The 55,343-nt window shown below is 36.1% G+C and carries 54 protein-coding genes (1 of these 54 only partly in view); 30 read left to right on the top strand and 24 right to left on the bottom strand.

The features are described 5' to 3' along the window. Positions 1-489: 489 nt before the first annotated feature. On the bottom strand, positions 490-2,103 hold the full coding sequence (locus tag B5E75_RS01310; RefSeq protein WP_087356997.1) for an AAA family ATPase: 1,614 nt from the start codon (positions 2,101-2,103) through the stop codon (positions 490-492). Positions 2,104-2,853: 750 nt separating this feature from the next. On the opposite strand from B5E75_RS01310, the gene B5E75_RS01305 reads away from it, so the two are divergent. The 21 genes from B5E75_RS01305 to B5E75_RS01205 all read left to right on the top strand — a co-directional run bounded on the left by B5E75_RS01305 (position 2,854) and on the right by B5E75_RS01205 (position 22,809). Then, positions 2,854-5,907: an SrtB-anchored collagen-binding adhesin gene (locus tag B5E75_RS01305; RefSeq protein WP_087356996.1), complete on the top strand. Its 3,054-nt coding sequence runs from the start codon at positions 2,854-2,856 to the stop codon at positions 5,905-5,907. A gap of 194 nt (positions 5,908-6,101) precedes the next feature. Beyond that, a complete protein-coding gene (locus B5E75_RS01300; protein ID WP_003066614.1) occupies positions 6,102-6,428 on the top strand; it encodes a YdcP family protein in 327 nt (108 codons plus the stop codon). 15 nt (positions 6,429-6,443) lie between these two features. Then, entirely contained in the window at positions 6,444-6,836 is a 393-nt protein-coding gene (locus B5E75_RS01295; protein ID WP_087356995.1) for a YdcP family protein, read from the top strand. Positions 6,837-7,257: 421 nt separating this feature from the next. Beyond that, on the top strand, positions 7,258-7,632 hold the full coding sequence (locus B5E75_RS01290; protein ID WP_087356994.1) for a hypothetical protein: 375 nt from the start codon (positions 7,258-7,260) through the stop codon (positions 7,630-7,632). 107 nt (positions 7,633-7,739) lie between these two features. Then, complete coding sequence (locus B5E75_RS01285) at positions 7,740-9,137, top strand: FtsK/SpoIIIE domain-containing protein (RefSeq protein WP_087356993.1); 1,398 nt, start codon at positions 7,740-7,742, stop codon at positions 9,135-9,137. Between the two features lie 181 nt (positions 9,138-9,318). After that, positions 9,319-10,515, top strand: coding sequence for a MobT family relaxase (gene mobT, locus B5E75_RS01280; protein WP_164483529.1), 1,197 nt, complete (start codon positions 9,319-9,321; stop codon positions 10,513-10,515). A gap of 14 nt (positions 10,516-10,529) precedes the next feature. Further along, a complete protein-coding gene (locus B5E75_RS01275) occupies positions 10,530-10,664 on the top strand; it encodes a DUF3789 domain-containing protein (protein ID WP_087356992.1) in 135 nt (44 codons plus the stop codon). Further along, on the top strand, positions 10,665-10,886 hold the full coding sequence (locus B5E75_RS01270; RefSeq protein ID WP_022619642.1) for a hypothetical protein: 222 nt from the start codon (positions 10,665-10,667) through the stop codon (positions 10,884-10,886). A gap of 200 nt (positions 10,887-11,086) precedes the next feature. Then, the gene (locus B5E75_RS01265; RefSeq protein ID WP_087356991.1) at positions 11,087-11,620 is read left to right on the top strand and encodes a GNAT family N-acetyltransferase; all 534 of its coding nucleotides are present in this window, start codon (positions 11,087-11,089) and stop codon (positions 11,618-11,620) included. A gap of 105 nt (positions 11,621-11,725) precedes the next feature. After that, positions 11,726-12,103, top strand: a complete 378-nt coding sequence (locus tag B5E75_RS01260; RefSeq protein WP_241146595.1) for a regulatory YrvL family protein — start codon at positions 11,726-11,728, stop codon at positions 12,101-12,103. Between the two features lie 96 nt (positions 12,104-12,199). Continuing rightward, on the top strand, positions 12,200-12,418 hold the full coding sequence (locus B5E75_RS01255) for a hypothetical protein (protein ID WP_087356990.1): 219 nt from the start codon (positions 12,200-12,202) through the stop codon (positions 12,416-12,418). Between the two features lies 1 nt (position 12,419). Next, a complete protein-coding gene (locus tag B5E75_RS01250) occupies positions 12,420-12,905 on the top strand; it encodes an antirestriction protein ArdA (RefSeq protein ID WP_241146596.1) in 486 nt (161 codons plus the stop codon). A gap of 17 nt (positions 12,906-12,922) precedes the next feature. Then, on the top strand, positions 12,923-13,423 hold the full coding sequence (locus tag B5E75_RS01245; protein ID WP_087356988.1) for an antirestriction protein ArdA: 501 nt from the start codon (positions 12,923-12,925) through the stop codon (positions 13,421-13,423). Between the two features lie 117 nt (positions 13,424-13,540). Then, a complete protein-coding gene (locus B5E75_RS01240) occupies positions 13,541-13,930 on the top strand; it encodes a conjugal transfer protein (RefSeq protein ID WP_087356987.1) in 390 nt (129 codons plus the stop codon). Next, positions 13,917-16,364: a conjugal transfer ATPase TcpF gene (gene tcpF, locus B5E75_RS01235; RefSeq protein WP_087356986.1), complete on the top strand. Its 2,448-nt coding sequence runs from the start codon at positions 13,917-13,919 to the stop codon at positions 16,362-16,364. Before B5E75_RS01240 ends, tcpF begins: the two co-directional genes overlap by 14 nt. Next, complete coding sequence (locus B5E75_RS01230; protein ID WP_087356985.1) at positions 16,364-18,466, top strand: CD3337/EF1877 family mobilome membrane protein; 2,103 nt, start codon at positions 16,364-16,366, stop codon at positions 18,464-18,466. The genes tcpF and B5E75_RS01230 overlap by 1 nt, the downstream gene beginning before the upstream one ends. After that, positions 18,463-19,470 (top strand): bifunctional lytic transglycosylase/C40 family peptidase, encoded by a 1,008-nt coding sequence (locus B5E75_RS01225; protein ID WP_087356984.1) that lies wholly within the window; start codon positions 18,463-18,465, stop codon positions 19,468-19,470. The genes B5E75_RS01230 and B5E75_RS01225 overlap by 4 nt, the downstream gene beginning before the upstream one ends. Before the next feature lie 18 nt (positions 19,471-19,488). Then, positions 19,489-20,382, top strand: coding sequence for a conjugal transfer protein (locus tag B5E75_RS01220; RefSeq protein WP_087356983.1), 894 nt, complete (start codon positions 19,489-19,491; stop codon positions 20,380-20,382). 150 nt (positions 20,383-20,532) lie between these two features. Next, positions 20,533-21,273 carry a MerR family transcriptional regulator gene (locus B5E75_RS01215; RefSeq protein ID WP_087356982.1) on the top strand — a complete coding sequence of 247 codons (741 nt, stop codon included), beginning with the start codon at positions 20,533-20,535 and terminating at the stop codon, positions 21,271-21,273. A gap of 74 nt (positions 21,274-21,347) precedes the next feature. Next, on the top strand, positions 21,348-22,079 hold the full coding sequence (locus B5E75_RS01210) for an ABC transporter ATP-binding protein (protein ID WP_087356981.1): 732 nt from the start codon (positions 21,348-21,350) through the stop codon (positions 22,077-22,079). Continuing rightward, positions 22,066-22,809 carry an ABC transporter permease gene (locus B5E75_RS01205; protein WP_087356980.1) on the top strand — a complete coding sequence of 248 codons (744 nt, stop codon included), beginning with the start codon at positions 22,066-22,068 and terminating at the stop codon, positions 22,807-22,809. The genes B5E75_RS01210 and B5E75_RS01205 overlap by 14 nt, the downstream gene beginning before the upstream one ends. A gap of 297 nt (positions 22,810-23,106) precedes the next feature. Here the strand turns inward: B5E75_RS01205 and B5E75_RS01195 are convergent, their stop codons facing one another. Then, on the bottom strand, positions 23,107-23,469 hold the full coding sequence (locus B5E75_RS01195) for a helix-turn-helix transcriptional regulator (protein ID WP_087356979.1): 363 nt from the start codon (positions 23,467-23,469) through the stop codon (positions 23,107-23,109). A 515-nt stretch (positions 23,470-23,984) separates the two neighbouring features. On the opposite strand from B5E75_RS01195, the gene B5E75_RS01190 reads away from it, so the two are divergent. The 4 genes from B5E75_RS01190 to B5E75_RS01165 all read left to right on the top strand — a co-directional run bounded on the left by B5E75_RS01190 (position 23,985) and on the right by B5E75_RS01165 (position 26,504). Next, entirely contained in the window at positions 23,985-24,413 is a 429-nt protein-coding gene (locus B5E75_RS01190; RefSeq protein ID WP_087356978.1) for an RNA polymerase sigma factor, read from the top strand. Beyond that, a complete protein-coding gene (locus B5E75_RS01185) occupies positions 24,410-24,658 on the top strand; it encodes a helix-turn-helix domain-containing protein (RefSeq protein WP_087356977.1) in 249 nt (82 codons plus the stop codon). The genes B5E75_RS01190 and B5E75_RS01185 overlap by 4 nt, the downstream gene beginning before the upstream one ends. A 373-nt stretch (positions 24,659-25,031) precedes the next feature. Beyond that, positions 25,032-25,238, top strand: coding sequence for an excisionase (locus B5E75_RS01170; protein WP_087356976.1), 207 nt, complete (start codon positions 25,032-25,034; stop codon positions 25,236-25,238). Positions 25,239-25,316: 78 nt separating this feature from the next. Next, complete coding sequence (locus B5E75_RS01165) at positions 25,317-26,504, top strand: tyrosine-type recombinase/integrase (protein ID WP_087356975.1); 1,188 nt, start codon at positions 25,317-25,319, stop codon at positions 26,502-26,504. 193 nt (positions 26,505-26,697) lie between these two features. Here B5E75_RS01165 and B5E75_RS01160 read toward each other — a convergent pair whose 3' ends face one another. The 14 genes from B5E75_RS01160 to B5E75_RS01095 form a co-directional block, all read right to left on the bottom strand. Then, positions 26,698-28,782 (bottom strand): ATP-binding protein, encoded by a 2,085-nt coding sequence (locus B5E75_RS01160; protein WP_087356974.1) that lies wholly within the window; start codon positions 28,780-28,782, stop codon positions 26,698-26,700. Between the two features lie 764 nt (positions 28,783-29,546). Further along, positions 29,547-29,867: a hypothetical protein gene (locus tag B5E75_RS01155; RefSeq protein WP_087302769.1), complete on the bottom strand. Its 321-nt coding sequence runs from the start codon at positions 29,865-29,867 to the stop codon at positions 29,547-29,549. After that, positions 29,839-32,214 carry a hypothetical protein gene (locus B5E75_RS01150; protein ID WP_087302767.1) on the bottom strand — a complete coding sequence of 792 codons (2,376 nt, stop codon included), beginning with the start codon at positions 32,212-32,214 and terminating at the stop codon, positions 29,839-29,841. The genes B5E75_RS01155 and B5E75_RS01150 overlap by 29 nt, the downstream gene beginning before the upstream one ends. Positions 32,215-32,342: 128 nt before the next feature. Further along, entirely contained in the window at positions 32,343-32,732 is a 390-nt protein-coding gene (locus B5E75_RS01145; RefSeq protein ID WP_087302765.1) for a hypothetical protein, read from the bottom strand. A 13-nt stretch (positions 32,733-32,745) separates the two neighbouring features. Then, positions 32,746-36,807 carry an Eco57I restriction-modification methylase domain-containing protein gene (locus tag B5E75_RS01140; RefSeq protein WP_087302763.1) on the bottom strand — a complete coding sequence of 1,354 codons (4,062 nt, stop codon included), beginning with the start codon at positions 36,805-36,807 and terminating at the stop codon, positions 32,746-32,748. Continuing rightward, on the bottom strand, positions 36,807-37,745 hold the full coding sequence (locus B5E75_RS01135) for a restriction endonuclease subunit M (protein WP_239406469.1): 939 nt from the start codon (positions 37,743-37,745) through the stop codon (positions 36,807-36,809). Before B5E75_RS01135 ends, B5E75_RS01140 begins: the two co-directional genes overlap by 1 nt. Continuing rightward, entirely contained in the window at positions 37,738-37,977 is a 240-nt protein-coding gene (locus tag B5E75_RS01130; protein ID WP_087302761.1) for a helix-turn-helix domain-containing protein, read from the bottom strand. The genes B5E75_RS01135 and B5E75_RS01130 overlap by 8 nt, the downstream gene beginning before the upstream one ends. A gap of 101 nt (positions 37,978-38,078) precedes the next feature. Then, positions 38,079-38,432, bottom strand: coding sequence for a TnpV protein (locus B5E75_RS01125; RefSeq protein WP_087302759.1), 354 nt, complete (start codon positions 38,430-38,432; stop codon positions 38,079-38,081). A 12-nt stretch (positions 38,433-38,444) separates the two neighbouring features. Further along, positions 38,445-39,719 (bottom strand): relaxase/mobilization nuclease domain-containing protein, encoded by a 1,275-nt coding sequence (locus B5E75_RS01120; protein ID WP_241146594.1) that lies wholly within the window; start codon positions 39,717-39,719, stop codon positions 38,445-38,447. Beyond that, positions 39,712-40,026: a plasmid mobilization protein gene (locus B5E75_RS01115; protein WP_087300257.1), complete on the bottom strand. Its 315-nt coding sequence runs from the start codon at positions 40,024-40,026 to the stop codon at positions 39,712-39,714. The genes B5E75_RS01120 and B5E75_RS01115 overlap by 8 nt, the downstream gene beginning before the upstream one ends. A gap of 163 nt (positions 40,027-40,189) precedes the next feature. Next, the gene (locus B5E75_RS01110; protein WP_087356973.1) at positions 40,190-41,893 is read right to left on the bottom strand and encodes a bifunctional DNA primase/polymerase; all 1,704 of its coding nucleotides are present in this window, start codon (positions 41,891-41,893) and stop codon (positions 40,190-40,192) included. Next, positions 41,890-42,252 (bottom strand): plasmid mobilization protein, encoded by a 363-nt coding sequence (locus B5E75_RS01105; protein ID WP_087257623.1) that lies wholly within the window; start codon positions 42,250-42,252, stop codon positions 41,890-41,892. The genes B5E75_RS01110 and B5E75_RS01105 overlap by 4 nt, the downstream gene beginning before the upstream one ends. Next, positions 42,236-43,333 (bottom strand): site-specific integrase, encoded by a 1,098-nt coding sequence (locus tag B5E75_RS01100; protein ID WP_087257620.1) that lies wholly within the window; start codon positions 43,331-43,333, stop codon positions 42,236-42,238. Before B5E75_RS01100 ends, B5E75_RS01105 begins: the two co-directional genes overlap by 17 nt. Beyond that, positions 43,314-43,532, bottom strand: a complete 219-nt coding sequence (locus B5E75_RS01095) for a MarR family transcriptional regulator (RefSeq protein WP_087257617.1) — start codon at positions 43,530-43,532, stop codon at positions 43,314-43,316. The genes B5E75_RS01100 and B5E75_RS01095 overlap by 20 nt, the downstream gene beginning before the upstream one ends. Positions 43,533-43,708: 176 nt before the next feature. On the opposite strand from B5E75_RS01095, the gene B5E75_RS01090 reads away from it, so the two are divergent. Together B5E75_RS01090 and B5E75_RS01085 are read left to right on the top strand one after the other, a co-directional pair. Beyond that, complete coding sequence (locus B5E75_RS01090) at positions 43,709-44,197, top strand: helix-turn-helix domain-containing protein (protein WP_087257663.1); 489 nt, start codon at positions 43,709-43,711, stop codon at positions 44,195-44,197. Positions 44,198-44,216: 19 nt separating this feature from the next. After that, entirely contained in the window at positions 44,217-45,014 is a 798-nt protein-coding gene (locus tag B5E75_RS01085) for a S1 family peptidase (RefSeq protein ID WP_158094014.1), read from the top strand. Between the two features lie 240 nt (positions 45,015-45,254). Here the strand turns inward: B5E75_RS01085 and guaA are convergent, their stop codons facing one another. Both guaA and B5E75_RS01075 read right to left on the bottom strand, forming a co-directional pair. Continuing rightward, a complete protein-coding gene (gene guaA / locus B5E75_RS01080) occupies positions 45,255-46,802 on the bottom strand; it encodes a glutamine-hydrolyzing GMP synthase (protein ID WP_087356972.1) in 1,548 nt (515 codons plus the stop codon). 12 nt (positions 46,803-46,814) lie between these two features. After that, positions 46,815-48,092, bottom strand: a complete 1,278-nt coding sequence (locus B5E75_RS01075) for an adenylosuccinate synthase (RefSeq protein ID WP_087356971.1) — start codon at positions 48,090-48,092, stop codon at positions 46,815-46,817. 160 nt (positions 48,093-48,252) lie between these two features. Here B5E75_RS01075 and B5E75_RS01070 point away from each other — a divergent pair, with 160 nt between their 5' ends. Then, the gene (locus tag B5E75_RS01070) at positions 48,253-49,119 is read left to right on the top strand and encodes a LysR family transcriptional regulator (protein ID WP_087356970.1); all 867 of its coding nucleotides are present in this window, start codon (positions 48,253-48,255) and stop codon (positions 49,117-49,119) included. A 329-nt stretch (positions 49,120-49,448) separates the two neighbouring features. Here B5E75_RS01070 and B5E75_RS01065 read toward each other — a convergent pair whose 3' ends face one another. The 6 genes from B5E75_RS01065 to B5E75_RS01040 form a co-directional block, all read right to left on the bottom strand. After that, positions 49,449-50,501: a molybdopterin-binding protein gene (locus B5E75_RS01065; RefSeq protein WP_087356969.1), complete on the bottom strand. Its 1,053-nt coding sequence runs from the start codon at positions 50,499-50,501 to the stop codon at positions 49,449-49,451. Between the two features lie 12 nt (positions 50,502-50,513). Continuing rightward, positions 50,514-51,338, bottom strand: a complete 825-nt coding sequence (locus tag B5E75_RS01060) for a DUF7973 family transport facilitator (protein ID WP_087356968.1) — start codon at positions 51,336-51,338, stop codon at positions 50,514-50,516. Positions 51,339-51,401: 63 nt separating this feature from the next. After that, positions 51,402-51,833 carry an MG284/MPN403 family protein gene (locus tag B5E75_RS01055; protein WP_087356967.1) on the bottom strand — a complete coding sequence of 144 codons (432 nt, stop codon included), beginning with the start codon at positions 51,831-51,833 and terminating at the stop codon, positions 51,402-51,404. A 52-nt stretch (positions 51,834-51,885) separates the two neighbouring features. Continuing rightward, on the bottom strand, positions 51,886-52,623 hold the full coding sequence (locus B5E75_RS01050; protein WP_087356966.1) for a tyrosine-protein phosphatase: 738 nt from the start codon (positions 52,621-52,623) through the stop codon (positions 51,886-51,888). Between the two features lie 12 nt (positions 52,624-52,635). Then, entirely contained in the window at positions 52,636-53,277 is a 642-nt protein-coding gene (locus tag B5E75_RS01045) for a TIGR04100 family radical SAM protein (RefSeq protein WP_087356965.1), read from the bottom strand. Then, positions 53,274-54,104 carry a pyridoxamine kinase gene (locus B5E75_RS01040; RefSeq protein WP_087356964.1) on the bottom strand — a complete coding sequence of 277 codons (831 nt, stop codon included), beginning with the start codon at positions 54,102-54,104 and terminating at the stop codon, positions 53,274-53,276. Before B5E75_RS01040 ends, B5E75_RS01045 begins: the two co-directional genes overlap by 4 nt. Before the next feature lie 113 nt (positions 54,105-54,217). Here B5E75_RS01040 and B5E75_RS01035 point away from each other — a divergent pair, with 113 nt between their 5' ends. Together B5E75_RS01035 and B5E75_RS01030 are read left to right on the top strand one after the other, a co-directional pair. Then, positions 54,218-54,808, top strand: coding sequence for a pentapeptide repeat-containing protein (locus B5E75_RS01035; protein WP_087356963.1), 591 nt, complete (start codon positions 54,218-54,220; stop codon positions 54,806-54,808). A 74-nt stretch (positions 54,809-54,882) separates the two neighbouring features. Further along, positions 54,883-55,343 carry the 5' portion of a helix-turn-helix domain-containing protein gene (locus B5E75_RS01030; protein ID WP_087356962.1) on the top strand. The gene runs 259 nt beyond the window's last position, so the window shows 461 of its 720 coding nt (coding positions 1-461); its start codon is at positions 54,883-54,885; its stop codon lies beyond the right edge, outside the window.

Below are 55,343 nucleotides of genomic sequence, written 5' to 3'. Positions count from 1 at the left end.
TGATGACATTTGATCTAACGATAACCAAACTGTTTCATCATTAAAAGTTGTTTCTATTTTCACCAAACCATCTTCTGTTGTATAAATAATCATTTTTGAATTATTATCCATTCAGTAAGCCTCCTCCTTTTCTTTTATACTATTATATATTTTTTTATAATCATTTGTATCATTTTTCTTAACATTATTAAATTTACTTATTTTAGCTATGTAAGACTTTCCCTATAATAATAAAAAATCCCTTTACCTTTATTCTTAGTAAAGAGATTTTATTTACATTTATATGTTACCTGTTATCCATCAGATACTATTCTATCTATTAGTATTCACCGTGTTCTTCGGTATTATTAACTATATTTATTTAAGTTTAGTGTGGTTTCACACTTATGTTTACTTCAATTACATCATTTATTTTTATTTACTGATTTTCTGTTGCCAAAATATTGCTACAGTCTTATTATAAATTCTTGGCCTCAATCAAACATTATATTATTTTCTTTTAAAAATTACTTCTTCTAATTCTTTATAAACACCCATTGTCTGGTTAATACATGCTGCCAAATTTCTTTTAAACCTCTCAGGATTAATACTTATTCCTATCCCGCAACAACTTTTTATCTCCCCCGTCTTATCTTTTAAATTATCATTAGTAATATCATGTACTATTCTATTATATTTTGACTCATTAAATTGTAGTCTATTCCATCTACAATACTCACTTAAAACTTCTTTATCATACAAATAATTTTCTAGTTCAAATCTCTTTAATACTCTGTGATTTTCTGAATTATTTTCTAAGTAAATTCTTCTTGTATGTTCATCAGTTGCCTTTCCAGAGGCCATATCACGATCTTTTAATACCCATATTTTCAATTCTGGAAATACTTTAGAAAAAATTGCAATAGCAATATCACTGCGTTGATCTAGTTCAGTATTTCCTCCGCTGGATATGAATAAGACATCTGGATACTCCTTTGCAAAAATGGTATTAAATACATCAGCATCTAATCCTCTCTCACTACCATCCTTTTTAGGCTCTGCTCTCCCTTCACAATAAATGATAATTTTAGGACAGATTAATTTAGCTAAATCATCAAGAGCCGTTGAAAAAAGATTCTGCCATTCTGAACGACTTATCTGCACTGGTTGCAATATAAATGCTTCAGCCGCCCATTTATTATCACTTTTAAATTCAATAATCTGTGACTCATTTTTTAATTCATCTTGTATTGCTCTCAAAAAACCAATACTATGTGTTGCAATCCATATTTGACAATTTTCTGGAACCATTTTGTTAATTTCAATTAATAATGCTCTCTGAATCGATGTATTTAAATGCAGTTCTGGTTCATCTATAATGTATACTGAATCTGTATATGTATCTTTCCTTAAATATAAGTCAAGTAGTATATCAATTACTTCCTTTTCTCCAGCTGATAAAACATTGTAGTCAAATACTATATCTGCATCACTCTTTTTAAAATACAATGTCCCTTTATTCTCATCAATATTACCTAAACTTGTAATTTTTAAATCTAAACAAGCACTTAATGCTGCATTTAATTTTCCTATAATATGCTCTCTCGCTTCACTCGGCCTCAAATCATTATCGTCCCGATACTTATTATATTTTGCCAATAATCGACGATAATCTTCTTCAATTCGCTGATCTATATCAGATGCAGAAGAAGCACCATAATCATTCTGAATAATATCTTTAACTGCTTTGGTTTGCATTATCTTTAAATTACCATTATATCGAAAGGAACTTCGAAAACTAAAAATGCTATTTCCTCTTCCTTCTTTCTGCATTTTATTATAAACTTGACTAAATGTCCCCTGTTCAAATTCTATTTGTACATTTTCATAATTATACCCTGGAACTTGTTTAAGAGAATGATAATGATAGTCCCTAGTTATACCATTTTGTCCAATTCTTCCCATATACGCTTTAGCTAAAAATAACATTGCATCAAAGACACTGCTTTTTCCACAACCGTTGGGTCCTACCAGAGCAACTATCCTTTTCGGATCATCCCCTAAATCTATGGTTAAATCATAAAATCTTTTATACTCTTTCATTCGTATTTTTCTTATTTTCATAAATTATTTTACTCCCCTTCTTATAAATATTATGTTGGCAACATTTTTTAATTAAGAGTATTTAAAAAGTTATATTTAATATATGACAGGCAATTCCATAAATTGCCTGTCATATAAAATAAATAATGCATCTTTTACTATTCGAACTCGCCCGAAAATATATTTTTATTAACTTATTTAGGTTAATAATTTTTTAAAAATCAACTATTTTCTATATGCTTTTTGCTTTGTTCTATTCTTTTGATAAATCAATAGTATCAAATTAGAATCGTTCTTTCAGGTTGCTTAGTATCAAATGATGTTCTATATCATAAAATTATAATCAGCTATACTAATCAAACTTTTGACATTCATATATAGTTCTAACTTATTGAATAAATATAACTTTTTTACTATGTATTAATATTGGTCATTCTTTTCATTTCTATTATTTGAATAATTTTAATGTATTATAATATTAAATCAAAATCTTTCCTAAAAACCGAATTATCCCCTAAAACACTGTATTTATCGCATTTTCAGAGGACTTAAAACTAGCAATTTACTACGAATTTACTACAATCGAGCAAGCTCTGACGCACTGAAAAGTCCTGATATGAGAAGATACAGTTTTGTACATCAGTATTGAAAACATAAAAATTGAATATCGCAAGTAGATTATGGAACGCCTGTACTGACGTTCCTTTTCTATTTCCAGCCGTTCAGAAATGGACGGCTTTTTCTATATCCAACGAAAGGAGAATTTAAGCTATGAAAAAGATATTAAAGCGATTAGCTACGGGCTTCCTTGCCCTTGCGACTATCGTTACTGCTATGCCGACTACCGCCGTCCATGCTTCTGAAAAGCAATACTGGACAGAAAGTGCGGAACGTGTCGGTATCGTGGAAAAGGTAATGAATGACGGCTCTATCGGTTCGACATTCAATGAGGGACACATGACCGTTGAGGGAGAGGACGCTTTCTGCGTGGACATTAACACGAACTTCCGAAACGGCTATAAGACCAGAGTGGACGCAAGCACCCGCATGAGTGCCGACCAGATTTCAGATGTTGCCCTCTCCATTGAGTACGTCAGCCAGTACGCAAAGAACCACAGCGGATTAAGCAGTCAGCACGTCTATCTCTTGAAGCAGTGTGTTGTCTGGCAGAGATTGAGCGTTCATCTTGGCTGGCAGTGCGACAACGTGCGAGCTTCTTATGATGAAATTCCAAAAGCTGTACAGGACGAAGTGTATTCTGGGGCAAAAGCCTTTGTCAAAGAGAACAAGGGACGCTATGAGTGTGGCGGTTACATCTACTCTGGCGAGGGACAGGACATAGGACAGTTCTGGGCGAAACTTGCCGTAGGAAATGCCACTTTGAAAAAGACTTCCAGTAATGCCAGCATTACAGACGGGAACGGGCTTTACTCAATCGCCGGCGCAACGTATGGTGTCTATTCTGATAAAGGCTGTACGAAACAGCTTGCCACCCTTACGACAGATAACAGCGGGAATACTGACACTGTGGAAGTAAAGGCTGGCACAGTGTATATCAGGGAATTATCCGCACCCGCAGGATATAAGGTGGATAAGACCGTGTATTCCTTAAAGGTGGAAGCTGGCAAGACAACGACCTTAAAAGTATCGGACACACCAAAAGTTACCGATACGCTTATTGAGCTTTTAAAGATTGACATGGAAACCCAGAAAGACGCTCCGCAGGGAAATGCTTCCTTAGAGGGCGCAGAGTTCACATGGAAATTCTATGCGGGACACTATACCGCAGACAATCTCCCTGCTGAACCCACAAAGACATGGGTAACAAAGACAATCGCTGAAAAAGACAGTGACGGCACTATCCATTACGTTTCCCGCCTTGCTGATGAATACAAGGTATCAGGGGACAGCTTCTATACACAGGACGGAAAGAACGTGCTTCCGCTTGGGACATTGACCGTTGAGGAAACAAAAGCTCCTAGTGGCTATCTTCTTGACGGTGCGTATATGCAGGCGAATGGCAGTGAAGAACAGATGAAAGGTATCTATGTAACACAGATTACCGAGGACGGCGACCTTGCCGTACTTTCTGGAAGCAACCAGTACCATGTATCTGACATGGTTATCCGTGGCGGTGTGAAAATCCAGAAAAGGGACTTGGAAACGAGCGACACGAAAGCACAGGGAAGCGCAACCTTGAAAGACGCTGAATTTGCAATCATTTCCCTAAATGACAGTGCGGTGCTTGTTGAGGGGAAACTCTACCAGAAAAATGAAGTGGTAAAGACAATCCAGACAGGCATTGACGGTATCGCTTCTACTTCTGCTGACCTCTTGCCTTACGGGAAATACCGTATCGAGGAAAGCAAAGCTCCGAACGGCTATCTCACAGACGGCGCAAAGGCAGTTGAATTTGAAATCACAGAGAATGGGAAAATCATTGACCTTACAGACGAAAGCCACTCTGTCTATAACCAGATTAAGCGTGGCGACTTAGAGGGTGTCAAGATTGGGGCTGGCACACATAAGCGTCTTGCTGATGTTCCGTTCAGGATCACAAGCAAGACGACAGGAGAAAGCCATGTAATCGTAACAGACGACAACGGGCAGTTCTCCACTTCTTCTGACTGGGCTTCCCACAAGTACAACACCAACGAGGGCAAGACCAGCGAGGACGGTATCTGGTTTGGGGCTTCCGAGCCAGACGACACCAAAGGCGCATTACTCTATGACACCTATATCATTGAAGAATTGCGCTGTGAAAGCAACAAAGGCTTTGAACTTATCCCTGCCTTTGAAATCGTGGTATCACGAAACAACGTAACCGTTGATTTAGGGACGCTCACAGATGAATATGAGAAAGAAATCTCTATCCATACCACTGCCACAGGCACAGACGGGGAAAAAGTAATCGTGGCAGGAAAAGAAGTTACGGTCATTGATACTGTTACCCTTGACGGATTGGAGAAAGGCACAAAGTACCAGCTTACAGGCTGGCAGATGTTGAAAGAAGAAAATGCAGAGCTTCTTATCAATGGGGAACGTGTAGAAAACAGCTACACCTTTACCGCTGATGATGAAGAAATGAAGATTGAAATGGAATATACATTCAATGCTTCTGCCCTTGGCGGACAGAACCTTGTAACCTTTGAGGAATTATATGACCTCTCTAATGAGGACGAACCTGTAAAGGTGGCGGAACACAAGGACATTGAGGACGAGGGACAGACCGTACTCATCACAGAGCGCATTATCTCTATCCATACCACAGCGACCAGCGAGGACGGAGAAAAAGAGATTGAAGCAGGAAAAGACGTAACTATCATTGACACGGTTACTCTTGAGGGCTTGGAAATCGGTACAAAATATCAGTTAAAAGGCTGGCAGATGTTAAAAGAAGAAAATGCAGAGCTTCTTATCAATGGGGAACGTGTAGAGAATGACTACACCTTTACCGCCGACAGCGAAAGCATGAAAGTAGAGATTACCTTTACCTTTGACGCTTCCTCACTTAGCGGAAAATCCCTTGTAACCTTTGAGGAATTGTACGATTTAAGCAATCCAGACGAGCCAGTAAAGGTTACGGAGCATAAGGACATTGAGGACGAGGGGCAGACGGTAACGGTCAAAGAAGTGCCAGACACACCAGAAGAACCGACACCAGAACAGCCGACTACACCTGATACACCAGATACACCGAGCAGAACGGGCAACTCTCCAAAGACAGGCGATAACACAAATATCGCTTTCTTCTTGGGACTATTCGCCCTTTCTGGTGCTGGCGTAGCAGGGACATATTTCATCAGACGCCGTAAACGCTCTTAACAGGACGGTACAGCCATGATGTTGAAGAAATCCCGTTCCCCGCCGTCTATTCTGACGTGCCAGAAAATGATAATTTAAACTGTTCCTTTTCTGTTAATCTGCTTGCGGATTGACGGAAAAGAACAGTACACAAGGGGCGTGGGGAGTGTAGCTCCCCGCATATCAAAATCAAAAAAGAAATGAGGTAAGAACACATGAAATTAAAATATATCGTGCCGAACATGGCGCAGACCTTTGGAAACTTGGAGTTTGCAGGAGAAAATGAAGTGGAGCAACAGCGTGTCAATGGTCGCTATGTTCCCGTAACCAGAAGCTACAACCTTTATTCCGACATTCAGCGAGCAGATGATATTGTCGTCATTCTTCCCGCAAAGGCTGGGGAGAAGCGTTTCAAGTACGAGCAGAAAGTGAAGCTCGTCAACCCGAAGATTACCGCAGAGGGAAAGAACGTGCGAGGTCGTGGCTACACAAACTATATCTTAACGGCTGATGATATGCTTCCAGCCGAGGAAAGCAAGTAAAGGGGGTATCTGATTATGAGATTAGCGAATGGAATTGTATTAGATAAGGAAAAGACCTTTGGGGTATTGAAGTTCTCTGCCCTTAGACATGAGGTGCGTGTGGAGAATGAGGACGGGACGACTACCGAGGAAATCAAGCGCAGAACCTACGACTTGAAGTGCAGTCAGCAGGAACGCACGATACAGGTATCTATCCCAGCGGAAATCCCCGTCAAGGACTATCTCTACAATGCCGAGGTAGAGCTTGTCAATCCTGTTGCCGATACGGTGGCGAACGCCAACTACCGAGGGGCTGATGTGGAGTGGTACATTAAGGCAGACGACATTGTTTTGAAGAACAAAGGAAATCAGCCAGCAGGCAATCCGCAGAGCCACGCTCCGCAGGGACAGCAGAAAAACCAGAAGTAGCTTATGGGAGAGATTGTAGGCTATGTGGAATACGAAAGGGAGTTTCGAGAAACCGCACTTCCAGAGTACCGCTGGCTGGCTTACTCTATGCTGACACAGGCAATACAGGACTGTGGCTGTCAAATGGACGGTATGGTAAATGTGTCCATGCCAGACTACATCAGCGTGGATAAATGCTGGTACACGTTTCAGTTTTCCGTCCATGCTTTAGACTGGCAAAACCCAGCCAGTAGGACATTTACCTATATCGGCTGTTACTGATGAAAGGGAATGATTGGCTTATAAAGAAACCGAACACAGGAAGTCCAAAGAACAACGCTCCGTAGGAACAACTTAAAAAAATTAGTGAAGCACATTTTCATTGTAAGAAATACTGAATAGAAGTATAATATCCTTGTAGATTGGAATTTGAGGTGAAACAATGAAAAAAATTATAACTATTTTTAGTGCTATATTTCTTATTACATCACTAACAGCTTGTTCACCAGACTTCAATGGAAGCAGAACAGGAAATGACAAGCAACTAATTATGGAATATACAGCGTTTAATACTACTGATTCTCAAGATTTAGTTGTTGAAGCTGGGGATACCATTCATACGGAAATTGTAATTGAGGACGGTCAGTTATCATATAAAATTCAGAAAAATGATGATGAACCTATCGCTGAAAGTGAAGGCATTTTCTTTTCAGTAGACTATGATGTTGAGGTAGAAGAAAGCGGAACATATACAGTAACAGTAACTGGCGAAAAAACAAAGGGAAGCGTAAAATTCGTAGTAGAAAGTGCGGAGTGATTTACTGGAACAAATCAGCAAATCTCAGTTTAACAACTTCATATTCAGTATTATAAGCGGTTAGTCTATACGATTGACCGCTTTTCCATATCCAGAAAGGGGTGTTTATGAGCTTTTACAAATACAAGGGAAAGCGTATCAGAGCCAGCGACAAGAACCTTGTGTACCGCTTCTGCGCTGGTACGCTCCTGTTCCTGTTTATAGCTGTTCTACTGCTACTGAACATGGGACAGCTCATGCGTACTGACTGGGAGCATTTCAGCCTGCTTAATAACGGCTTGACGCTTTCCCCTTACAACTTCATAACAATTTTGATAGCGACTGGTGTCTGTGCATTGGTCGCTTTTCTTTATTACCGCTTCCGCTATGACAGCTTCAAGAAGCTGTTGCACCGCCAGAAGCTGGCGAGAATGATACTGCAAAACAAGTGGTATGAAGCCGATACGGTGCAGGACAGCGGTTTTTTCACTGACCTGTCTTCTGGCAGATCAAGGGAAAAAATCGTCTGGTTTCCGAAAGTCTATTATCAAATGGATACGGGCTTGCTCCATATCAGTTGTGAAATCACGCTTGGCAAGTATCAAGACCAGCTACTAAGGCTGGAAGATAAGCTGGAAAGCGGGCTTTACTGTGAGCTGACCGACAAGACCTTGCATGACGGCTACATCGAGTACACGCTTCTCTATGACATGATAGCAAACCGTATCAGGATTGACGAAGTGCGAGCTGAAAACGGGGGCTTGCGACTGATGAAGAACCTTGTCTGGGAATATGACGCTCTCCCCCACGCTCTTATCTGTGGCGGGACTGGCGGGGGTAAGACCTACTTCCTGCTGACAATCATTGAAGCCCTATTGCAGACGGACGCAGTGCTTTACATCTTAGACCCGAAGAACGCCGACCTTGCGGACTTGGGGACGGTCATGGACAACGTGTACCACACAAAGGAAGATATGATAGAGTGCGTCAATGCGTTCTATGAGGGCATGATGATACGTTCTGAAGAAATGAAAACCATGCCCGACTATAAGACGGGAGAAAACTATGCCTATCTGGGCTTACCGCCCTGCTTCCTTATCTTTGACGAGTATGTGGCGTTCTTGGAAATGCTGGGGACAAAGGAAAGCATGAGCCTACTTAGCCAGCTAAAGAAAATCGTCATGCTTGGCAGACAGGCGGGCTATTTTCTTATCGTTGCCTGCCAGCGACCAGACGCAAAGTATTTCTCGGACGGGATAAGGGACAACTTCAATTTCCGTGTGGGCTTGGGACGTATCAGCGAGCTTGGCTATGGTATGCTCTTTGGAAGTGATGTGAAGAAACAGTTTTTCCAGAAGCGTATCAAAGGGCGTGGCTACTGTGATGTGGGAACAAGCGTCATATCGGAGTTTTACACACCTCTTGTACCAAAGGGGCATGACTTTTTACAGGCTATCGGCTCTTTTGCCCTTGCAAGGCAGGACGGGACGGCGACGTGCGAAGCGAAAGGCGACGGCACGGACTAGCCGTGCTGGTGTGGCGTAAGCCACGCCAGCACCTCAACCCCTCGGTATCTAACAGAGGGGTACAATTCCGCTGGCAACTACAGTCAAAAGTGCTGGAAATCCCGCTAAGTACAAGGGATTTTCCAAAATCGTGCCGACTGTGACATTTAGCGGAAAATATCACACTTTCACGATTGGGGGTATCACACTGAATGAAACCGATTTTCTGACCGTCTTGAAAGAGAAACGCTTATCTTACGGTGTTTCCCAGACAAGGCTTGCAACAATGGCTGGTATCAGCCGAGAACATCTCAGTCGTATCGAAGCGGGAAAGGTCAGTCTGACCGAGGATAGGAAGCAGAAACTAATGGAAGCCGTTGAGAAGTTCAACCCAGACGCTCCCATGTTTCTGCTTTTTGACTATGTGCGTATCCGTTTCCCCACGCTGGACATTCAGCACGTTATCAGGGATATATTAAAGCTCAATATTGATTATATGCTCCATGAGGACTACGGGCATTACAAGTACACGGAGCATTACTATCTGGGAGATGTGTTTGTCTATACCTCACAGGACGAGGAAAAAGGGACGCTCCTAGAGCTGAAAGGGAAAGGCTGTCGCCAGTTTGAAAGCTATCTGCTGGCGCAGGGGCGTAGCTGGTATGACTTCCTCTTGGACTGTCTGATTGAGGGCGGTGTAATGAAACGCCTTGACCTTGCAATCAATGACAGGACGGGAATACTGGACATACCAGAGCTGACCGCTAAATGCAACAATGAGGAATGTGTGTCTTTGTTCCGTTCGTTCAAGTCCTACGCTTCTGGGGAGCTGGTAAAGCATAACGAGCAGGACAAGGCGGGCATGGGACACACACTCTATATCGGCTCTCTGAAATCGGAAGTCTACTTCTGCTGTTACGAGAAGAACTACGAGCAGTACGCAAGGCTTGGCATACCGATAGAGGAAGCCCCCATAAAGAACCGCTTCGAGATACGTCTGAAAGATGAAAGAGCCTATTATGCCGTCCGTGAACTGCTGACAGATTATGACGCAGAACAGACGGCATTTTCTATTATCAGTCACTATATCCGCTTTGTGGACAGAGAGCCAGACAAGCGAAAGACGGACTGGAAAACCAATGACCGCTGGGCGTATTTCATGGGCGAAAACAGACCGCCTATCAAGCTGACAAGCCAGCCAGAGCCTTACACACTGGCAAGGACGCTGAACTGGATAAGCAGGCAGGTCGCCCCTACGCTGAAAATGCTGAAAAGGATAGATGCTGGCAACCAGACGGACTATCTGAAAACCATTGAGGATAACGCAAAGCTGACGGAAAAGCATTTGAAGATAATCGAACAGCAGACAGCGGACACAGAGGAACTTATCACAGAATAAAGGAGAGTGAAACAATGTTGGAACTTATCAAGGATTTACTGCTGGTATCTCTTGGCATGGGAATGGGCGTAGTCCTGATGTGCATGATGAGTGTCGGCAAGGAAGCAGACCGACACATGACTGAATTTAGAGAAAGAGAGGAAAAATAAATGAATTTTGGACAGAACTTATACAACTGGTTTTTAAGCAACGCACAGAGCCTTGTGCTTATGGCAATCGTAGTCATTGGTATCTACTTGGGCTTCAAGCGTGAATTTTCAAAACTTATCGGCTTCCTTGTGGTTGCCCTTGTTGCCGTAGGGCTTGTGTTCAATGCGGGCGGTGTCAAGGACGTACTCTTAGAGCTGTTCAATAAGATTATCGGCGCATAATCTTATTTGAAATCCGCCGTTTGCGCCCACCGCAAACGTACCTATCCCCCTTTGGGAGTGGGCTAAGGGGGAATGAAAGGGGGTAACGGAATGGTACACGGATAAAAAGACAGCCACAGATGAATTTCATTGAATGGCTGAAATCAAACTGATATAATGTGGGTATGAAATTAACAAATTGGAAGTTGAGGTGATGTGGAATGAAAACTCCTATTTTGGAAACGGATAGACTTATACTAAGACCCTTTAATACAGCAGACGTACAAGATGTTTTTTGTTGTTGGGAAAGTGATGCCGATGTTGCAAAATATATGTTTTGGAGTAGCCATAATGATATTGAAAAAACAAAAGAATGGATTTCTTTTGAGTTAGAGCAAATCAGCAAGAATGATTGGTATCGCTTTGCGATTGTTCTAAAAGAAACCAATGAACTGATAGGAACTGGTCTTATCTATTATGAAGATGAAGTTTCTTGTTGGGAGATTGGATATAATTTAGGCAAGAAATATTGGGGAAAAGGATATACAACAGAAGCTATGAAAGAGATTATCAGGTTTGCCGTGCAAGAGCTTCATGTTACGGAAATCGTCGGTAGATTTGCAAAAGAAAATCCTAATTCTGGAAATGTAATGCAAAAACTTGGATTTAAGTATGAAAAGGATATCGACTATGAATGTAATAATGGGACAATACACCGTAATGGAATGCAATATAGGTTATATCTAAAATGCTAAATCCCAGTTTGTATAACAAGTAATAAGCTGTATTTGGTGCAAATAAACATAAAAAAATTAGGGAATACAAATAAAGAAAAAATTGTTACTTTCTTGATAGGTGGAGTGTTGGTTGTTGGCGTATTGTCCATTATTGCTTTAATATGTGGAGCTGTAATGAGATTATTTGGTTTTTACTATACGTCTGTTGGAAGTGTTGTTTTATTCTTTATAATCGCAACAATTATTTCCTATCCACTCAATTTGCTTGCTAGTGCGTTACCAAAAGCATTACTTGCGCTTGAAAAGATAAACAAACAATCTGCTGTCATTATGTATCTTTTATTAGATACGGTTGCAACATTTATAGGCTTGAATATCGTAGATTATTTCATGCAGTCTATTTCAGCGACTACTATTTCAATCATCATTGTTTCTTTTGTGTTAGCTTTGTTTGGAATGAGTGAAGTGAACAATTTTAATGATAAGTGGAAAAGCAGATAAATACCCGTTTAACAACTACATACCCATATTCACAAGCGGTTAGTCTAAACGATTGACCGCTTTTTCTATATTCAAATTTCAGATTGGAGTGATTGCTTGAAAGATATTTTTACTGATATGCAGGCAAAAGTCGGCTGTCCCTATCTCTCTGACCTGCCCTACAAAAAGCGTGCGGTCTGGTATGAGATGAAACGCCTTTGCTTGTCGGACTATCCAGAAAATCAACTGGAAGATTTTTCACGCTATGTATTTGGTGTGCCTTACGCCACCATACAAGAAGCATTACAAAGAAAGGACGTGATGAACCGTGAATGAAATGCGTGTTCGACTGGAAGCAAGAGAACCCAGAAGCGGAGAAATCAGAGCTTTTTGGTTTTCCCTGCCAGTGAATGAGGACGAGCTGGAAGAAAAACTTGGGATTGACAGTGCGGACGGCTACTTCATTGTAGACAAGGAGCTTCCCTTTGCTGATGAGGTCATGGAAGATACTTCTATCCAAAAGCTCAATGAAATGGCTTACCAGTATGAAGCCCTGCCCGCTGACATACGAGAAGATTACGGGGAGCTGATGTGCTACTTTACCAGCCTTGACGAGCTGTTCCGCTTGAAGAATGACATTATCCATTATGCCGACTGCCGTAACATGACCGCCGTTGCAGAAAAAGTCCTCTCCCAGAACCCAGCCTATGCGTCCCTGCCAGAAAGCGTCGTCCGCTACTTTGACTTTGAAGCCTACGGGCAGTACCTTGACGACAACGGACGCTTTGTAGAAACCGACCACGGTATCTATGAGCTTCCATAGAAAAGAGGTGTGGCTGAATGGTTGAGGATATGCGTGTGTATATCGCTAATCTTGGCAAGTACAATGAGGGCGAGCTTGTGGGCGACTGGTTCTCTTTCCCCATTGACGAGGAAGATGTAGCGGAGCGTATTGGCTTGAATGAATACTATGAGGAATACGCTGTCCATGATACAGACAACTTCCCCTGTGAGATTGAGGAATTTATCTCCATTAGGGAACTGAATGACTTGTATTACACAATACAGGACTTCCCAGAAGAAGTCTTAGACAAGCTGGACGATTTTAAATCCTACTTTGGAAGTCTGGAAGAACTGGCGGACAACCTAGACCGTATCTATTGCTATACAGGCTGTGAAACAATGGCAGACGTGGCGTATCACTTTGCTTATGAGCTGAACACGCTGGGAGAAATACCGCCTAGCCTGCGATACTACATTGACTGTGAAGCATACGGCAGGGACTTGGAAATCGAGGGCTATTTCATAGAAACAAGATACGGTATGTGTGAAATCAAATAAGGGGCTGGCAGATCAGCGACAACCCGTGTCGCTCCTGACAGCTTTTTCTATCAGGGACAGTCTGAAATACGGCTGTCCTTTTCTATTTCAAAGAACAATGAAAGGAGCTGAAACGAATTGAAAAAGATAAAAAGCTACACGGGTATCTGGAACGTGGAGAAAGTCTTATACGCAATCAATGACTTCAATCTCCCATTCCCTGTTACCTTTACCCAGATTACATGGTTTGTGATAACCGAGTTTATCGTCATTCTCTTTGGGGACTTCCCGCCCCTTTCCATGATTGAGGGGGCGTTCCTCAAATACTTCGGTATTCCCGTCGCCCTCACTTGGTTTATGAGCCAGAAAACCTTTGACGGCAAGAAGCCTTACAGCTTCCTAAAGTCACAGCTTTGCTATGCCGTCCGACCAAAAGTAACCTATGCAGGAAAAGCCGTAAAGCTGGAAAAGGAAATTTTCAGCGAACCTATTACGGCAGTTAGGAGTGTGATGTATGTACCCGATTAAATATATCGACAACAACCTTGTCTGGAACAAAGACAATGAGGTGTTCGCCTACTATGAGCTGATACCTTACAATTATTCATTCTTATCGGCGGAGCAGAAATTTATCGTGCATGACAGCTTCCGCCAGCTTATCGCCCAGTCCCGTGAGGGAAAGATACACGCCTTGCAGATAGCGACAGAAAGCTCAATCCGCAGTATACAGGAGCAGTCAAAGAAGCTGGTAACAGGGCGATTGAAAGACGTTGCTTTTGAGAAGATAGACGAGCAGACGGAAGCCCTTGTTTCCATGATTGGGGACAATCAGGTGGACTACCGCTTCTTCCTCGGCTTCAAGCTCATGGTAACAGATGAACCGCTGAATTTACAGAGCGTGAAGAAATCCGTATTTATGACGTTCAAGGAGTTTTTGCATGAAGTGAACCACACGCTGATGAATGACTTCGTTTCCATGCCAGATGATGAAATCAACCGCTACCTAAAAATGGAAAAGTTACTGGAAAACAAAATCTCCCGCCGTTTCAAGGTGCGCCGTCTGGAAACCAGCGATTTTGGCTATCTCATTGAACACCTTTACGGCAGAAGCGGGATTGCCTATGAGGACTACCAGTACCAGCTTCCTAAGAAGAAGCTGAAAAAGGAAACCCTCTTAAAGCAGTATGACCTTATCCGTCCCGCCCGCTGTCTGATAGAGGAAAGCCAGCGTCATTTGCGCTTGGAGCATGAGGAAAGCGAAAGCTATGTTTCCTATTTCACGGTCAACGCCATTGTGGGGGAACTTGATTTTCCGTCCAGCGAGATATTCTACTTCCAGCAACAGCAGTTCACGTTCCCCGTTGATACAAGCATGAACGTGGAAATCGTCGGGAACAGAAAAGCCCTCTCCACTGTCCGCAACAAGAAGAAAGAGCTGAAAGACCTTGACAGCCACGCATATAACGCTGGGAGCGAAACCAGCAGTAATGTGGTGGACGCTTTAGACAGCGTGGACGAGCTGGAAGCCGACCTCGACCAGAGCAAGGAAAGTATGTATAAGCTCTCCTACGTTATCCGTGTATCAGCCCCCGACCTTGACGAGCTGAAAAGACGCTGTGATGAGGTCAAGGATTTCTATGACGATTTGAACGTGAAGCTCGTCCGTCCCGCTGGGGATATGCTGGGGCTTCACTCTGAATTTCTGCCAGCCAGCAAGCGTTATATCAACGACTATGTGCAGTATGTGAAATCCGACTTCTTGGCAGGGCTTGGCTTTGGGGCGACCCAGCAGTTAGGCGAGAATACAGGTATCTATATCGGCTATTCCGTGGACACGGGAAGAAACGTCTACTTACAGCCGTCCCTTGCCAGTCAGGGCGTGAAAGGCACAGTAACCAATGCTTTAGCGTCTGCCTTTGTCGGCTCTTTGGGTGGCGGGAAATCGTTCAGCAATAACCTGTTAGTATATTATTCTGTCCTCTTTGGCGGGCAGGCGGTTATCCTTGACCCTAAAAGCGAGCGTGGGGGCTGGAAAGAAACGCTCCCAGAAATCGCCCATGAGATAAACATTGTCAACCTTACCAGCGAGAAAGAAAACGCTGGGCTTCTTGACCCGTTCGTTATCATGCAGGACGTAAAGGACGCTGAAAGCCTTGCAATCGACATTTTAACATTCCTTACGGGGATTTCCTCTAGGGACGGCGAGAAGTTCCCAGTCCTTAGAAAAGCAATCCGTACCGTGGCGCAGAGCGACAAGAGAGGGCTTCTCCTTGTGATTGACGAGCTGAGAAACGAGGACACGCTTATCTCCCGCAACATAGCGGAGCATATCGACAGCTTTACCGACTATGACTTTGCACAGCTTTTGTTCTCGGACGGCAACGTACACAACGGTATCAGCCTTGACCGACAGCTTAACATCATTCAGGTAGCAGACCTTGTTCTGCCAGATAAGGACACGACCTTTGAGGAATACACCACCATTGAGCTGTTGTCCGTGTCCATTATGATTGCCATTAGTACCTTTTGCCTTGACTTTATCCACAGCGACAGAAGCATTTTTAAGATTGTAGACCTTGATGAAGCGTGGGCTTTCCTCAACGTGGCACAAGGGGAAACCCTCTCCAACAAGCTGGTACGTGCAGGACGAGCTATGCAGGCGGGTGTGTACTTCGTCACACAAAGCTCTGGGGACGTGTCAAAGGAAAGTTTGAAGAACAATATCGGCTTGAAGTTTGCGTTCCGTTCTACGGATATAAACGAGATAAAGCAGACGCTGGAATTTTTCAGCATTGACCCAGAGGACGAGAACAACCAGAAGCGATTACGTGATTTGGAGAACGGTCAGTGCTTATTGCAGGACTTATACGGGCGTGTGGGCGTGGTGCAGATACACCCTGTCTTTGAAGAACTATTACACGCCTTTGATACCAGACCGCCCGTGAAAAGCGAGGTGGAGTGATGAAAGATAAGATTAGAGGGCTTCTTACAAAAAAGAAGCTCTTTCGCTTTTTTAAGATAACTCTTGTTATCCTTGTTACCGCTGTCGTGTTCCTCTCTCTTTTGGGGACGGTCGCCCATGCTTCGGGGCTGGTGGACGACACGGTAAATGCGGACAACCTCTATTCAAAGTACCCGCTGGAAAACTACCAGCTTGACTTCTATGTGGATAATAGCTGGGGCTGGCTTCCGTGGAACTGGCTGGACGGTATCGGAAAATCAGTGCAGTACGGGCTTTACTGCATTACCAACTTTATCTGGACGATAAGCCTTTATCTTTCCAATGCCACGGGGTACGTTGTCCAGCAGGCGTATAAGCTGGACTTCATCAATGACATGGCAGACAGTATCGGAAAGAGCATACAGACCCTAGCGGGCGTGACAAAGAACGGCTTTGGAAGCACAGGCTTTTATGTGGGATTTTTGCTCCTGATTATCCTTATCGTGGGTATCTACGTTGCCTATACGGGACTTATCAAGAGGGAAACCAGCAAGGCACTTCACGCCGTTGTCAACTTTGTTGTGGTGTTCATTCTGTCCGCTTCCTTTATCGCCTACGCTCCCGACTACATCAAGAAGATAAATGACTTTTCCAGCGATATAAGTACCGCTTCGCTGGACTTGGGGACAAAAATCATGCTCCCCGACAGCGAGAGCAAGGGCAAGGACAGCGTAGACCTGATAAGGGACAGCCTGTTCTCCATACAGGTGCAACAACCGTGGCTACTCTTGCAGTTTGGCAACAGTGATATAGAGGAAATCGGCTCTGACCGTGTGGAAGCCCTTGTATCGGCAAGCCCGTCTGACGAGGACGGGGAAACCAGAGAGGACGTTGTGATTGAGGAAATCGAGGACAACGACAATGACAACCTGACAATCCCGCAGGTCATTAACCGTCTGGGAATGGTGTTCTTCCTGCTTATCTTCAATCTGGGGATAACGGTGTTCGTGTTCCTCTTAACAGGCATGATGATATTTTCCCAGATATTATTTATTATCTTCGCCATGTTCCTGCCGATTAGCTTCCTGCTCTCCATGATACCGACTTATGAGAACATGGCAAAACAGGCAATCGTGCGAGTGTTCAATACCATAATGACAAGGGCGGGGATAACCCTTATCGTAACGGTGGCGTTTAGTATTTCCAGTATGTTTTATAACATTTCCACGGACTATCCGTTCTTTATGATAGCGTTCTTACAGATAGTATGTTTCGCTGGCATTTACATGAAGCTGGGCGACCTGATGAGTATGTTCTCCCTCAATGCGGGGGACAGCCAGCAAATGGGACGCAGGATATTCCGCCGTCCTTATCTGTTCATGCGACACAGGGCTAGGCGAATGGAACACCGTATCGCAAAAGCCGTTGGGGTTGGAAGCGTGGCTGGTGCGGTGGCTGGAAGTGCCGTAGCCAGCTCTGGAAGAAAGACAAAAGCGCCGACTTCCAGAGAAAGCAGAAGCAACCAGTCTGTCAGCGGGCGTGTCGGCTCTGCCGTAGGTGCGGTGCTTGATACAAAGAACAAGGTCAAGGACAAGGCAACGGCTGTCAGGGAGAATATCAAAGATATGCCGACCCAGACCGCCTACGCTGTCCACTCCGCAAAGGAAAAGGCAAAGGAAAGTGTGTCCGAATTTAAGCGTGGTGTCGTGCAGGGACAGGAAACCCGCCAGAGCGAACGTGCCGAGAAGCTACAAAGGCACAGGGACAATATCGCTGGCAAGCGCATGGAAATGCAGAAAGCACAGGAAGCACGACAGCGAAGCAGGGACGGATCAGCGGAAGCTACCCGTACCCATGAGCGACCCGTTACCGCCACATCAAGGCAAAGCGCAGAGAAAGCGCAGGAAGTGAAGCGTCCCGTTACTTCTGGAAAAGGAGCTACGGACAAGGTACATACCGAGCCGTCAAAAGCGCAGACCGTCAAGGAGCGTCCCCTTGCTTCTGGCACAGAGCAGACCAGCAAGACAGAGCGCACCAGTACCCGCCAACAGACGCAGACAGCCAGCAGGAGTACAAAGCAGACCACGAAGAAAACCACACCTAAGAAAGGACGCAGGAAATGAAACTAAGACATCTCGCCATTATCAGCAGTCTGTTTCCGTTCCTGCTTGTCATTGTCCTGTTCTTTGGGGTGATTATCAGCGCAGACGATGACGACAGCGGGGACAACTATTCTTCTTCCTATACGGGTATGAATTTATCCGCAGAAGTCCTCAAACATCAGCCAATGGTAGAAAAGTACGCAAAGGAGTATGGCATTTCCGAGTATGTGAACGTGCTTCTTGCCATTATACAGGTGGAAAGTGGCGGGACAGCCGAGGACGTTATGCAAAGCTCCGAGAGCATGGGCTTACCGCCTAATTCCCTTAGTACCGAGGAGTCCATAAAGCAGGGGTGCAAGTATTTCGCTTCCCTGCTTTCTTCAGCGGAAAACAAAGGGATTACTGATATAAATTCTGTCATACAGTCCTATAACTACGGCGGTGGTTATCTTGACTATGTGGCGAAGAACGGAAAGAAGCACAGCTTCACGCTGGCAGAGAATTTCGCCCATGAAAAGTCTGGCGGGAAGAAAGTAACCTATACGAACCCTGTCGCCGTGAAGAAAAATGGGGGCTGGCGTTACGGCTACGGGAATATGTTCTATGTGGAGCTTGTGAACCAGTACCTCGTTGTTCATCAGGTGTCGGGCGAGCTGGCACAGAAGATAATGAATGAAGCCCTCAAATATCAGGGCTGGAGTTATGTGTACGGCGGGAGCAACCCGAATACCTCTTTTGACTGTTCAGGTCTGGTACAGTGGTGTTACGGCAAGGCGGGTATCAGCCTGCCGAGAACTGCACAGGAACAGTATGACGCTACCCAGCATATCACGCTTTCACAGGCGCAGGCTGGGGATTTGGTGTTCTTCCACAGTACCTACAATGCAGGGACGTATGTTACCCATGTAGGTATCTATGTGGGAAACAACCAGATGTACCATGCAGGCGACCCTATCGGATATGCCGACCTTACCAGCTCCTACTGGCAACAGCACTTGATAGGCGCAGGAAGAATTAAGCAATAAAAGAAAGGAATGGAAATCATGTTCAAGAAGAAAGAAAAACCAATAAAAGAAAAGAAAGTCCGTACCGTCAAGGTGGGGACGCGCAGGAAAACCGTTATCGCCCTTTGGGTGGTGTTGCTTGCGAGCGTGAGCTTTGGTGTATATAAGAACTTTACCGCCATTGATATGCACACGGTACATGAAACGGAAACCATAGAGCTACGCTTAAATGACACCAATGGGATTGAAAATTTCGTGAAGAACTTTGCGAAGTCCTATTATACTTGGAGCAATACAAAGGAAGCTATCGAAGCAAGGACACAGGCAATCAGCGGGTATCTGACAAAGGAGTTGCAGGACTTAAATGTTGATACCATAAGAGCTGACATACCGACCAGCTCTGCCGTTACGGACGTGCTTATCTGGGACGTGGCGCAGTCTGGGGAGAACGCTTTTATTGTTGCCTACGAAGTAGATCAGCAGATAAAAGAGGGCGACCAGACAAGGAACGTGTCAGAAACCTATACCGTGAAAGTCCATGTGGACGCTGGCGGAGATATGGTTATCATACAGAACCCGACGCTCTCCCCTGATGTGGAAAAATCAGACTATGAGCCGAAAATGCAGGAAGCGGACAACAGCGTGGACGCTGATACCGTGAATGACGCTACGGCGTTTCTGGAAACATTCTTCAAGCTGTACCCTACGGCTACGGAAACGGAGCTTGCCTACTATGTGGCGGGAAATGCTCTTGAACCCATAAACGGAGACTATCTCTATTCGGAATTAGTCAATCCCGTGTTCACGGCTGACGGAGATAACGTCAAGGTCAAGGTGGCTGTGAAGTTTATTGACAACCAGACAAAGGCAACGCAGATTTCACAGTATGAGCTGACGCTACATAAGGATAGCAACTGGAAAATCATAGGATAGTCAATAAGGCTTGCGTCATACGCTGTATGGTATGCTCCGCAAGCCTTTAACTATTGCATATATTTATGATTTTGTATATAATAAAACCCTCCATTAGTACACCAGCCTTTAAATTACTGATATACTTTTAGTAAGATAGGAGGTTTTTTGATGAATACATACCAAACAACAGAAGTTGCTCGAATAATTGGCGTACATCCAAATACAGTTAGGTTGTATGAACAACTCCATTTAATACCACTGGCAAAGCGCAAAGAAAATGGCTATCGTATTTTTACAGATTTTCACATAGAGCAATTTCGTTTAGCCCGTACAGCTTTAAAAGTAGAAATTTTACAAAATGGATTGAGAAAAAAAGCTATGAATATTATTAAAGTATCTGCCACAGGGAATTTTGATGAAGCTATTAAATTGACAGATGAATACTTATCACAACTTCAACGTGAAAAGAATAATGCGGAGCAGGCAATACAAATTGTAAATGAACTCATAAACGGGGAAAGTAGCCCTAATCAGATACTATTGAAACGTAAAGAGGTATCTGAATTTTTGGGTGTTACAATGGACACTTTGCGAAATTGGGAGTTAAACGGTTTACTGTGTGTCAAGCGTAAAGCAAACGGCTATCGAGTATATTCAAATGATGATATAAAACGCTTACGCATTATTAAAGCACTAAGATGTGCAAACTATTCTTTATCTTCTATTCTTAGAATGTTAAATGCTTTATCGGTCAATCCAGATATAAATATAAAATCTGTGATTGGTATGCCAGAAGAAAACGAAGATATTATAACCGCCTGCGACAAGCTGTTGCTATCACTTGATGACGCTTCTAAAAATGCTCGATTTATGAAAGCAACCCTAATCAATATGAAAAAATCCTTTTAAATACACCCTACATTTTAACACCAGAGTTTTTTCTGGTGTTATTATTTTTCCAGAAAATAAAGGAGGGAACAGAATTGAATACAACAATTAGAGTTGAACATCTCAAAAAATCCTACGGAAATACTTGTGTTGTCAATGATATAAGTCTTTCTGTAAATAAAGGTGAAGTCTTTGGGCTTCTGGGTGCAAATGGAGCAGGAAAAAGCACCACGATTGAATGTATTTTGGGAACTAGGCAGGCAGACAGCGGGACAGTAGAAATACTTGGAATGTGTCCGACAAAAGAGAGAAAATGTTTGTTTGAAAACGTAGGCGTACAGTTTCAGGAGTCTAATTATCAAGACAAAATTTTGGTTTCAGAGCTATGCGAGGAAACACAATGCCTATATAAAGAAGTTACAGACTATAAAATTTTGTTAGAGCAGTTTGGGTTGTCTGACAAATTAAAAAGCCCTGTATCGGAACTGTCTGGCGGACAGAAACAAAAACTATTTATTGTTTTAGCACTTATCCCTAATCCTAAAGTAGTCTTTTTAGATGAATTGACGACAGGATTGGACACTAAAGCCCGCCGTGATGTATGGAAATGTTTATCGGAGCTAAAGAAAAAAGGATTAACTATTTTTCTTACCTCTCATTTTATGGACGAGGTAGAAAATCTTTGTGACAGAATTATGATTTTGAAAAAAGGAAATACCGTTTTTTCTGGAACAATCGAAGAAGCGATTGCCAGCAGTCCATATAAAGAATTTGAGGAAGTTTATCTTTGGTACGCAGAGGAGGAAATGACGAATGAAAACATTTAAGACTATGCTGAAAACAGAATTAAAACTTTCCCTTAGGGGTATGGATATGTTTATTTTTGCAATCTGTATGCCTGTGATAGTAATAATTCTGCTGGGTATTATTTACGGTGATAAACCTGCTTTTGCTGACGCTGAATATACTTTTTTACAGCAATCATTCGGAGCAGTATCTACAATAGCTATTTGTGCTGGCGGACTAATGGGCTTGCCTTTAGTTGTATCTGATTATAGAAACAGAAAAATTTTAAAAAGACTTAAAGTGACACCTGTTAAGCCGATTACAATTTTACTGGTTGAAATAGCTATTTACTGCATTTATTCATTGGTGTCATTGGCACTCATTTATTTAGTAGCGTTTTTATTTTTTGATTTTCAGATAATGGGGAACTTTTTACAGTTTTTCATATCTTTCGTATTAGTGATGTTGTCAATGTTCAGCATTGGTATGATGGTCGGTGGAATAGCACCAAACATGAAAATTGCAAGTACCGTTGCCAGTATTTTATACTTTCCAATGTTAATTTTCTCGGGTGCAACACTTCCTTATGAGATTATGCCTGATGCGTTACAAAACTTTGCAAATATACTCCCCTTAACACAGGGAATAAAATTATTAAAAGGTACGGCGTTAGGTTTGCCGATTGATAATATCCTCTTTCCTATCGGGCTAATGGTTGCAATCATTGTAATTTGTACGACTATTTCTTTGAAATTCTTTAAATGGGAGTAATTATGATAGTTTTAAAAAAACGAGATATGCAAAAGCTTTTAAAAGCAAGTGCAAAGGCAAGAGGTATTTCCATAAAAGATATGCGAGAGGAAATATAAGCTACCATTGATGAAGTTATGAACAGCACTGACCCAGAAGTACAGGCAAACTTCAAAAGGTATTTTGGCAACAAAAGACCCACGCCAGAAGAATATATCTATACGATTACGAGAAAGACAAAGATTTGAAAAATACCTTTTCGCTACCTGCATGGCAGATCAGCGGAAAAGGTATGGAAGATAAAAAGAACGGGAAGCCTTATTTACTTCCCGTCCCCTTGCTTTTCATGATACCGTCGATAGTTCCTTGAATGATAAGTAATTCTTCATCAGTCAATGCGTCCAGTGAATTTTCTATCTGACGGCGGACTGTGGACTTCTCCACTTCTTTTGTCGGATAGAAATATTCATCAACGGAAATATTGAACATAGTAACTAAATCATGAAATAACTGGAAGCTGGGGTGTTTCCCTACATTCTCAATATCTGCGATATGACGTTCTCCGTAAAATACCTTATCGCCTAAGTCATTACGGGAAAGTCCAGCTTTTTCTCTGGCTTCTCTGATTGCCAGCCCCAGTGGACGGAAATCAAAGCTATGTGTATCTTTCTTTTTTCTCATTTTAATCACCTATCATGAGTTTATACTTCATGCCACATGATTAGAATGTGTTAAAAATTCATATAGTATGCACTGAAAATGTTTTGCGTTATCTATGCGGTAAATAAAAAAAACCGTTCTTGATAACGATACTTTTCATGCGGTCTTAACTAGGACGGTTTTGTAAAAGCAGGACTGTCCTTTTCTTATTGGAAAAGTACGCTCCGATTAAGGGGGACGTGCTATGAGTAAGCATAAGAAGAAATATTGCTCTCAATTTGATATTCCACCGAAAATGCTTCATCAAGCCGTTTACCCTAAACATGAATTAAAACTTCATATAACGAGAACAACAAAAGCAGTCTGTTGGTACATTCGTGTCCTAATAGATTGCTTTTGTTATATATAGTGTTTTCAGCATTTTTTTGATTTTCTTTCCAGAACTGGTTAGCAAATCGCCCACTCCTGTACCGATGTGGGGCGGAAAGAGGGATAGATACCTTTTACGTCTTGACGAGGAAAGGGGGTGGACTTAAGTGAAACCGTCTGACTTCCAAAAGACAACCCAGTGTCAGTTTGACTGCAAGCTGAAACGTACTGTCAAGGGCGTTATCCTGAACTACAAAAAAGAGCTAAAACGTCGCAAGGATAAAGAAATTCCTTTCTGTGAGCTTCCAGAAATCATGGTGGAAAAGCTGGCAGTATGGGACGAATATATGAGCGACTACACAGCTTTTGAGGTATGCGGGATAGAAATCCGTGTGCTGGACGAAGAGCTTGCGAAAGCACTGAAACAGTTGTCTGACCGTAACAGAGAAAATCTGCTGATGTATTATTTTCTGGAAATGAGCGATACAGAGATTGCAAAAGTACAGAAAATTTCCAGAGCAGGGGTTTTCAAGAACCGTTACAGAGCCTTAGAAAACTTGAAAAAATCACTGATAAAGGAGCGTGAACAGAGATGAAGAAGAACTATAAGCTCCCGCCATACCGACTTATTTCATCAGCAGTAGACGGGAACGAACAGTCTATTGAAAAGATACTGGCATTTTATGACCCGTACATATCAAAATGCTGTCTGCGTCCTCTTTATGATGAATACGGCAACGTCTATATTGTTGTCGATATGGAGCTGAAAGGACGTATCAGAGAAGCCCTCATTAGAATGATGTTGGACTTTGATATTGGACTAGCACCGACAGAAGAATAAAACTGACGGCAGAGTATGATTTGTCAAAATCCCCCTCTTTCCTGCTCTGCCTAGTTTTTACTATATGAGAGCCATTACAGGCTTTCGCCGATTGTTCCTTGACAACTGAATAAAGCAGATAGATACGTTTGTGATACAGCGAGCCACGGAAACTGTACGCCATGACCTTTCCAGAGAAAGCGAGCGACCCACGCAGTGATCCGAGAGCGACTTGTGGAATGGTCGTTTTGCCATGACCTGTATTTACAGAATAATGATACGTCCCAGAGGTGGTTTTGCTCATAGGAATGAGATTGGTTGAGATACCAGCGGAGTTTTCCAAAGCCGTCTGTCTGCTTGTAAAAAATGCACACAGTAAAGGGGGTGCTTATACATGACAAACAATACTGATGTGCCTATCTGGGAAAAATACACGCTTACGATTGAAGAAGCGTCTAAATATTTCCGTATCGGAGAAAACAAGCTAAGGAAGCTCGCTGAAGAAAATATCGGCTCAAATTGGGTTATTATGAATGGAAACCGTATGCAGATTAAGCGAAAACAGTTTGAAAAAATCATAGATAAATTGGACGCTATCTGATGAAAGCAAGCCCTAAATATGGTATAATTATCATAGTGAGTCTAGGGCTTGCTCCTTTTTTGAAAGGAGCTTCCTGTAATGGCAAAAGAAGTTAGACGAGATAACAAAGGTCGTATTTTAAGAACAGGAGAAAGCCAAAGACCCGACGGAAGATATATGTTTAAGAGCAGTTTGTTAGCAAAGCCACTCTATTCATGGAAACTTGTTCCCACAGATAAGATACCGAAAGGCAAACGTAATGATATTTCCCTGCGAGATAAAATCGAACAGGCATTGAAAGACGTTAGTGACGGTATTGACCCAGCGGGAAAAAAGTTGACGGTATGCCAGCTTTACGCAAAGAAAAACAGTCTTAGAAAGAACGTCAAACGTAATACAGTAAAGGGGCGACAGCAGTTTATGAACTTGCTGAAAAAGGACGCTCTGGGAAGTATGACGATTGATAATGTGAAGCTGTCAGACGCTAAAGCATGGGCTATCCGTATGAGCGAGAATGGCATAGCGTACAACTCTATCCGTAATTACAAGCGTTCTTTGAAAGCGTCTTTCTATCTGGCGATACAGGACGATTACATCAGAAAGAACCCGTTTGATTTTAAATTAAGCGAAGTGATTGACGATGATACCGAAGAAAAGATTGTGCTGACACCAGAGCAGGAAGAAAATCTTCTGTCCTTTGCAAAGACGGACAAGACATACAAAAAGTATTATGATGAGATTGTGATACTGCTCGAAACAGGATTGCGTGTTTCTGAACTTTGCGGACTGGATTTGAATGTGGCTGTCAATATGAAGGACAGGCTAATCCTTGTAGAACACCAGCTTCTAAGGGACAATGAGGTGGGATATTATACCGCCCCGCCTAAGACGAAGAATGGTAGCCGACAAGTGCCTATGAGTAACCGAGCTTATGAAGCATTTAAGCGAGCTATCAAGAACCGTCCTAAGGGGAAAGAGTTCATGGTAGACGGCTACAGCCGTTTCCTTTTCCTTAATAAAAAGGGACTTCCTAAAGTGGCTGTAAATTACGACGGTATGCTTAGAGGGCTTGTGGCGAAATACAACAAGACACATGATGAGCCTTTACCGCATATCACACCGCATACATTCAGGCATACATTCTGTACGAACATGGCGAATAAAGGAATGAACCCGAATACGTTACAGTACATCATAGGACATTCCAACATAACTATGACGCTTGGATATTATGCACATGGCTCTTATGCTTCTGCAAAGTCTGAAATGGATAGGCTTTGTGCTTAGTAGTACAAACTGAATTTACTACGAATTTACTACTTCCGAACGGGAAAACACATGGGAATATAAAAACTTATGTGAAGAGCTTTCCACTATGGAAAGTGCCACTAAAGCCGATAAAATAAGGCTTTAATGGCATTTAAAGAGAATTAAAAAGATAATAGGAATTTTCGATAAGATATTATAAATAAAATATTATTTAATTTCCTATAATACTATCACAAATTTTGATAATATAATTTGGAATTATATTATATCTTTTTTCATCCAAAGAGATCATTTCATTATTTTCATAATGATAGGATTCTGTGATAAAGCTCATAAATACTTGATCTTCTGCCTTTAACGGATTCAAATATAAGTATGCTCTCATAATTTGTAATTTATCAATAGAAGATGTAGCACTTTTATACCACTTTATTAAATTACTGCTACTTTTTAATTTGGATAAAATATCTTCATAATCGAAATTATTAATATACTCCATAATGGTTGAAATACCATCATTAATCTCATCTTCGTTCATATCAATTAATTCACCACATTCTTTTTTCTTAGGTGTATCATAAAGATGCTCTAAAGATGAGATAATATTGAATGCATCATTTTCTTTTGGATTACTATATTGTAAATATTTTCTCAAATTTACCAAGCGCAATAATATATTTAATCCTGTATTTTTTGATTTTTTCTCCCATTGTCTTAATGTATTACAAACCCAATCTTTTTTTATTCTTATATCAGTAAAAATACCATTTTGATTTGATACAAATGAACAAGAGTCATTTATATTTCTAAAATTATCCTTATACATCAAATCAATAATTATATCAAAATCATGAGTAAATAAAATAACTGTTTTATTTTTAAATACTGCATTATCTTTCGTGAACAAATAATACAATATTGCAAATTTTTTATTATTATCAAAAGATGAAACAGGATCATCTAAAATAATTAAATCATAATTTTGTTCTGCTTCTAATGAAAATAATATCAAAGAAATTGCATTTCTTTCTCCATAGCTTAAATCATCTTTTGAAATTATTTTTTCAACACATATAGGTTTTAAAATTGTTTTATAATTTTTATCACCTAATGCTTGAATTTTAACTTCGTAAGGAATACCTGATATTCTTAAAAAATCATTTATATATTGGCTTTTATTCAAAATACAAAAATTCAACTTTTGTGAAAATTCTTGAGTAATATTTTTAATATCCTTATCTTTACTAATTAAATTATCAATAGAATTATTAACATTATTGATTTTCTCAAAAACATCTTTTTCTAAATGCGAATAAAAATCCATTGATAATTTATTTTCTTTTAAAAAGTCAACAAGAATATTATTATCATATTTTTCCTTTATTTGTATAACACTTAAATTACTTAAATTGTTCAATTTATTTAATTCTTGTTCACACAAAACATAAAGAGAATAAAGCAATTTTGCTTCATCAGATGAAACTTTATCATTGCTATTAACTATATTATCAACTTCTTTTTTTGTATTATCATCAAAATATTTTTTTATTTTATATACTACATTTTTAACTTCAACATTTTGTTTTAAAGCAGTCGTTTTAAATGTGTTATTGATATCTGCGCATATTTTTTCAAAGTTTTCTGGTAAATCATTTAAACAAAATGGGCATTTCTTCCCAGTCAATAATTTTATACCATTTTCAAACCATTTATGCCATTCAAAATTATTATTTGCTTCTAATAATGATTGATATGGTTTTGCATCTTCTGTGATTAACACAGAAAGATTTGATAACTTTTTCCCTTTTGCAAATTTTGTTGTTGCAGGAACACTATAGGTAGTTCCTTTTTTGGTTTCTTTTATTTTAAAATCCAAGCTATTTTTAAATCCTGTTAATTCTTCTATTATTGTTTTTATATCAGAAGATGAAATGCTATTCACAAGATCAAAAAAAAGATTATTAATGCGTTTTAATGCCAATTTATATTCATCAGTATTAATAAGTATTTCAAAACTATTATTAACTATATCTTCATGAAATAAATATTGATTCACATATTCTTGATTAAAAACAATAACATTAGAAAAGTTTTTATCAATTTGAATAGTTGGAACTAAATCACTATCATATTTTTTTAAAACAGATAAATCTTCTCCTTTAATACTTTTTTCAATTCCTTTGGCTATTGTACTTTTTCCTGTACCATTAATTCCATATTTGACATTAATACTATTTTCTATAATTTCTAAATTACCATGCTCAATTACCCCAAGATTATTAAATTCGATTTTCAAAAAAAGCCCTCCTTTATTTTACAGATAAATTATCATATATTTTAATTAATATTTAATAAATCCAAACTTTTAATAGTTTTACTACCTTCCGAATCGCTTCTTTATTTAAAATATAAATGCATATTAAAATAACTTACTAAGTCATTTCAATATTTTTTAGCACTCTAGTCGGCAAATTGCTAAACATATTATACCAAACTATATATCACAGTCAATATTTAAATGCTAAATTACTGTTTTGGCTACAAAAAGCATAAAAATCACTTGCGTCAATAAAAAGTTTTTCTTTCCTTTCAATCATTTACTAATTTATGTATTTATTTTATATTGTTGAAAATATAGTATCCATCATTTTATCTGTTAATATTTCCATAACCCATCCATTTTTCTGACTTAAAATCATAATATTTTCCATTAACTTGTTAACATATTACCCATATACTTGTTTACTTTGTATAATTCATTAGTAAAATACTAAATGATACTATTTCCAATATGGTAAATTATATAAACTATATAAAATAATATAAACAAAAGAAAAATCGCCATTTTTATGACGATTTTACATACAAAATTAAATTGATACTATTCGAACTCGCTTCCTTTCAATTGGTTTTCTATCTTTTTCATACTATTTTATACATATTTTTATCTATATTTTCCCAGATATCTCTATTATTCGAGAAATATTAATTCTTTGTACTCATTTTGTACTCACCATGAGTACTCTTTGAGTACATATCTTTTTACAATAGATAATACTATTATTCGGGTATACTATCATCTTTATTTCTTAATTCTTCACTTTTTTGGTTTAATTCTTTAATAACCGACTTCACAAGTTTAATGCAATAATTCATTAATCTATACGCTTCTTTTTGCTTAGAATCTAATTCCTTGTGTAATTCTATTTCATACTCTTGATCAGGGCATTCAAAATTATCATTTACATCATAATCCAATAAGTTAAAAAAATCTTGAGAGTTAATTACTTTTTCCGTTATAGATACAGTTAATGTTTTACTACCGCATGAAATAACTGAGTTATAATTTTCATCAATTTTTACTGTTATTTCTTTTGTCATATCTTTTCCACCTCTTTCTTATTACATCTACTCCTCCATCCAAAGTATCTGCAATATCTTTCAAAATATTAATATTTTCATCTTGGTATTCTAATGCTCCGTTATAAGCAACTATACCATCTTCATCATTTTTTAAAACGATCACATTGTCTACATCTAGATTTACAACTAACTCAGGTTTATGTGTAATGAACAAAACTTGTTTTTTATCAGATATTTTTCTAAAAATATCTATTAAATCTGATGTGATTTTATTTTGGGAAACATCATCTCCCGGCTGATCAACGATATACATTTTATTGTTTAAATCATAGGACAATAGATCTAAATAAATTAATGCATTTTTTCCCGGTGAATTACCACTCAACTCAGAATCTTCTTCTTTTAAGATCGCATAATCTATTTTCAAAATATCGGATTTAACATAATCTTTTACACATTGTTTATATGCTATATTAATGTCTTTCCCTTCATCTAAATATTTTTTTATTTTTGTATCAGCACAGGAGTCAATAAAGTTATCATTATCTACTTTCGAAAGGTATGATAATTTATTATTATTAGAAAAAGGATACATTAAAATGTCTTCTATAATTTCCGATGTAATTTTTGAAACAACTGTTCTAGTTATAAATATATAACCATTTAATGGATTCTCCTCTTGTTTTATAAGGATATCTTTATAATCAAATAATATATCTTCATTTTTTGTATTTATTTTATCAATATAATCTACTATTCGTTGCTGAAAACTAATTAAATCTGTATTGAAATTATTTCTTTTTCTTTCTTGATCTTGAACGATTTTATTTACTGCTTTCTCGTGTGATTCAAAGACTTTATTTATTGTTGAGCATATTGAATTATGTATCTTCTCATCGATTTTTAATTTCTCATACTTTTTCTTCATTTCTTGATATTTTTCGATACTTAAATTTATTATCTTAATATCTTCTTCTAACAAATCTTTTGTATCACGTAATTTTTTTAATTGATTTAAAACATTTTTGATATTATCTATAATTTGAGAATAATCTTTTGTTTTACAAACTATATTTGAAACAGCATGAAGTTGATAATTATTGTCCTCAACATCTGCGGGAATATCTAAATCAAAGTTTAAATTTCTTTTCGCATTTTTTAATTGATAATTGTTTTTTATTTTATTTAAAACTCTATCAATATATTTATCAAATATTGCATCATATGAGTCAATAATCAAATCGTTAAAATGTTTTTGAAATTGTGGATAATTATTAAGACTATTATTATCTTGGAACAACTTTCTTATATTACCTTGCCTATCAAAATGGATAGATTTGAGTAATTTTTGATCTATAGGAACTACTGATATTTCTTTCGATTCACAATATCTCTTATATCCTTCTTTTCTTGTTTTATCAATTTTTGTCAATTTGGGATTATATAAGTATTCAAGAATTAAACTTTTCCCAATAGAATTATCTCCAATAATTGCATTTAATCCCGAAGAAAGTTCTAAATCAACTACCTGGTTCTTTATATTTAAAGATATTTTATCTAAGTATGGTTTTCTAATATCATAGTATGCAGTAGTAACTCTTCTACTTTCTGTTAATGCCATTACTAATCCTTTAAATGTTGGTAAACTTTTTATATAAGAATATCTAATATCACTTTTATCAGTCTTTTTCTGTTTTGGATATACGGTCCAGTCATGACAATCTGTACCAGTTATATATCTCATATTTTTAAGATCTTTCTCATTTTGATAACTTTTTAGAATTCCTTCTATTCTTCCACTTCTAAATTCTAATGCATCAAAATATTCACAATTAACAATATAGTCAAATTGTTCCTCACCCACACCAGCCAAATTTTCATTTTGGTTTTCTACTCTTATCCCACTTTTTTGATGAGCAATTAATACTACATTAAGATTAATATCAGTAATAATACTTCTAAACGTTGAAAATTTATAAGCATTAGGCTTCTTTTCTTTATTATCAAATTTATATTTTTGCAGAATTTTTTCAATATCTTTCAATTTATCTTTATTAGTATCATCAAATATCGCAATCACATGAAACCTTGCTCCATTTTCAAAAACATCGAATTCAATGCCTGGTAGTATAGATTGTAAAGTCTTGCACAAACTCATGTTGTTAACTAATGTATCATACAGATCAAAATTAAAAACGTTATGATCTGTTATTGCAATCATATTCACTTTTTCTTTTTCTAGTTTTCCCATTAAAATAGGGATATTTTCCTTTGTATTGTTGCTGACTAAATCGCCGTCTTTTTTGCTATACTCACTATGTATATGCAAATCTACCTTTATCAAACTATTTACTATTCTATTCATTTTCTATCCTACCTTATTTTCAATTATCTCTTTTTCATAGCAATTTTTTTAATCATATGAATAATATAAAGTCTTAACATCAATTTGAACTTTTATTACTTCAGGTAATTTGTTCTATTCCATAATATTTATTTTTTAAATCGTGGATCGTCTGCAAGAGTCATAATTCCGCTTAATTTTTTTGGATCTGTTAATAAATCCGCTATTACGCCAAACATTGCAGCATTGCTTTGTTCTTTTTCTTTACTTTCTAATGCATTCTTATGTTCTAATTCCAATAATTCAAGCTTATGTTTATGATCTTGATTACTTTTTTCTATTTCAAAATTATGCTTTTCCTTTAAGGATTCTATATCAATTTCATGTTGCTTCATCAATTTTTCAATTTCATGTTTATTACTTTCTTGCAATTTCATAATTTCATCTTTTGCTTTTTTACATGTAATAACATATGTTACAATTCCGCTAATAAGAGCGGGAATACAAGAAGTTATCAAAATACTAACAACAGATTCCATTCATATACCTCCATCAATCCATTGGTTTTACATTTTCTTCTATAAACGTAATTTCTTCATTTGAAAGATTATATTTTTTATAAAGTTGTTGATCTATTTCAGAAATAGATTTTGACCAAACGATATCAGAATCTAATGAAAAATCTTGTATTGGTACATACTTCCATACTGCTTTTTTATTATCTTGAGTTACTTTTAATATTCCTAATAATGCCCTAGCAAACTTAGTTTTTAAATATTTCAAGAGTGCTTTAGCTTCATATGAAGTTTCAAATGCACCAATACTTATAAATGTTTGAGTATGCCCCATTGCAGGCTGACCTATTTCAGGAGAAGATAAAACCTCACCAAAAGAACCTGATCCATTTGATTTTGGCAAGATAACTTTCCATTTCATTAAATTATCATGAAGTTCTATGTATTCTTTTTTAATCCACATACATACCCTGGTATTTGATTTTCTTCCCATTATTTTGACGTATTCAACTTGATCGTGAGGTTTCTCTGAAAAGAACACAATATTTTCAAGCTTATCAAAAATATTTGATGTTAGATCATAGTCGTGGCCTTTACTCAAAATACCATTGTTTTCATCTATGTATCTTATATTAGAATAATCTTCATGCAATTTTCTTCTAAATTTATAGCTTTCAGGTGCATACACTATATCAGAGATAAATTTTGTAGCATTATTAATAATTTTTTCCTTAATAGTACGTAATTCATTATAATGAGTAAATACACCAATTGCCCCATAATTCACATTTTTATTTCTTAAGGTAATAGCTACGCCACCTTTAATATCTACATTCGGAAACACATCTGTACTATTAGCCGTATAATATACTACCTTAAAATGTTCATCATTTAATACTTTATTATTCCAATCCTTTGGTGTTTTTCCTGCATTGAATAAAAATCTTGCAGGTGTAATGAATGTTACTTTATCTGAAATATTAAATGAAGTATCCATAAACAAATGATATACAGGTTTATCACTTGTGCCTTCTGTTGATTCTTGATAAGGTGGATTACCTACTATAGCATCAAACTTCATTTGACCATTTTCTCCTTTCTTCCAATAACTTGATTTAAGCACACGCTCAATAAATTGTTGCGGTTTATTTTCCATATAATTAATCAAGTCATCAAAATAGTGTGCATTAATTTTTATTTTTGAATATCCCGCTAACGTTCTTTGAGTTATATGTTTAGCCATTGGTGTTTTACATATTACAAATACATTATTTTGGATTGTGTCATTCCATATTCTTCTTTCTAATTCTATTGTAAATTCATCATCGTTATAATCTTTACATTTAGCTCGATAAATACTATATGTAACATATAATGGATAAAGTCCTGTCTTTGAATTGATTTCTAAAATTTGAGCAGATGTATTACTAAATGTATCATCAGTTACTTGACCTCTATCAACAAATCGAGGTTTATCAAGTTCGTGTTCATGATTTTCATCCCAGAAATCATAACCGCCTAAAGTATTTGACATGTGTAGATTAACTACTTTCCAAGGCGTTAAAACGGTTTCTTTATCAGGATTTTTAAAATTTGAGAATAATGAAGCAATCTTTTTGACACGCTCTGTTGGTTCAAGTGTATCGGCCTCACGTGCAATATTCCTGATTCTTCTACCAGCCGCAATAAATACATCCTCGTCATAATATTTCTTAAACTCTTGAAAAGCTTCTTTTGTGACACCTGTCGGCATGAATTCATTCCACGAAGAATCATCTACTTTTTCAATAAATCTTTCTAAGGTGATTTCCTCATCGTATGGAACATCAGCACCATAAATAAGTAATGGCATACGTATAGAAATCCCTCTTAATATTGAAATTGCATCGTTACGTACTTTCTTTTTCTTCTTTAATTCTTCTAAGAATACCTTTTCTTCTTCAGTTAATTCCTTTTTAGGTTTCTTCTTTAATTTCTTTTCCTTTTCATATTCTTCGTTAGTTAAACCTTGATCATTCACAGTAATATCATTTTGCTTGCTAGCTGCTTTTGATTTACCAATAATTCCTTTTAACTCATCAAATTTCTTAATATCAAGTTCATCTAATTTTAATAATTCATCATTATATAAATTACTATCATCAAAGCCATTACGAACTACCTTATCAGCATACGCTTTTTTTAATTGTTGTAACAATCTATCAGCTTGATATTCTTTCATTTGCGATCCAGAAATTGAAATTACAGGACAGTAATTTAAGAATTTTCCTAATATTTGTTTATCTCCATCAGTGGTTTTACCTGCTTTTGAAGATACGGATACAGCTTGTGATACCATTTTTAATGTACGATCTGGTGCAAAATCAAATACATACGCTGTTTCTTTTATCATACCATTCTTATTGCATGGAGACTGTACTCTAAATATTGTTTGTAAATAGTTTGCAGCAGAAGTAGAATATGAACCAGCAAGCATAAATACAGCTGTCCATTCCTTAATTGTTACACCTGTTGTTAACTTTCCACACGATAAAGTAATAGTATATGTATCATTTTTTTCGGCTTCACTAATAGCATTTTTTACACTATTTAGTGCATCAGCAGATTCTTCATCATCACTTCCAGCTACATTTATAATATTAAACTGTCCATTGCCAAATACTGGATGTTTCATCATTAAACTCTTCAAAGCTCTTGCTTCACGTACTCCTGGAACCATCCAAAGAGAATGTTTAAACAATTGACGATACTCCTCTTTTGAATAAGGATAACTATTCTTATCATCAAGTTTAGTCATTAGATTTAAAAATGACCAAATATCATTTTCATGAACAAAATCACCTATTTTCGCAGTTACAGGCATTTGTGCATAATCAAATTTGAAGTCTCCTGTCCACGTTCTAAAAAATTCATGAAAATTAAAAGCTTTATCTTCATAAGTAATATAATTACTATTATGCAATAGTTCTCCAAGATCATATGTATATATACGCAATTCTGGTAATTCTTCATAAGGATTAGAATCTCCAAAATGGAGTTTGTCCCATTCTGATTTACATTCCTGTTCCATTATATAATCCCATGTATATATAGATTCTTCATCGTATTCATCTAAAATGTTGAAAGGAGTTCCTGATAAAGCTAATAGCTTCGTTTTTTTAAGTTCTTCTTTGACAATAGCTTTAATGGTTTCATCACCTAAAGTCGTTTTAGTTCCTTCATGAGCTTCATCTACAATAACACAGTCCCAAATTGTATTGAATATTTCATCATTCTTTCCAAATTTTCCACCAACAGCTTCAGACCCTCTAAGATCTTGAATCGATGCAAAATACACAAATCCTTTACCTTTATTATTCAAAGTATTCACATCATATCCATTTGACTTTGAACCATACAAATAATCGGTATCATAAAAAATCTTTGTAAAGTCCTCATACCATCCATCATTGACAACTGGTCTATGAGTAAGAATGATTGTTTTTTTAAATCCACAACGTTTTATTACTTCTAATGCACTTAAAGTTTTTCCAAATCTCATTTTTGCATTCCAAAGCATGCGATCATGCTTATTAAATTGTTTAACTGTTCTTTCAATCGCATCTTTTTGTTCTGGTCTGAATATGATTGGAACATACTTACTTGTTTTAGAATTACTTAAATTGGCATAATTCTTCTTTACTGCTTGAATAGCCTCTATTGCAGTATCTTTATCTATACGGTACCATTCACGCCCCGTACTACCATCAATTTTCACTTTTTTAATATTTGAATTTTCTAAAACATGATGTACTTCATGATCTCTAAATGCTTTTAATTGAACACTTCCATCTTTCGAATGTTCTTCTTTAATAGCTAATTCAGTATGTAATAATACAGGAGTTACCCCTACAGTGTTTGTATAACTCTTGATTCTCTTTAAAGCAGCTTGATTCAATTCTCTACAATTAGGTGAAAGTTTATCAATCGAGGAGTCCGTATAAACAGTTGCATCTCCAATTTTTATTAGCCCCTTATGCTTTTCATCATTAACTGTAAAAGCATAGATAACCTTATAATTAAATGCATTTTTAAACTGTATATTATCGTTGCTTTCCATTACTTAACTCCTCCATTCATTATACTTTTAAATTCTATACTTGTATTTGCTCTCCAATCATATATTTTACATGGAATTGGTTCTTTTTCCGAGATTTCTTCATTATCCAAGAAATCAAAAATAGACAATTGTGTATTAACTCTTTCACGCTCACTATAAGGAGCATTCAATGTTATGCCATCCATTTGCCATAGATTCCATGAAATTATTTTTGCAATGGTCAAAAGTTGCTCTTCACTAGGTTTATGAGAGAACTTATACTCCATGTTTTCAATAAATGTGTAAAGCAAATTTTCTCTAGCAAGTAGCAAGCTATCTCCCTGGTATTCATAACCATATGTACTTTCATAAGCTCTTTTTACCCACTCAAACCAATCTTCTTCACTTACTGTATTTTCATTAACAACTCGAAACTTTCTATCTAATAAACCTATTCTGTCTTCCAGCGGTATTTCCTTACCAGTGACAGTATCATATCTACTTACTAAATAAGGTGCTTCTCCACAGCTTATTTCTAATCTTCTAGCATCAACATATTTTCTCCAATTTTTATTTGATGGAAAAACGATATTTTCTTTATTTGTAATCCATGTTTGTCCTACTGTTTTATTAAAAACATCTTTACGACAAAACCATGCTTCATCAATTAAATTGTTTTGTTCATTACACACCCATGAAGGAGTAAAAACTTCTGCTTTTTCCTTCGTTCTTTTCGTCTGATCCTCTAATGTTTTCGCAACTCTTGGCGAAATAATATGAGAGTTTTTTCCAGTAATAAGATCTTTAGTGATAGGTTCTTGTGGATAATATGCATCACCAAAGGCAATATAATGATCTGTTGCCCAGCAAATATTTTTCTTTGTTGTTCTATCCTTTAACAGTACATTAAAAACCTTTACCGACATATTCATTAACTCTTCTTCAATAATATCAATCACAGTGATTCACACCACCTTCATCTTTTAAATTATCTTTAACGTATTCAATCAAATCTCCAAAATCACACTCTATATAATGACATATCCTTTCTAAAACAGCTAATGACACTTCTTGATTTTTTCTCATCCTTGTCATTGTATTTGGTGCAATACCTGCTCCTTTTCTTAATTCGGAAGCACTCATATTTTTATCAATCAATAACTTCCATAATTTATTATATGAAATAGCCATAATGACCTCCTGTAAATATTATTATATCCTTTTATCATTAGTTAAATCAACATAAAAACTCGCATATTGATGCGAGCTTTTATAAACGTGATAAGTATTTTTTATCTTATATTAAGAAACTCATCAAACAATGTTTCTTCAGCACTATTTTTTATGTTGTTCATTTCCTGCACCCATCTCATTTGATCTTTTTCTTTTAGTTCTTCATTGACACTTCTTTCTTCCATAAGTTGCTTTACTAATACATTATATCGATCATTCATCTGATGATCCATTGATAACAGTTCATCATTTAGCTTATTTTCTGCAAGTAACGCTAGATAATGTGCTTTATAATTTTCTTTTAAATGTTTCAAATACATTCGTCCAAATCTTGTTAAATTAGGTAATGATTCTTCTTGTTTTAGAACTGGAAATTCATAATCTCCTACTTGTTGGTACTTCATTTCTTTCATCTACTTTTCCTCCTAACGTGACTGTTCTCTTTGTTTTATTTTCTTCCATGCGATACGTTCTACATCATCTTTAAAGCTTCTATTTCGAATGTTATCACATGCTTTGACTTCCATTCTTAACTTTTTAATTGCTGGTGTAAATTGTTTTGCTTTTGCTGACCACTCATCTTTTTCCTCTTCGCTAGTAGCTTTCATTCGACGATAATAACAGTATTTTCTTTCTTTGATTAGTTTATCTAATTCATTCTGTTTTACTTGTTGATAGTCATCCAATTGGTTTATATCTTCAATTTTGTTATGATATAACAATTCAATTTCTTTCACAAACATATCCAGTTTTCTTAATGCTTGCCTTGCTTCCTTTGATAATTTTTGTTTACGAGTTGGTAAAACATTTAATGAAATAAGATAAGCTACTCTTATTCCTGCAGGTCCAGTGAGTTGTTTTTTCTTATACTTTTTATAATATTCTTTGCACTGATAATAACTTTTTGTATGTTCAGTTTCTTGTGGAAGTATTCTTTTATCGATTAATCTGTCTTCAATATTTTCATAATGGTATTGTTCCCCTAACGTTTTTAGAAAGATTGGTTCTGAATAATACGGATGATAAATGGCATATTCTTCTCCAATTCTTTCGAGAGCATATCCTTTTTTCTTCATGTTATCCCAAAACACATCCACAAAACTACTTTGTTCAACTAGAATATCCATATCTTTTTTGATGTCCTTCATATAAGAATTTAATACATGATAGTTGACTTTTTTTGACTTGTACTGAGGATTTTTAATGACAAATAAACCATATTCCAAGCATAATTTATCAGAGGTTTCCTGCATTTTTCTGTAATCTTTTTTCGTATTACAGAAGCGTTTCCCATCAACAAATGATGTTGAGTTTAAGAGAATATGATTATGAACATGCTTCTTATCTAGGTGTGTAGCAACGATAACTTCAAATCGATCTGCATATAATTCCTGAGCTAACCTTACACCAATTTCGTGTGCAACATCAGCAGTCACCTCTCCAATTTTGAAAGACTGGTAACCATGATATGCAACAATTGGTTTTGTATCATCGAACATTTTCTTTGTAGTGCTCATAGATTTTTGTGGTTGAAATGCATCACAATTGAGATAAGTTGCATATTTTTGGCCATCTGTTTTCTCATCATTGCTGATATAGTCAAAGGCTTTTTCAATTGTCTTTTCATCATCTTCTACATACTTAATGGCATTATCCAAACGATCTCTTATCGCCCAAATTGCAGTTACTGCTTTAATCACCCCTTACCTTTTCATCCAAATTTTTAATCATATTTCTTAATTCTTCAATCGTAACCTCAACAAGAAATGATGAATTATCCTGTCTACTATTTAAAGATTTAGCGATTTGATTGAGATTATTTCCTATATGATTGAACTCATTTAATAACTTATAATAATCCAAATGAGGTGGTTCTTTGACTGATTTTTTCAAAATACATTGACGAATAAACTTCTCTCTGCTGAGTTTTGATTTACGAACTTTTTCCGTCAGCTGTTCAAATTCTTTTTCGTTAAATCGAATCTTGATTTCATGATTTCGTTTCATTATTCCACATCCTTTCGTTGTTGGCACCGTCCAACTTGATTGTATTTTGGGGACAAAATACGTTGCTTGCTAATACATATATCGTGAATTTTAATTGAAGTGACGAGTGACGGTGTGACGGACACTTTGCTATACCGAAACACCGTCACACCGTCACCAATTTTTATGTTTCTTCATCACCTTCATAAACCAATCTCATTAGTCTTGCCTTATTTGTTCTCGGTAGAATTTCATACGTTATGAATGAGTCTTTAAGAAAATCTTTATTTTTGGTTAGAAGAATTTGCAGTCCCTTTCCTCTTAGCTTTAATGATAATTTAGAGCATAAGGTTTCATGAGATCCCTCATAAACTTTATTTCTTACAATGAAGTTGATGACCTTACTGAGATTCTCATCAATCTGTTCATCGAAGTCATTTTCAACGATTTCAAAAAGACACATCTCATTTTGACAGATCGTCAGTTCTTCCTCAGGAAAATCTTTTCCTTGAATTGCTAACTGTCGGTTCTTGGACAAGAAATTTCTTTTAAACAAAACGATAATACTGTCCGCTCCTGCTATTATCCCTCTGCTTCCATAAATGGAATCAAAAGGATGATTAGGATCTATTTCCTTTTTCACATGAGTGATTAGAATGATCGACAAATTATATTTAAAAGCTAGTTCATGATACAACGTTGATTCAGAATATTCCGAATCATAATCTCTATCTTTATTTCTTCTCATCTTTGCAAAGGTATCAACAACGACCACTCTCAAATCCTTATTGATTTCTAACTCCTTTTGAATTCTTTTTTCTAAGTCAAAATAATTATCTGACTTCAGCACATCAACAACAAGATTATCCTTTTCTTCAATCTTCATTGTTTTTAATCGCTTTTGTATCTTATTCTTATGATCTTCAAATGCTAGATATAAGGCTGTTCCTTGTTTCACATTTTTACCTAAGAATTTTTTACCACTTGCAATTGCATCGGCTAGCTGTAATCCAAAGAATGTCTTTCCAGTTTTTTGTGGAGCTCCAATCAAAGTTAAACCAATAGGAATCATATCTTCCACAATATCCTGTTCTTCTTTTATATCGGATGATAATAATTCTTTTGCAGTAAATCTTCCGCCATACTCCACTTCTCTTTTCGTTTGAATAAAGCCTTTATCATAGTTTAAAGCACTTGAACAGATACTATTGACTTCTTTCATCTCTAACGATGGGTAGCAACGCTTCTCATTCTCTTTAGCAATACAAAGCCTAATCGATTCGTCATGAAATCCTTTCTTCTGTAAATAGCATGCCATTTTAAATAAGTAGTCATTTCTTTTCCCTTCTTGAATCAAACAGCAATCATCCAATGACTTCGTTGTGTCTTTCTTCGTTTTAGAAAGAAAATCATACACTGCATCATTTGCTTCAGCTATCGGCAGATTGTTGACCCATGCATAAGATTTATCGTCAACAACACTGGGAGGTGCTAATACATAACCACCATCACCTCGTACATCTATTCCTTCCATTAAAGCAATCGAGTTACGAACTTCTCTGTTTACCTTATAATAGAGATGATATCCACCATTACAAGTCTTCGCTATTCTTGTTTTAGGAAAGTTGGCAAGAAATGGCTTTAATTGTTCCATGCCATTCTTGCCATTTTTGCAATCAACATCAATAACAACTAAACCATTTCCTGTTTTCAATCCAATATTATATAATGGATTATTATTCCACCATTTTGTTACTTGATCAATATCATCTACCGCTTCTTCTTTCCAAGATTTTAAGACTTGTTCACTTTTTGAATTGACTTTTAGCGGAAATATTTTAAAATGATTTTGAGCATAAATTAAAGCTTCAGATTGTAAGGACTTCATTTCTCAGGTGACTCCTTTTGAACTTTAATTTGTGCCATTTTTTTATCATGCATTGCAATAACAATTTCCAAAACTCGCCTTAATACTATTAAATCATCTAATTCTATTTCCTCTAAATTCCCCAAATGTTTAAACTCATCAATAAAATGATTTAGTTCATATTTCAAAGAGCGATATACATATGGATTACCTTGAACAACAATGTCAGTATTACTTGTACATCGAATAAGATAATCCTGTTTAGTTAGACCAGATAAGGCAACCATTCGATTAATTACATCACTTTCTTCTTGTGAAACACGAAATGCAACAACGATTCTACGAAATCTCCCTTGCATATCATTATTCTTTGCAGACATATGTCATTGCCTCCTCTTTTTCTTTATCCAACTTATTTGCTATTTCTGCACCTTTTGTTGGGAAAAGATGTGCATATCTATAAGTTATATCAATACTTTCATGTCCTACTCGTTCTGCAATTGCTAATGGTGTAAATCCTAGCTCAATCAACAAAGATACATGTGAATGTCGTAAATCATGAATACGAATTCTTTTTACGCCTGCAAGTTTACATCCTCGATCCATCTCATGATGAAGAAACGATTTAGTAATCTGAAATATTCTCTGATTTTTTTCTAATTTGTAGATTGAATTAATATAATTTTCAATTTCTTCTGTCAAAAAATGGGGCATTTTAATTTTTCTAATACTTTTTTTAGTTTTTGGATCAGTGATATAATCTTTACCTTGTAATCGTTGATATGACTTTGTAATAGAGACTGTATCTGTCTTCAAATCAAAATCCTCAGGTGTTAATGCTAACAACTCACCTAACCTAATCCCACACCAATATAAGAGTTCAAATGCCATATAGCTAATTGTCTTGTCCATAATTGACTCTGAGAATTTAATATATTCTTCTTTTGTCCAAAACAACATTTCTCCATATTGCTCTTTTCCCATATTTCCTGCTTTTCTGGCTGGATTATCTGCTAAATTATAAAATTTACATGCATAATTGAATATAGCACTCAATTGATTATGAATTGTTTTTAAATAGGTTTGACTATAACAATGACCTTTACTATCTCTATAAGCCAACAAAGTATTTTGCCATTCAATAACATCAGCTGGTGTTATTTCATTTAATTTTCTATTTTCAAAATATGGAAGAATTTTATCTTTTATCAAATATTTTTTCGTCATATTTGTATTGTACTTTAGTCTAGCTAAACAATCTCTCTCATATATTTCAATAAAATCAGAAAATTTCATATCAGTAGAATGTGCTTTTTTTAGTTTAAACTCACGTTCATAGTTTTGGGCATCGGTTTTTCTTAAAAATCCACGTTTAGTGTGTGGTCTATTTATTCCTTGCCAATCTTTGTAATAACACTTAACAAACCAAGTTTTATTTTTTTCATTTTGATATACCGGCATTTTTATCATCTCCTTTTTCTGGTATCATTCCATAAAATCTTTCATAAAAATACTGTCTGTTGGTTTGTCCCTCAACTATCATGTAACCTTTATCAGACAACTCCTTATTTAATGTTCTTACAACCTTATATCCATAGGATTTAGATTTTCCCATGATTTCGGCTATTTCTGATGCCTTAATAAATAATTCTGTACTCATTTTTCTCAACCTCCTAATCTTTTAAAGTTAGTACAATATTATAATACTAATCTTTATAGATTAAGTCAATATGTTTTCTAATTTTTTTAGTTTAATTTTTAATCATTTTAGTTTAGTATATTCTTTACATTAAAGATATGCATGCTATAATTAAGGGGAAAGGGGTGAGTATATTTATGTCATTTGGTCAAAGACTAAAGAGAATACGAAATTTCAGAGGATTTACAATGAAACAATTAGGGATGAATTTGAACATACCTGAAAGACAAGCCGATGTACGTATATCCCAATATGAATCAGATAAAAAAATGCCTAGAAAAGACATTATTGAACAAATGGCTCGTATCTTGGATGTTAATGAATGGGCATTAGATAACCCTGATATTAATACATATTATGGAGCCATGTATAATTTATTTGAATATTATTTCTCTTATGGTCTACATCCTATAAAAATTGATGGTAAAGTATATTTAACTATAGATAAAAATATTGCAATGGATTCACTCGTTGAAAGCTTACATGATTGGTATGATGAATACGAAGCATTCCAAAACGGTACAATAACTAAAAGTCAATTTATAGATTGGATGCTAAAATACCCAGAATATTCAAAAAAGAATATCAATAAAGATCCTAGAAAAAAATGGTTAGAAAAAAAATAATAAAAAGGAGGATATATTAGTGGCAACGATTTTTGAACAAGTTTTATTCACTACATTAAGAATCGAATGTATTAATGAAAATGGTAATCTTTTTTCAATAGGAACTGGTTTTTTATTACAACGTCCTGTTGGAGAAGATAAATATAAAGTTTATTTGATATCAAACAAACATGTTTTGTGCAATGCCAATTCTATTACAATAACTTTTACAAAATCAAAAGACAATAACCCCGATTTAGGAAATACGGTTCGTATTCCCATCACTGATATAAAAGATAGCATTGTTCAACATCCTAATCCTAATATAGATATTGCGATTTTAGAGTGTACAAGATTATTTATTATGTTTCCTAACCAATTATACTTTAAAACAGTAGACTATGATATGTTAGCATCATTTGATGAACCAGAATTAAGTATTGCAGAAAATGTATTTTTTGTTGGATATCCTGATAATAGATATGACAAACAAAATAATTTACCCTTAATACGTACTGGAATGATTGCAAGTCATCCAAAATACAACTATAACGGAGATGATGTATTTATCATTGATGCACAAGTTTTCCCTGGTTCAAGTGGGAGTCCAGTATATATTGATTTAACTTACGAAAACTTCAAAAATGGACAAATTAATTTAGGTAAAAAAGATATTAAGTTATTAGGAATTGTATCAGCTACAATGATTCGAAACAATCAAATTAAATCTATTCAAACGGGCACTCAATTGCTTTCGGAAGAAATTTTAGGATTAGGTATTGTTTATAAAGCTACTGCTATTAAAGAGTTAATTGACAGTATGCCTACAGATAATTGATAAAGATATAACTAAATTTAACCAATACATATTTTGAGAATTTTTATTCTATATAACTAATAATTAGTTTAAAAGCTAGATTTTTCATTTAGAAATCAAAGAATCGTAATACCAAACGATTCTTTTTTATACATAATTAAAAAATGACCCATTCTTTGACTTTTTATGGTCAATTTAAGGTCATTTTCTTTTTAATATTCAAAATATGCTTTATTTATCGGCTATTTTTAAGTTACCTTTTTATTCGAACTCTATCGTTCCAGGAGGCTTCGATGTAATATCATAGAATACTCTATTGACACCACGAACCTCGTTAATAATTCTTGACATCACTTTATTTAAGACTTCATAAGGAATTTGTGCTGCTTCTGCAGTCATGAAGTCAATTGTATTGACAGCACGTAAAGCAATCGCATAATCATAAGTTCTTTCATCACCCATGACACCAACAGAACGCATATTTGTCAGTGCTGCAAAGTATTGACCAATTGTACGATCTAATCCAGCATTAGCAATTTCTTCACGATATATAGCATCTGCATCTTGTACAATTCTGACTTTTTCAGCAGTCACTTCGCCAATAATACGAATACCAAGTCCTGGTCCTGGGAATGGTTGTCTGAATACTAAATATTCAGGAATACCTAATTCCAATCCCACTTTACGAACTTCATCTTTAAATAAATCTCTTAATGGTTCAATGATTTCTCTAAAATCTACATAATCAGGAAGTCCACCTACGTTATGATGTGACTTGATGACTGCAGATTCTCCACCTAATCCACTTTCAACAACATCTGGATAGATTGTTCCTTGAACTAAGAAATCAACAGCCCCAATCTTTTTCGCTTCTTCTTCAAAGACACGAATGAACTCTTCACCAATAATTTTTCTTTTGGCTTCAGGTTCAGTCACACCTTTTAATTTTTCATAATATCTTTCTTGCGCATTTACTCTAATGAAGTTTAATTCATATGGTCCTTTAGGTCCAAAAACAGCTTCCACTTCATCACCTTCGTTTTTACGAAGTAATCCATGATCAACAAATACACAAGTCAATTGATTTCCAATCGCTTTAGAAAGAAGAACTGCTGCTACTGATGAATCCACTCCACCAGATAAGGCACATAAGACTTTTCCATCTCCAACTTTTTCTCTAATAGCTTTGATTTGTTCTTCAACAAATGAGTCCATACGCCAATCTCCTGAACATCCACAAACATTCAAGACAAAGTTAGATAAAATTGTTTTTCCATATTCTGTATGTAAAACTTCAGGATGGAATTGAATGGCATACAATTTCTTTGCTTCATTTTCACATGAAGCCACTGGACAATCTTTTGTATAAGATGAAATTTCAAATCCATCAGCAATCTCAGAAATATAATCAAAATGACTCATCCAGCAAGTTGATTCTTTAGGCACATTCGTAAATAAAGCTGAATTTTCTTTACTCACAATCAAATGAGATTTTCCATATTCTCTGACATCAGCACGTTCTACCTTACCACCTAAAACATGTTGCATTAATTGTGCCCCATAACATAATCCTAAAACAGGAATACCCAGTTCAAACAATTCTTTTGAATATGTAGGTGAATCTGCTTCATAACAGCTGTTAGGTCCACCTGTTAAAATAATTCCCTTAGGATTCATTTCTTTAATCTTTTCAAGATCTGTTTTATATGAATAAATTTCACAATAAACATTACATTCTCTAACACGTCTAGCCACTAACTGATTATACTGACCACCAAAGTCTAAAACAATGACTAATTCTCTCTTCACTCATTTCCCTCCTTAAAATTGAATATCTTTTAAAACAACTGTCTGTTCTCTATCTGGTCCTACTGAGAACATGACAATTGGACAATGAATTAACTCTTCAATACGTCTGATATAGTTTTGACAATTGACTGGTAATTCTTCAAAAGATTTCACATGTGTAATATCTTCTTTCCATCCATACATTTCTTCATAAATAGGTTCCACTTCTTCAATACCCTTAATTGTAGAAGGTAAACCATGAATCACTTCACCTTTATATTTATAGGCCGTACAGATTTTAATGGTATCTAATCCACTTAAAACATCCAATAACATTAAAGCAATTCCTGTTAAACTAGACATTCTACGTGATTGATTGACAACCACAGCGTCAAACCATCCTGTACGTCTTGCACGTTGTGTCACTGTTCCATATTCATGTCCTCTTTCACGAATGAAATCTCCAACTTCATCATGTAATTCTGTTGGGAAAGGTCCAGCTCCTACACGTGTTGTATATGATTTGATAATCCCAATTGCTTCTTTAATATATAAAGGCCCAATACCAGTACCTTCACTCACCCCATTAGCACCTGGATGAGAGCTTGTTACATATGGATAAGTTCCATAATCAATATCCAACATAGCACCTTGCGCACCTTCAAATAACACTTTACGATCTTCACGTAAATATTGATCTAATAACATTCCTGTATCACAAACAAGTGGTTTGATTACTTTGGCATATTCTTTATATTCTTCAAAAATACTTTCAACAGTGAATTGTCCTTCTAATTCAGGATATTCCATCACTTTCATTGGGAAAGTTTCTTTTAATCTTTCTAAAAATAATTCTTCATCAATAAACTCACCCATACGAATACCAATACGACTATACTTATCAATATAACATGGTCCAATACCACGTTTTGTTGTCCCAATGCTGTGATCTCCTTTTCTTGCTTCCTGAATCGCATCAATTTCAAGATGATAAGGTAAAATCACATGACAACGATCACTCACACGAATCTTACTTGTATCAATACCCGCATCATTTAAATATTTGACTTCTTCCAAAAAGGCTTTAGGATTGACAACCATCCCATTACCCATAATGACTTCATGTCCACTAAAAATTCCAGAAGGTATTAATTTCAATGCAAATTTCTTTCCATCATACACAATCGTATGTCCTGCATTGTTTCCTCCTGCATAACGTACGACAACATCAGCTTTTTGGGCAAGATAATCAGTAACTTTTCCTTTACCTTCATCTCCCCACATGCTTCCTACTACAACCACACCAGCCATAAAACTTCATCCTTTCTTTTTTACATCAATATTATATAAAATATGACTCTTATATACAATCAAAATTTATCATAATTGACGTTTCACAACATCTATTATAAAATAAAACAAAACATTAGTAAAATTAATATTTAATACATATGATATTAGGAGAACTTATATGACCATAAAACTCGAACAATACAAAATCTTTAATGAAGCAGCTTCTACGCAATCATTTTCTTTAGCCGCCAGAAACCTCTTTATTTCACAATCCGCTGTCAGTCAGGCTATCCATCTTCTAGAAAAAGAACTCCAAACACAGCTTTTTATTCGTCAATCTAAAGGTGTTATTTTAACTAAAGAAGGACAGATGTTACATCAAAAAATCGCCCAAGCCTTATCATTAATTACCAGTGCTGAAAACCAGCTGGCACACTTTCATAAATTAAGTGTCGGTGAGCTCTTAATTGGTGCTGGTGATACACTCAGTGAAAACTACCTGATGCCTTATCTTGTCAAATTCCACCAGCAATACCCTCAAGTCAAAATCAAAATGGTCAATCGTACCAGTCTTGAAATCATTGATTTATTAAAAAATGGCGATATTGATTTAGGATTTGTCAATATGCCACTGCACGATGAAGCCATCACAATTCAAGAATGTTTACAGATTCATGATATCTTTGTCAGTCAGATGCCAGATTCACATATCTATTCATTAAGTGAACTTTCTCATGAAACTTTGGTCATGTTAGAAAAGAATACAAATTCAAGACAATATGTTGATGATCACTTTGCCTTGCATGGTCATTTATTACATCCCGATATTGAACTAGGTTCACATAACCTATTATTAGAAGCTGTTAAAAATGGTCTGGGAAAAGCATGTGTCATCAAAGAATTTTCAACACAAGAACTCAAAAATCATGAAATCTATGAAATACAGCTAGATCAACCTCTCATCAAACGTAGTATTGGCTATGCCTGGTTATCAAGAAAAACCTTAACCCCAGCTGCCATTCAATTTATTGAACTGCTTAAATAAGAAAAGAGCGATATACCCTGAAATATCGCTCTTTTCTTATAATGATCCATAGTGCTGCTGTTCACTATTTATCTGCTAGTCTGCTGCCTCTAGCAGGGATCTCTTTGAGTAAATTATATGAATACTTTTGCTTCATATGTATATCGAGGAATATTATGATATGATATACACGTTGTCCTTGAGGACATCTCCTATTATATATAAAGTCTTAATATTCGCAAGTAAAAAATAAAAAATATGTTGATTTTATCAATGTTTTTTTATTTTTATCGCATTGTAAGCGATTGCATACCACAAACATAGGAATAGATTTCAAAAGTACCATATTTTTACTTTTTATGTGTCATTATATATTGATACAGCTTTCCAACAAATCTGGCTTCTACTTTCGCATAAGAATAATGTGCCTTCACAAAAGTAGGAACTTCAAAATATTCATCATTGATCGTTATACAAACAACTTCTCCTAGCTTTTCCTGTCTTATTTTCACAACAATATGAATATCACCTTCTTTTTGAATGAATGGCGATAACCACTCATCTTGAAAACGAAAATCATTTTCATAACAAATCCAAAGTGATGGTTTTTCTTTTAATATTGCTTCTTTTAAATTCTTTTCATGAATAATATAAGAAGCTAAACGTTTTTCAATTTCACATTGAACATCTTTCATCAAGGCATCAGCCACTTCTTGAGAAGATGCTTTAACAGCCAAACGAATACGAACCGTTTCCTCTCCAGCATACAGTGCAATCGAAACTTGATTTTGATCTTCAATCAGATCTCTTAACACTTCATCAATCTTACTTTCACCAATAAACATCGTTAAATACTCATAAGTATAGATGGTATCTTGTTTCATTGATTCCAAATAAGGAATTAAAGAATGTTCAACAACATATTTTAATTCCTTTGGTGGTCCAGGTAAATTAATAATCATATGTTGACCATCACTCATGACACAGCCATTGGCTGTCCCCATATCATTTTCTAAAATATAAGCATCTCGAGGATAATAAGCCTGCTTAAAATTATTGTCAGGGACCTGATCAACGCCTGTACAATAACGACACTTCTGCTCAACCTTTTGTGCTTCCTGTTTATTATAAACCATTTCCAACCCAAGATATTGAGCTGACAATTCTTTTGTTAAATCATCTGTTGTTGGACCAAGCCCTCCTGTTGTCATCACACAATCAGCACCACGCTCAAAAGCCACTTTTAAGCAATCATAGAGTCTTTGAGGATTATCACCCACAACACTTTGATAATACACATTAAATCCTAAATCTTTGCATACCTTTTGTAAAAGTGTGGCATTGGTATTCACAATTTCTCCCAACAACAATTCTGTTCCTACATTGATAATTTCTACATTCACAAAAACTTCCTCCTAAAACAAAGTAAAAATCACTAAACTTAATGACCCAATCGCTACAGCTGGTGGATCAACATGTGTTCCACATTCCAAATTAAACACATAACTAAACAACAATCCAATAAGATGAGCCAATAAACCAAAAATCAAGCATAAAACCATACTTTGTGTCTGCCAGTAGGCATACCCAGCGACGAGCGTGATATGATGTGTTGCTGGAAAAGAGCCATCAATCAACGCAAAAATTAAAGAAAAGGCACTGATTGAAAAACCTATTGTATATAATCCTGTATATTTGACAATAACTCCCATGCAAAATGAAATCGCTAAAGCAAACAAAAGCTGATAACCCCAGTAATTAATAGAACGTGTTTTTAAAAATAGTAAAGAAGATTTATTCATAAACTGTTCCTGATTCAAAACTAAACGTGCAAGCACACCAATGATAACAACTGATAAAGCCCCTTGATCAATAGGAAAATCATAATACAAGGCCACTGCATAAATCAAATATCCTGCAACACCAGCCAATCCTCCAGCCAATAAAATTCTCGTATCTTGAATAAAAGCCAATGAACGTCCTGTTTCAAACCCACGTATTTTCTCATTGTAGTGTGAAGCTACAGCCGTTGCTACAACTGACCCATTAAAAATAATACATGGTAAAAACAAACCATTTAAAATATAAGGTTCTAAAAAAGAAATATCTCCACCACATGCCTGTACAATAGCCACAACAATACCAATAAAACCAGTACATATAAAAGTTTGTGTTCCACCTATAAAAGTACCTAAAATACCCGCAAAGAATGCCAATATCAACAACAATCCATCAAACATAGAATCACCTCTTATACTCATTGTATAAGATAAAAAAGTATTTTTCTATTGTTTTTGACAAAACTATGCGTCTAATAAAGATAAAATATCTTCTTCACTCCAAAAAATAGAAATACAATCCATAAACTCATCTAAAGCTCTATGCTTTAAACGATAATAACTGGCACGTGAATAAAATGTCATCCACCATGAAGATTCATAATAATTAATATATTCATGTTCAATAAAATCATAAGTTTCATGAGATAAATGTGTATGTACCTGATGAATCATCTCAACATAATTTTCTAAACGCTGTTTACGTTCTATTTGTTGTACCATTTTTTCATCTCCATGATAAACAGTCGAAGAATCTTTCACTTTAAACATATCCACTTGTGGATAGTAATTATAATGTTGTGTTAAATATAATATATCCAATTGTGCCTTTTGATATGTTTTATAAATCTTTCTAACAATATAATCCTTTTGTTTTAACGTTAACTTTTTTTCCATAAAAATACCCTCCTAATACTTATATACGCATTTTTGAGGGCATTTTTCTTTTTTAAATTGTAAAATTTTCAATTAATTCTTCAATTTCATCATTTTTCATACCAATTTCCAATAAATACTCCTTAGCACTTCCATAATGTTCTCTTAAATAATCCAATAATTCCATCATATAACGTGGTGAAGATCTTAAATATTGTTTGGCTTCTTCATCATTCATCATCTGTGCCAAAGAAGCATTCATTTCCTTATTATTTTCATAAGACTCACTATAATCCTTAACAATATCATATTCATGGCAACCAATTAAATCCAATAATAAAGCTGCTGTAACACCGGTACGATCCTTACCAGCAGAACAATGAAATAAAACAGTTTCATAAGGATATTTCATAAAAATATCAAACAATTCCTTAAATTTATGTTTCATTCCTTCCAACATATAAATATAAACACCACCTAAATCTTTATATGTTTTCACTTCGTCTGGAACAAGAACTGCTTTTGAAGAATCAAATAAATTCACTTCATAATAATCAATATCCTTGTCATTTGCGAAAGGGTTAGGTTGACATTCCTTTTCAAAGTCACTCCTTAAATCAACCACCACTTTAACACCATAATCTTTTAAGGTTTGAATATCCTTTGATGAAGCATATGTTGGAGCTGCTGCTCTAACATATTTATGAGCTCGACTATATAATCCACTCTGTGTTTCATAACCACCTAAATCTCTCGTATTTGTCATTTTTTCTAATGAAATCTGGCGTTGCTCTCTTGTCATATATAACATCTTTTCACTCTCCTATTCTTCAAATGGACGAACACGTAATTTGACACCTAGTTCATCACAAATCGCTTGACACCTTTGTATTTTTTCGTCACCAATAATATCGACAACAGTCATCACAACATGGGGTACATATTGACGACATAGAGAAGCGAAATCTAACATAGCCTGAAATGATTCTTTCCCAAAACGACTACGTGTCAAAGCATCATATTCACCAGCATCTGGCGCATTCAAACTAATCGAAACTGTATCAATACGTCCTTTTAATTCTGGTGTCACATCACGCTGATGAATGAGATTAGCCAGACCATTGGTATTGATACGAATCGGCAAATCTCTACGAAAATGCTTTAAAATCCCTGCAATTTGAACCACATCTTCCACTCTTTCCAAAGGTTCACCAAACCCACAAAATACCACTTCTTTAAAATCATCCAAATCATATTTTTGAAATTCTTGAATTACTTCTTCCACTGTTGGCTCTTTTTTTAACCATAAACTATGCCCTTCTTCCATTTCTTTTGTCTGTCTTAAACAAAATGTACAGGCACAAGGACAACGATTCGTTAAATTAACATAAACAGTTGCTCCTTGACAAGATGACAATTGAGCAATATCCTGATAACCATTTCCATGTAATGTATATAAAATCATAACTCTTCTCCTAACTCATATAAATATTCCTCAAAACATAAACCATAATGATGTGGAACATGCGTTTCTTCACAATAGCGAATGCACTTTGAAGCAAACTTCGTTGCTTTTTTCACACTTTCATAAAAACTCAATCCATTCAAATAACTTCCTGCAATCACTGCCGCAATGACATCACCGGTTCCACAACGATCCTTACCAATACGATCAACCATCACAATCTGATAATCTTCATGTCGATTATAAATAAAATTCAAAATCTGTTTATCATTAAAAGGTATTCCCGTCACAACAATATGTGATGGTCCCTGTTTAGAAAGCTGTTCACACATTTCTTTTAACTCATCAAATGAAGGTAATGAAACTGGATAAGGTCGATCAACCAATGTGACTAATTCAGTGAGATTAGGCGTCATTAAATCTGCATATTTTACCAGTTCTTTCATTTTTTCACACATCTCAGGAGTATAAGTCTTATACAATTGACCATGATCTCCCATCACCGGATCAACTAGAATAAATGAATTATCTTTTTTAAATGTCTGAATAAAATCAATCACAATATCAACCTGTTTTTCAGAACCTAAGAATCCTGTCGCAATCGCATCAAACTCCAAATGTAAATCCTTATATGTTTGAATATAATCTTTCATTCTTGATGTATAATCATCAAAATAAAAAACTGGAAATTGTGTATGTGTTGATAAAATGGCTGTAGGTATAGGGACTGCCTGTATTTTCATTGCTGAAACAATAGGTGCCATAGCCGCAATGGCACATCTTCCAAACCCTGTCATATCATTAATTAAAGCTATCTTCTTTTGCATGTTTACACCTCTTTTGTTTCATATTTTATCACAAACATTGATAAAAAAGAACTTATTTACATTGATATCTTTCTATGTTATGATATTTTTAATAAATAAAGGAGTGACCAATCATGATATTAAAAGAAGATTTATTAGAGGAAAAAATCTTTGATGCATCCTATCATAATGAAGCTATTATTGATGAAAATTTAACTAATAAAGATTTTCAAAACTGTTATTTTGATCATATTGATTTTCAAGATATTTCTTTTGAACACAGTTATTTTGTAGATGTCACATTTTCTCATTGTGATTTATCTAACATCAAAATGAATACAACCCTTTTTCGCCATGTTCAATTTCAAAACTGTAAACTCATGGGAACAGATTTTGCTGAATCTCTTTTTGATCATGTAGCTTTCAAAGACTGTTTATGTCATTTTGCTAATTTTGCATTCATGAACAACAAAACCGTTCAATTTCATCAATGTTCATTACATAATGCCAGTTTTATTGAAACCAAAATGAATAAAACCTCATTCCAGGAATGTGATTTAACTCAATGTGAATTTCTTCATGCTCCATTATATAAAACAGATTTATCATCATGTCAGATTGAAGGAATCATGACTTCTCCCGAAGATATTCGTGGTGCTATGATTAATAGTTTTCAAGCCATTGACCTTATTCACTTATTAAATGTTAAAATAAAAGACTCATGAAGGGTATTCTCGTGATATGTCCTGTTCATAAATCGCCAAGTTTGATATGATAAACATAGCAAGGAGGCATACTTATGAACCCTAAAACATTTGGACAAATCTTAAAAAAAGCCCGTTATCAAAAAGGAATGACACAGGAACAACTTGCTCAGGTTCTTGGTGTTACAAATCGTACAATTTCACGCTGGGAAAGAGGTGTTAATCTTCCCGATTATGATACTCTTTTACAAATCTGTGAATACTTTCAAATCCCCGTTCAAGAAATCTTGACAGGTCAAAAGAGTGCAACAATACAAAAAAAGAAATGGTATCAAAGATACTATGCCACAATGAATCAATTTAATTACCATGCAACACAAGTTATCTTTAATATCATCAATATTATTGTCGTTTTTATCTTGTATAACAATGATGTCTTTGGTCCTAAAACAATTGACTTTTCGGAAATTCTCATATCCTTTTTCAATCAAATGATACTACCCGGACTACTTATCTTTGGTATTCCTTGTATAAGTATCATCATCTATACGTTTAA

It is taken from the genome of Massiliimicrobium timonense, from assembly GCF_002160865.1.
Classification (GTDB): domain Bacteria; phylum Bacillota_I; class Bacilli_A; order Erysipelotrichales; family Coprobacillaceae; genus Allocoprobacillus.
Note: the sequence above shows the minus strand (reverse complement) of the source record. Positions and strands in the feature narration are given on the sequence as shown.

Excerpts from the sequence above, each read along its gene's own strand:
- B5E75_RS01310 (WP_087356997.1), bottom strand. The coding sequence starts at position 2,103 with ATGAAAATAAGAAAAATACGAATGAAAGAGTATAAAAGATTTTATGAT.
- B5E75_RS01220 (WP_087356983.1), top strand. The coding sequence starts at position 19,489 with ATGTTCAAGAAGAAAGAAAAACCAATAAAAGAAAAGAAAGTCCGTACC.
- B5E75_RS01035 (WP_087356963.1), top strand. The coding sequence starts at position 54,218 with ATGATATTAAAAGAAGATTTATTAGAGGAAAAAATCTTTGATGCATCC.
- B5E75_RS01145 (WP_087302765.1), bottom strand. The coding sequence starts at position 32,732 with ATGGAATCTGTTGTTAGTATTTTGATAACTTCTTGTATTCCCGCTCTT.
- B5E75_RS01270 (WP_022619642.1), top strand. The coding sequence starts at position 10,665 with ATGAATTTTGGACAGAACTTATACAACTGGTTTTTAAGCAACGCACAG.
- B5E75_RS01050 (WP_087356966.1), bottom strand. The coding sequence starts at position 52,623 with ATGTTATATATGACAAGAGAGCAACGCCAGATTTCATTAGAAAAAATG.
- B5E75_RS01245 (WP_087356988.1), top strand. The coding sequence starts at position 12,923 with ATGGTTGAGGATATGCGTGTGTATATCGCTAATCTTGGCAAGTACAAT.
- B5E75_RS01100 (WP_087257620.1), bottom strand. The coding sequence starts at position 43,333 with ATGCCGGTATATCAAAATGAAAAAAATAAAACTTGGTTTGTTAAGTGT.
- B5E75_RS01250 (WP_241146596.1), top strand. The coding sequence starts at position 12,420 with ATGCGTGTTCGACTGGAAGCAAGAGAACCCAGAAGCGGAGAAATCAGA.
- B5E75_RS01185 (WP_087356977.1), top strand. The coding sequence starts at position 24,410 with ATGAAGAAGAACTATAAGCTCCCGCCATACCGACTTATTTCATCAGCA.
- B5E75_RS01105 (WP_087257623.1), bottom strand. The coding sequence starts at position 42,252 with ATGTCTGCAAAGAATAATGATATGCAAGGGAGATTTCGTAGAATCGTT.
- B5E75_RS01130 (WP_087302761.1), bottom strand. The coding sequence starts at position 37,977 with ATGGCTATTTCATATAATAAATTATGGAAGTTATTGATTGATAAAAAT.
- B5E75_RS01265 (WP_087356991.1), top strand. The coding sequence starts at position 11,087 with ATGAAAACTCCTATTTTGGAAACGGATAGACTTATACTAAGACCCTTT.
- B5E75_RS01110 (WP_087356973.1), bottom strand. The coding sequence starts at position 41,893 with ATGAAGTCCTTACAATCTGAAGCTTTAATTTATGCTCAAAATCATTTT.
- B5E75_RS01285 (WP_087356993.1), top strand. The coding sequence starts at position 7,740 with ATGAGCTTTTACAAATACAAGGGAAAGCGTATCAGAGCCAGCGACAAG.
- B5E75_RS01195 (WP_087356979.1), bottom strand. The coding sequence starts at position 23,469 with ATGAGAAAAAAGAAAGATACACATAGCTTTGATTTCCGTCCACTGGGG.
- B5E75_RS01170 (WP_087356976.1), top strand. The coding sequence starts at position 25,032 with ATGACAAACAATACTGATGTGCCTATCTGGGAAAAATACACGCTTACG.
- B5E75_RS01115 (WP_087300257.1), bottom strand. The coding sequence starts at position 40,026 with ATGAAACGAAATCATGAAATCAAGATTCGATTTAACGAAAAAGAATTT.
- B5E75_RS01095 (WP_087257617.1), bottom strand. The coding sequence starts at position 43,532 with ATGAGTACAGAATTATTTATTAAGGCATCAGAAATAGCCGAAATCATG.
- B5E75_RS01075 (WP_087356971.1), bottom strand. The coding sequence starts at position 48,092 with ATGGCTGGTGTGGTTGTAGTAGGAAGCATGTGGGGAGATGAAGGTAAA.
- B5E75_RS01230 (WP_087356985.1), top strand. The coding sequence starts at position 16,364 with ATGAAAGATAAGATTAGAGGGCTTCTTACAAAAAAGAAGCTCTTTCGC.
- B5E75_RS01045 (WP_087356965.1), bottom strand. The coding sequence starts at position 53,277 with ATGATTTTATATACATTACATGGAAATGGTTATCAGGATATTGCTCAA.
- tcpF (WP_087356986.1), top strand. The coding sequence starts at position 13,917 with ATGTACCCGATTAAATATATCGACAACAACCTTGTCTGGAACAAAGAC.
- B5E75_RS01055 (WP_087356967.1), bottom strand. The coding sequence starts at position 51,833 with ATGGAAAAAAAGTTAACGTTAAAACAAAAGGATTATATTGTTAGAAAG.
- B5E75_RS01070 (WP_087356970.1), top strand. The coding sequence starts at position 48,253 with ATGACCATAAAACTCGAACAATACAAAATCTTTAATGAAGCAGCTTCT.
- B5E75_RS01215 (WP_087356982.1), top strand. The coding sequence starts at position 20,533 with ATGAATACATACCAAACAACAGAAGTTGCTCGAATAATTGGCGTACAT.
- B5E75_RS01155 (WP_087302769.1), bottom strand. The coding sequence starts at position 29,867 with ATGACAAAAGAAATAACAGTAAAAATTGATGAAAATTATAACTCAGTT.
- B5E75_RS01300 (WP_003066614.1), top strand. The coding sequence starts at position 6,102 with ATGAAATTAAAATATATCGTGCCGAACATGGCGCAGACCTTTGGAAAC.
- B5E75_RS01125 (WP_087302759.1), bottom strand. The coding sequence starts at position 38,432 with ATGAAAGAAATGAAGTACCAACAAGTAGGAGATTATGAATTTCCAGTT.
- B5E75_RS01225 (WP_087356984.1), top strand. The coding sequence starts at position 18,463 with ATGAAACTAAGACATCTCGCCATTATCAGCAGTCTGTTTCCGTTCCTG.
- B5E75_RS01165 (WP_087356975.1), top strand. The coding sequence starts at position 25,317 with ATGGCAAAAGAAGTTAGACGAGATAACAAAGGTCGTATTTTAAGAACA.
- B5E75_RS01305 (WP_087356996.1), top strand. The coding sequence starts at position 2,854 with ATGAAAAAGATATTAAAGCGATTAGCTACGGGCTTCCTTGCCCTTGCG.
- B5E75_RS01060 (WP_087356968.1), bottom strand. The coding sequence starts at position 51,338 with ATGTTTGATGGATTGTTGTTGATATTGGCATTCTTTGCGGGTATTTTA.
- B5E75_RS01140 (WP_087302763.1), bottom strand. The coding sequence starts at position 36,807 with ATGGAAAGCAACGATAATATACAGTTTAAAAATGCATTTAATTATAAG.
- B5E75_RS01150 (WP_087302767.1), bottom strand. The coding sequence starts at position 32,214 with ATGAATAGAATAGTAAATAGTTTGATAAAGGTAGATTTGCATATACAT.
- B5E75_RS01090 (WP_087257663.1), top strand. The coding sequence starts at position 43,709 with ATGTCATTTGGTCAAAGACTAAAGAGAATACGAAATTTCAGAGGATTT.
- B5E75_RS01205 (WP_087356980.1), top strand. The coding sequence starts at position 22,066 with ATGAAAACATTTAAGACTATGCTGAAAACAGAATTAAAACTTTCCCTT.
- B5E75_RS01275 (WP_087356992.1), top strand. The coding sequence starts at position 10,530 with ATGTTGGAACTTATCAAGGATTTACTGCTGGTATCTCTTGGCATGGGA.
- B5E75_RS01290 (WP_087356994.1), top strand. The coding sequence starts at position 7,258 with ATGAAAAAAATTATAACTATTTTTAGTGCTATATTTCTTATTACATCA.
- B5E75_RS01295 (WP_087356995.1), top strand. The coding sequence starts at position 6,444 with ATGAGATTAGCGAATGGAATTGTATTAGATAAGGAAAAGACCTTTGGG.
- B5E75_RS01040 (WP_087356964.1), bottom strand. The coding sequence starts at position 54,104 with ATGCAAAAGAAGATAGCTTTAATTAATGATATGACAGGGTTTGGAAGA.